Origin of the sequence: Roseibium sp. (assembly GCF_039982295.1) — a bacterium.
GTDB lineage: Bacteria > Pseudomonadota > Alphaproteobacteria > Rhizobiales > Stappiaceae > Roseibium.
Window position 1 is genome coordinate 1 of record NZ_JBDWYP010000047.1, and the last position, 52771, is coordinate 52771.

General features: G+C 56.7%; 43 protein-coding genes, 1 tRNA gene and 1 pseudogene. 15 read left to right on the forward strand and 30 right to left on the reverse strand.

Annotated features, from left to right (window positions below; all coding sequences use genetic code 11):
- Window positions 1–40: 40 nt before the first annotated feature.
- The 5 genes from ABJZ52_RS09300 to ABJZ52_RS09320 form a co-directional block, all read right to left on the reverse strand.
- On the reverse strand, window positions 41–1408 hold the full coding sequence (locus tag ABJZ52_RS09300; protein ID WP_348186128.1) for a TRAP transporter large permease: 1368 nt from the start codon (window positions 1406–1408) through the stop codon (window positions 41–43).
- Window positions 1405–2049, reverse strand: a complete 645-nt coding sequence (locus tag ABJZ52_RS09305) for a TRAP transporter small permease (protein ID WP_348186130.1) — start codon at window positions 2047–2049, stop codon at window positions 1405–1407. Before ABJZ52_RS09305 ends, ABJZ52_RS09300 begins: the two co-directional genes overlap by 4 nt.
- 76 nt (window positions 2050–2125) lie before the next feature.
- The gene (locus tag ABJZ52_RS09310; RefSeq protein ID WP_348186132.1) at window positions 2126–3142 is read right to left on the reverse strand and encodes a C4-dicarboxylate TRAP transporter substrate-binding protein; all 1017 of its coding nucleotides are present in this window, start codon (window positions 3140–3142) and stop codon (window positions 2126–2128) included.
- 263 nt (window positions 3143–3405) lie between these two features.
- The gene (locus ABJZ52_RS09315; RefSeq protein ID WP_348186134.1) at window positions 3406–4791 is read right to left on the reverse strand and encodes a sigma-54 dependent transcriptional regulator; all 1386 of its coding nucleotides are present in this window, start codon (window positions 4789–4791) and stop codon (window positions 3406–3408) included.
- Complete coding sequence (locus ABJZ52_RS09320) at window positions 4788–6581, reverse strand: ATP-binding protein (RefSeq protein WP_348186136.1); 1794 nt, start codon at window positions 6579–6581, stop codon at window positions 4788–4790. Before ABJZ52_RS09320 ends, ABJZ52_RS09315 begins: the two co-directional genes overlap by 4 nt.
- A gap of 114 nt (window positions 6582–6695) precedes the next feature.
- On the opposite strand from ABJZ52_RS09320, the gene ABJZ52_RS09325 reads away from it, so the two are divergent.
- The 4 genes from ABJZ52_RS09325 to ABJZ52_RS09340 all read left to right on the forward strand — a co-directional run bounded on the left by ABJZ52_RS09325 (window position 6696) and on the right by ABJZ52_RS09340 (window position 12282).
- Window positions 6696–7850 (forward strand): acyl-CoA dehydrogenase family protein, encoded by a 1155-nt coding sequence (locus ABJZ52_RS09325; RefSeq protein WP_348186138.1) that lies wholly within the window; start codon window positions 6696–6698, stop codon window positions 7848–7850.
- A gap of 72 nt (window positions 7851–7922) precedes the next feature.
- Window positions 7923–8462: a GNAT family N-acetyltransferase gene (locus ABJZ52_RS09330; RefSeq protein WP_348186140.1), complete on the forward strand. Its 540-nt coding sequence runs from the start codon at window positions 7923–7925 to the stop codon at window positions 8460–8462.
- Between the two features lie 133 nt (window positions 8463–8595).
- Complete coding sequence (locus ABJZ52_RS09335) at window positions 8596–9426, forward strand: universal stress protein (RefSeq protein WP_348186142.1); 831 nt, start codon at window positions 8596–8598, stop codon at window positions 9424–9426.
- 126 nt (window positions 9427–9552) lie between these two features.
- Complete coding sequence (locus ABJZ52_RS09340; protein ID WP_348186144.1) at window positions 9553–12282, forward strand: bifunctional acetate--CoA ligase family protein/GNAT family N-acetyltransferase; 2730 nt, start codon at window positions 9553–9555, stop codon at window positions 12280–12282.
- Here ABJZ52_RS09340 and ABJZ52_RS09345 read toward each other — a convergent pair.
- The 4 genes from ABJZ52_RS09345 to ABJZ52_RS09360 all read right to left on the reverse strand — a co-directional run bounded on the left by ABJZ52_RS09345 (window position 12279) and on the right by ABJZ52_RS09360 (window position 15763).
- Complete coding sequence (locus tag ABJZ52_RS09345; protein WP_348186146.1) at window positions 12279–13946, reverse strand: thiamine pyrophosphate-binding protein; 1668 nt, start codon at window positions 13944–13946, stop codon at window positions 12279–12281. The genes ABJZ52_RS09340 and ABJZ52_RS09345 overlap by 4 nt on opposite strands.
- Window positions 13947–14153: 207 nt before the next feature.
- A complete protein-coding gene (gene lysM, locus ABJZ52_RS09350) occupies window positions 14154–14591 on the reverse strand; it encodes a peptidoglycan-binding protein LysM (protein ID WP_348186148.1) in 438 nt (145 codons plus the stop codon).
- A gap of 249 nt (window positions 14592–14840) precedes the next feature.
- Window positions 14841–15302, reverse strand: coding sequence for an Hsp20/alpha crystallin family protein (locus ABJZ52_RS09355; protein WP_348186150.1), 462 nt, complete (start codon window positions 15300–15302; stop codon window positions 14841–14843).
- An 80-nt stretch (window positions 15303–15382) separates the two neighbouring features.
- Window positions 15383–15763, reverse strand: a complete 381-nt coding sequence (locus tag ABJZ52_RS09360; protein ID WP_348186152.1) for a hypothetical protein — start codon at window positions 15761–15763, stop codon at window positions 15383–15385.
- A 138-nt stretch (window positions 15764–15901) separates the two neighbouring features.
- Between ABJZ52_RS09360 and ABJZ52_RS09365 the strand changes: the two genes are divergently transcribed.
- Window positions 15902–17488 carry an AAA family ATPase gene (locus ABJZ52_RS09365; protein ID WP_348186154.1) on the forward strand — a complete coding sequence of 529 codons (1587 nt, stop codon included), beginning with the start codon at window positions 15902–15904 and terminating at the stop codon, window positions 17486–17488.
- On the opposite strand, the gene ABJZ52_RS09370 is transcribed toward ABJZ52_RS09365, so the two are convergent.
- The 3 genes from ABJZ52_RS09370 to ABJZ52_RS09380 form a co-directional block, all read right to left on the reverse strand.
- On the reverse strand, window positions 17476–17796 hold the full coding sequence (locus tag ABJZ52_RS09370) for an AzlD domain-containing protein (RefSeq protein WP_348186156.1): 321 nt from the start codon (window positions 17794–17796) through the stop codon (window positions 17476–17478). The genes ABJZ52_RS09365 and ABJZ52_RS09370 overlap by 13 nt on opposite strands.
- Window positions 17789–18493 (reverse strand): AzlC family ABC transporter permease, encoded by a 705-nt coding sequence (locus tag ABJZ52_RS09375; protein WP_348186158.1) that lies wholly within the window; start codon window positions 18491–18493, stop codon window positions 17789–17791. Before ABJZ52_RS09375 ends, ABJZ52_RS09370 begins: the two co-directional genes overlap by 8 nt.
- Before the next feature lie 195 nt (window positions 18494–18688).
- Window positions 18689–19516 carry a sulfite exporter TauE/SafE family protein gene (locus tag ABJZ52_RS09380; RefSeq protein ID WP_348186160.1) on the reverse strand — a complete coding sequence of 276 codons (828 nt, stop codon included), beginning with the start codon at window positions 19514–19516 and terminating at the stop codon, window positions 18689–18691.
- Between the two features lie 198 nt (window positions 19517–19714).
- Between ABJZ52_RS09380 and ABJZ52_RS09385 the strand changes: the two genes are divergently transcribed.
- A complete protein-coding gene (locus ABJZ52_RS09385) occupies window positions 19715–20248 on the forward strand; it encodes a DUF3291 domain-containing protein (protein WP_348186162.1) in 534 nt (177 codons plus the stop codon).
- A gap of 34 nt (window positions 20249–20282) precedes the next feature.
- On the opposite strand, the gene ABJZ52_RS09390 is transcribed toward ABJZ52_RS09385, so the two are convergent.
- From ABJZ52_RS09390 to ABJZ52_RS09400, 3 genes are all read right to left on the reverse strand, one after another.
- Window positions 20283–20359 (reverse strand) — tRNA-His (locus tag ABJZ52_RS09390).
- Between the two features lie 264 nt (window positions 20360–20623).
- The gene (locus ABJZ52_RS09395) at window positions 20624–21136 is read right to left on the reverse strand and encodes a phasin (RefSeq protein ID WP_348186164.1); all 513 of its coding nucleotides are present in this window, start codon (window positions 21134–21136) and stop codon (window positions 20624–20626) included.
- Window positions 21137–21391: 255 nt separating this feature from the next.
- On the reverse strand, window positions 21392–21778 hold the full coding sequence (locus tag ABJZ52_RS09400; protein WP_348186166.1) for a phasin: 387 nt from the start codon (window positions 21776–21778) through the stop codon (window positions 21392–21394).
- Between the two features lie 260 nt (window positions 21779–22038).
- On the opposite strand from ABJZ52_RS09400, the gene ABJZ52_RS09405 reads away from it, so the two are divergent.
- From ABJZ52_RS09405 to ftsH, 4 genes are all read left to right on the forward strand, one after another.
- A complete protein-coding gene (locus tag ABJZ52_RS09405; RefSeq protein ID WP_348186168.1) occupies window positions 22039–26277 on the forward strand; it encodes an ATP-binding protein in 4239 nt (1412 codons plus the stop codon).
- A gap of 332 nt (window positions 26278–26609) precedes the next feature.
- Window positions 26610–27653, forward strand: a complete 1044-nt coding sequence (locus ABJZ52_RS09410; RefSeq protein ID WP_348186170.1) for a Fe(3+) ABC transporter substrate-binding protein — start codon at window positions 26610–26612, stop codon at window positions 27651–27653.
- A 118-nt stretch (window positions 27654–27771) separates the two neighbouring features.
- On the forward strand, window positions 27772–29457 hold the full coding sequence (locus ABJZ52_RS09415) for an iron ABC transporter permease (RefSeq protein ID WP_348186172.1): 1686 nt from the start codon (window positions 27772–27774) through the stop codon (window positions 29455–29457).
- A gap of 89 nt (window positions 29458–29546) precedes the next feature.
- The gene (gene ftsH, locus ABJZ52_RS09420; protein WP_348186174.1) at window positions 29547–31385 is read left to right on the forward strand and encodes an ATP-dependent zinc metalloprotease FtsH; all 1839 of its coding nucleotides are present in this window, start codon (window positions 29547–29549) and stop codon (window positions 31383–31385) included.
- An 11-nt stretch (window positions 31386–31396) separates the two neighbouring features.
- Here the strand turns inward: ftsH and ABJZ52_RS09425 are convergent, their stop codons facing one another.
- The 3 genes from ABJZ52_RS09425 to ABJZ52_RS09435 all read right to left on the reverse strand — a co-directional run bounded on the left by ABJZ52_RS09425 (window position 31397) and on the right by ABJZ52_RS09435 (window position 35275).
- Window positions 31397–33571 carry an EAL domain-containing protein gene (locus tag ABJZ52_RS09425; RefSeq protein WP_348186176.1) on the reverse strand — a complete coding sequence of 725 codons (2175 nt, stop codon included), beginning with the start codon at window positions 33569–33571 and terminating at the stop codon, window positions 31397–31399.
- Between the two features lie 361 nt (window positions 33572–33932).
- Window positions 33933–34559 carry a CoA transferase subunit B gene (locus tag ABJZ52_RS09430; protein ID WP_348186177.1) on the reverse strand — a complete coding sequence of 209 codons (627 nt, stop codon included), beginning with the start codon at window positions 34557–34559 and terminating at the stop codon, window positions 33933–33935.
- A gap of 20 nt (window positions 34560–34579) precedes the next feature.
- Window positions 34580–35275, reverse strand: coding sequence for a CoA transferase subunit A (locus tag ABJZ52_RS09435; RefSeq protein ID WP_348186179.1), 696 nt, complete (start codon window positions 35273–35275; stop codon window positions 34580–34582).
- Window positions 35276–35557: 282 nt separating this feature from the next.
- Here ABJZ52_RS09435 and ABJZ52_RS09440 point away from each other — a divergent pair, with 282 nt between their 5' ends.
- Window positions 35558–35800 (forward strand): DUF6460 domain-containing protein, encoded by a 243-nt coding sequence (locus ABJZ52_RS09440; RefSeq protein WP_348186181.1) that lies wholly within the window; start codon window positions 35558–35560, stop codon window positions 35798–35800.
- Between the two features lie 34 nt (window positions 35801–35834).
- Here ABJZ52_RS09440 and ABJZ52_RS09445 read toward each other — a convergent pair whose 3' ends face one another.
- The 5 genes from ABJZ52_RS09445 to ABJZ52_RS09465 all read right to left on the reverse strand — a co-directional run bounded on the left by ABJZ52_RS09445 (window position 35835) and on the right by ABJZ52_RS09465 (window position 41483).
- Window positions 35835–36656 carry an ABC transporter permease gene (locus tag ABJZ52_RS09445; protein WP_348186183.1) on the reverse strand — a complete coding sequence of 274 codons (822 nt, stop codon included), beginning with the start codon at window positions 36654–36656 and terminating at the stop codon, window positions 35835–35837.
- Entirely contained in the window at window positions 36653–37579 is a 927-nt protein-coding gene (locus ABJZ52_RS09450; RefSeq protein WP_348186185.1) for an ABC transporter permease subunit, read from the reverse strand. Before ABJZ52_RS09450 ends, ABJZ52_RS09445 begins: the two co-directional genes overlap by 4 nt.
- Before the next feature lie 9 nt (window positions 37580–37588).
- Entirely contained in the window at window positions 37589–38746 is a 1158-nt protein-coding gene (locus ABJZ52_RS09455) for an ABC transporter ATP-binding protein (RefSeq protein WP_348186187.1), read from the reverse strand.
- A gap of 94 nt (window positions 38747–38840) precedes the next feature.
- Complete coding sequence (locus ABJZ52_RS09460; RefSeq protein WP_348186189.1) at window positions 38841–39935, reverse strand: polyamine ABC transporter substrate-binding protein; 1095 nt, start codon at window positions 39933–39935, stop codon at window positions 38841–38843.
- 162 nt (window positions 39936–40097) lie between these two features.
- A complete protein-coding gene (locus ABJZ52_RS09465; RefSeq protein WP_348186191.1) occupies window positions 40098–41483 on the reverse strand; it encodes a glutamine synthetase family protein in 1386 nt (461 codons plus the stop codon).
- Between the two features lie 209 nt (window positions 41484–41692).
- Between ABJZ52_RS09465 and ABJZ52_RS09470 the strand changes: the two genes are divergently transcribed.
- The 3 genes from ABJZ52_RS09470 to ABJZ52_RS09480 all read left to right on the forward strand — a co-directional run bounded on the left by ABJZ52_RS09470 (window position 41693) and on the right by ABJZ52_RS09480 (window position 45429).
- On the forward strand, window positions 41693–42403 hold the full coding sequence (locus ABJZ52_RS09470; protein ID WP_348186193.1) for a GntR family transcriptional regulator: 711 nt from the start codon (window positions 41693–41695) through the stop codon (window positions 42401–42403).
- A gap of 253 nt (window positions 42404–42656) precedes the next feature.
- On the forward strand, window positions 42657–43997 hold the full coding sequence (locus tag ABJZ52_RS09475; protein WP_348186229.1) for a glutamine synthetase family protein: 1341 nt from the start codon (window positions 42657–42659) through the stop codon (window positions 43995–43997).
- A gap of 40 nt (window positions 43998–44037) precedes the next feature.
- A complete protein-coding gene (locus ABJZ52_RS09480; RefSeq protein ID WP_348186195.1) occupies window positions 44038–45429 on the forward strand; it encodes an aspartate aminotransferase family protein in 1392 nt (463 codons plus the stop codon).
- A gap of 47 nt (window positions 45430–45476) precedes the next feature.
- Here the strand turns inward: ABJZ52_RS09480 and ABJZ52_RS09485 are convergent, their stop codons facing one another.
- Entirely contained in the window at window positions 45477–46364 is an 888-nt protein-coding gene (locus ABJZ52_RS09485) for a LysR family transcriptional regulator (RefSeq protein WP_348186197.1), read from the reverse strand.
- Window positions 46365–46528: 164 nt separating this feature from the next.
- Here ABJZ52_RS09485 and bla point away from each other — a divergent pair, with 164 nt between their 5' ends.
- Window positions 46529–47437: a class A beta-lactamase gene (bla, locus tag ABJZ52_RS09490; protein WP_348186199.1), complete on the forward strand. Its 909-nt coding sequence runs from the start codon at window positions 46529–46531 to the stop codon at window positions 47435–47437.
- A gap of 61 nt (window positions 47438–47498) precedes the next feature.
- Here the strand turns inward: bla and ABJZ52_RS09495 are convergent, their stop codons facing one another.
- From ABJZ52_RS09495 to ABJZ52_RS09520, 6 genes and pseudogenes are all read right to left on the reverse strand, one after another.
- On the reverse strand, window positions 47499–48146 hold the full coding sequence (locus ABJZ52_RS09495) for a DUF934 domain-containing protein (protein ID WP_348186201.1): 648 nt from the start codon (window positions 48144–48146) through the stop codon (window positions 47499–47501).
- Window positions 48127–48888 carry a phosphoadenylyl-sulfate reductase gene (locus ABJZ52_RS09500; protein WP_348186203.1) on the reverse strand — a complete coding sequence of 254 codons (762 nt, stop codon included), beginning with the start codon at window positions 48886–48888 and terminating at the stop codon, window positions 48127–48129. The genes ABJZ52_RS09495 and ABJZ52_RS09500 overlap by 20 nt, the downstream gene beginning before the upstream one ends.
- Window positions 48875–50533, reverse strand: coding sequence for a nitrite/sulfite reductase (locus ABJZ52_RS09505; protein WP_348186205.1), 1659 nt, complete (start codon window positions 50531–50533; stop codon window positions 48875–48877). The genes ABJZ52_RS09500 and ABJZ52_RS09505 overlap by 14 nt, the downstream gene beginning before the upstream one ends.
- 66 nt (window positions 50534–50599) lie before the next feature.
- Window positions 50600–50899 (reverse strand): DUF2849 domain-containing protein, encoded by a 300-nt coding sequence (locus tag ABJZ52_RS09510; protein ID WP_192110563.1) that lies wholly within the window; start codon window positions 50897–50899, stop codon window positions 50600–50602.
- 11 nt (window positions 50900–50910) lie between these two features.
- Window positions 50911–52356, reverse strand: coding sequence for a siroheme synthase CysG (gene cysG / locus ABJZ52_RS09515; RefSeq protein ID WP_348186208.1), 1446 nt, complete (start codon window positions 52354–52356; stop codon window positions 50911–50913).
- A 292-nt stretch (window positions 52357–52648) separates the two neighbouring features.
- A pseudogene (locus ABJZ52_RS09520) lies at window positions 52649–52771 on the reverse strand (IS5/IS1182 family transposase); the annotation flags it as partial.

Genomic DNA, 52771 nt, shown 5'->3' on the forward strand with positions numbered 1-52771 from the left:
GTTTCCCGCAGCGGCTTTTTCGTGTCGAATGTTCGTCGTCTTACATCAGCGATGGCAAGAGCGTGATGATCGACGGAAAGGCCAGCAGGCCAGCAATCGTCAATACATCCGCGATGAAGAACGGGATACAGCCGCGGAAGACTTCCTGAACCGGAATGTCCGGGCGCACACCGGAAACCACGAAGCAGTTCAGTCCGATGGGTGGCGTGATAAGACAGAGCTCTGCCATCTTCACCACCAGAATGCCGAACCAGATCGCACACGCCTCTCCGGACATGCCAAAGGCACTGTCCGCAGCAGAGACGGCCTCACCGCCATTGAGCGCGATCACTGCCGGGTAGACCACTGGAAGCGTCAGGATCAACATGCCGATGGCATCCATGAACATGCCGAGCACAGCGTAGGCCAACAGGATGCAAATCATGACGATCCAGGGCGAGAACTCCAGCGCTACGATAAAGTTCTTGAAGGCGTCCGGAAGTCCCGCGAACCCGAGGAAACGTACATAGACCAGCACACCCCAGATGAGGGTAAAGATCATGACCGTCAGCTTGGCCGTCTCATGCAGGGCCTGGCCGAGCTGGCCCAGCTTCATGCCCTTGGCAAAGGCTACGATCAGGACCACGAAGGCTCCGAGGGAACCAGCCTCGGTCGGCGTTGCCAGACCAAAGAAGAAGGAGCAGAAGATGATGCCAATGACCGCGATGATCGGCAGGGTACCCGGCACTGACGCAAAACGCTCACGCCACGTGAAGCCTTTCACAGCAGGCGCATCGCCACGCCATGCGGAAACACCCACAATAATTCCGACGTAAATCAGAGCAGAGAAGACGCCAGGCAGGAACCCGGCAATCAAGAGTTTGCCAACTGATTGCTCGACCAGGATCGCGTAGATCACAAGAATGGCCGAAGGCGGGATCAGCGAGGCGAGCGTGCCACCAGCGGCCACGACAGCTGCTGACAGACGCTTGGAGTAACCAGCGGCCAGCATCTCCGGAATCGCAACCCGTGCAAAAACGGCAGCGGTTGCTACAGACGCACCGGAGACAGCAGCAAACCCGGCTGTCGAAAAGACGGTGCCGACGGCCATGCCGCCTGGCAACCAGCCAAGCCAGCGTTTCGCAGCTTCGAAAAGCTGCTTCGTGAACCCGGCGTAGAACGCAAGAAAGCCGATCAGGATGAAGGTCGGGAGAACCGACAGGGAATATGTGACCGACTTGGAATGCGGGATGGTACCCGCCATTTTAAGGGCAACGAAGAAACCCCGCTCAAAACCCATCTTCATCGAGAAGAAGACGATCAAGCCAACAAGGCCGGTGAAGGCAGCGGCGAACGCAACGCGCATGCCCATAACAACGAGAACGAGCAAGACGCCCGTCATCAAGAGACCTACCTCAAACGGCGTCATTTGCTGTCTCCTGCTTCGGTTTCATCGCCAAAGGCTTCCTCGATCTCATGCTGCGCTGTTTCCTCCACATCGTGGATGATCGGCACACCAATCGGAGCCCGGCTCGGGTCGATAACGAGACGCAGATAGCCATAGGCCTGAAGCAAGAGGCGCAAGAACAGAAGACCCAGCGCAACGGGTACAACCAGCTTGGATGGCCAGGTCGGAAGGCGAATGTCCATCGTGCTGTCGCCGATCACGAATGAGCGGTCGAAATGATACCAAGAGCCCCAGGCCAGCAGCGCGACAACAACGGCAATCAAAAGCACGCCAAACAATTCAGCGATCCAGAGCGGGCGGCCATGGATTTTACCGAGAACCATTTCCATTCGGATATGGCCGCCAACGCGCTGACAATAGGCAACCCCGCCAAATGCAAACACGGCCATGGCTTGTTCAGTAATATCGATGAACCCTGGAACCGGCATGTTCAGGGTCAGTCTTCCGATAACCTGCGCAACCGCCACAAGCATCAGGATGAGGATGCTGCTGGCTGCGATGAGGTTGAAGCCGTTTTCGACATGAGCCAACGCTCCGTCGAACTTGATGTATGTATTCGGCCGGTCGGGTTCGGGCCGAACGGCAGTGCCGTGACTGGTCATTTTAGGGGTGCCCTTGCAGAAAACCCTCGGCGCAGAACGCGCCGAGGGGTAATCGTCAGAATGACATGAGTTGGGCTCAGCCCTTGATCACGCCCTTAACGAGGTCGAGGAGCTCCTGAGCCGGAAGGCCGTTCGCGGATTGCTCCTGAACCCAGGCATCCTGGATCGGGCCCGCTTTCGCTTCGAAAGCGGCAAGTTCTTCGGGAGAGAATTCGACCTGAACGATGCCGCGAGCTTCAAGTTCCGGCCACCACTTGTCATAAACCTTGGCGTAGGTCGCAAGGTAATGGTCGAGTGCCGGCTGAACGGACTCATCAAGCGCGGTGCGGAAATCGTCAGGCAGAGCTGCATAAGCGTCCGTGTTGACGACGATCGGGCAATGAACAGTGCCCGGGTTCAGGTTCTTGGTCCACCAGTTGGCAACTTCAACCGTCTTGAACGAAAGGTGCGCGTGTGGTGCGAAACCCGCAGCATTCACTGTACCGGAATCAATCGCCTGGTATGTTTCAGAAGCAGTCACCGAGGTCGGAACCGCACCAGCAGCTTCCATCAGCTTGCCGAGACCGCCCAGAGCACGGACACGCATGCCTTCGAAGTCATTGATGGACGCTGGAACATCGCCCTTACCTGCGAAATTGTACTGCGGCATCGGAGACGGCATCAGCAACTTTGCATTCCAGCGACCAAGGTCTTTCTGAACAGCAGGATGCTCGTAGAGTGCCTTGGAGACCTTCACTTCGGTTTCCAGATCGGAAACGCCAAGGAACGGCAGTTCCAGAACAGTCAGCGTCGGGTTCTTGTCAGCGTGATAAGAGGCACAGAACTGTGCCATCTCGAACGCGCCGAATGAGATGCCATCGAGGTTTTCGCGCGATTTGGAAAGTGCGCCGCCATAATGCAGCTTGATTTCGAACTTGCCATCTGTCTTCGCAGCCACTTCTTCAGCGAGCTTTTCAACGTGCTCAGTGAAGGCACGGCGTTTGCCCCAGAGCGACACATTCCATGTCACGTCAGCAGCAAAAGTTTCAGTTGCGAAAAAAAGACCGAGTACGGTTGCGGATGCAGCCGTGGCGAATTTACGGGTAGTGAGCATACTGTTCCTCCCAGGTAACGTGGCTCAATTGTCTTGGCAGACGCTCATTACGATGTGCAGCATGAGCCCTCCAAGCTGTCGTCATTTTTTGCACGCGCTGTGCCAAATGCGTGTCGAAGCAGAAAATTTCCCAATTTCCGCCGCCTTTTCGACCAATCCTCATCCTCTCCCGCACAAAATTGAGCAGAATATCGCCGACTGTTCAAGCCTATCGGCAATATTTTGCCGATACCCCTTTACCCTCGCAATACAGCTCAGGGCATTCACTCGTCGCCCATGACCTGCGGGCGGCTTAATTTCAGGCGGGTCATCTTCTCGTTCAGGGTCCGCCGGGGAACTCCTAGCTCTTGCATGACGTCGGCAATACGTCCCTCATGCCTGCGAAGCGCGTTCGAAATCACGCTTCGCTCATAGCTGTCCATCAACTCCTTCAATGTCCCACCCGCGACATCAGTCACACTGTGGCCGGGCCCGACGACGAGGGTCTCTAACGGCTGGCGACCAACGCCTGCATTGAGCACAAAGCGCTCTGCGGCGTTACGCAATTCACGCACATTGCCTGGCCAATCGTACGTTCTCAGAAATGCTTCGTCACGGGCAGTGACGTCCGGCATCGCAATCCCATATTGAGCGGCAAAACGATTGATGAAGGTATCGAAAAGCAGGAGACTGTCGTTTCCTCGCTCCCGCAGCGGCGGAATGGCAATCTCGATCGTATTCAGACGGAACAGGAGATCTTCGCGCAGAGCTTTCGTCGCAACCGCTTCCTTGGGTTCAATGTTGGCCGCGCTAACAACACGGAAGTCGACGGGGACAGGACGGCGTCCGCCAATTCGGTCGACGCATTTCTCCTGAAGAACTCTCAGCAGCTTGGGCTGAAGCGGAATCGGCATCGAGACGATTTCATCCAGAAAAAGGACACCGCCATTAGCCGCCTCAATTCGTCCCGTCCGCGTTCGATCTGCGCCTGTGAATGCACCGGCCTCATGGCCAAAAAGCTCCGCCTCGACCATGGTCTCCGGCAAGGCAGCAGCGTTGATCGCAACAAAGGGAGCATCCTTGCGATGGCCAAATGCATGCAGCGCCTGAGCGACCACTTCCTTGCCGGTTCCGGTTTCGCCGGTGATGAGAACCGCGGCATCCGTTCCAGCAAAATGAAGCAGTCGCTCGCGCAATGCGCGCATGGCAGGGCTGTTGCCAAGAAGCCGCCGCTCCAAACTGCCCTCTTCGACCAGACGCCTCGACAGCGAGCGGTTCTCCAAAACAAGGCTGCGCTTTTCACAGGCGCGGTGAACAAGCTCCGCGATGACTTCAGGGTCGAACGGCTTTTCAACAAAATCGTAAGCGCCACTTCGCATGGCCTCGACTGCCATCGGAACGTCACCATGGCCCGTGATCAATATGACCGGAATATCCGCATCAACCTCAGCGATCCGCTTCATGAGACGGACGCCGTCGTCTCCATTCAACATCACGTCTGAAACGACGCAACCAGGAAAGCTTGGTTGAACGTGGCGCATCGCGGCCTCGGCATCCGAGACCTCTATGGTCTCGAAGCCCGCGAGCCCCAGCCATTGGCGAAGGGCAGACCGCATCGCGGGATCGTCATCCACGATCAGAACAGGGGTCTTGACGTTGGCAGCGGTCATTCGACTTCCGGCTCCAGAACAGCGGTTTCAGCTCGCGGCGTGGCGTCACGCTCCGCCCCCTCCGGAGCCGGCAGGGTAAATACGAAGGTAGCCCCGCCGCTTGCGCTTGGTTTTACTTGCAAGGACCCTCCGAGATCCTCGGCGATACGGTCGGAGATAGACAGGCCAAGTCCCAGCCCGCCATTGCTCAACTTGGTGGTGAAAAATGGATCAAATATTTTTTCGCGAAGATCCACGGGAACCCCCGAGCCATTGTCGGAGACACTGACGACAACGCTCTCCCCCTGCCGCCCCGTCTCAAGAATGACTTCTCCGGCCTCCGCCTTTGCAGCTGAGTCCGCGCCGTTTCGGAGCAGATTCACGAGTACCTGCTCGACTTTCAACGGAGCCGTTTCCAGATTGAGCGGCTCGTCGGGCAGTCGGAGATGCAGTTTCACGCCGTCTTCTTCAAATCGCGAGCGTGCGATCTTTTCAGCCGCAGCAATACTAGTCCTCAAGTCAACCACCTCAATCCGGCTTTCGGCAGGCCGAGCAAAGCGTTTGAGCTCCTGGGTCAGGGTTGCCATCCGGTGTTGAAGAGAATCGATCTCTTTCAGATTATCTTCAACGGCAGGAACATTGCCACTCTCAAGGAGCTTCCGCGCACCTGCCACAAACATCCGGAGCGCTGCCAGAGGTTGATTCAGCTCATGCGCGACCGCCGCAGACATCTGGCCAACCGCAGCAAGCCTGCTCGACCGCGCCAGGCGCATTTGTGCGTTTCTCAGCTCTTCTTCAACGCGCCGACGTTCGTCAACCTCATCCACCAGCCGTTGGTTCAACTCGCGCAGGCCCTGTGACTCCTGGCGTAGCAGAGCTGAGGCTTGCCGCAGGACACGCCCCCTTTGAATGAGCAAACCTACGAGGTAGAGCAGGCTCAGGCCGATGGCAGATGCCCAGATTGGCCAAATGTTCTTTCGCGTTTCTTCAATAGGCACGAGAAAGTGAAGCGTCCATCCGAGCAAGCCGACCTGGGCCGAGTTATGCCTGTAGGTATGACCATCGACCGTCACGACCTTCTCATTACCCAATGGGCTTTGCGAGAGAGCGGTCAGGGGCTGGTCGGCATATTGCCGTGTCGCAGTGATTTGGCTCCGGACATCGTCGGAGAGTTCTTGCAAGGTTCGGTAGCGCCAATCAGCGACTGAGGCCAAAAAGATCACCCCGTTGGCATCCGATGCAAAAACCGTCTCTCCGCCCTTTGCCCAGGCTTGCTCCAACGGCTCCATGTCGACCTTGACGACGGCGACACCATTGGGCTCGCCGTTTACAGGAGAGGGCAGCGACAGGAAAAGTCCGGGTTCCCCCAGCGTTGCGCCAATCGCGAAGAACTGCCCTTCCTTGCCTTTGAGGGCAGTATGAAAATAAGGGCGGAAAGCATAGCTCTGTCCAACAAGAGACAATTCATCGCGCCAGTTGCTCGCCGCCAGCGTCCGTCCGTGCCGATCCATCACAAACAGCAGATCCGCTCCAGACTTTTCCGCCACTTCTTCTAGAAAACGGTTCGTCGACTCGGTCGGTCTGCCCATGTTCAGAACAACGGTCGCCCTGGGATCGCGCGCCAGCATGTACGGCAAATAGCGATATTTCTCATATTCTCCGAGGATGGTCTGGCGATAAAGGGTAAGTCGCTCGGCCGCCTTGTGATCCACGGTCTCCCGATCCTGCTCCACCATCAGCTGCACAAGCAGCGATGCAATCAGCAGCACGGCGATTGGAGGAAGCGCAAGAAGAAGCAATCTGGTCGACATGCGGTCCTTATCCCCTTTTTGCTGCTCTGCCGCAAACCGTTCCCGATGACATGGACAAATCGGCCTGCGCAAAGCTAGGTTGCAGCCATCAAGATCAAGGGATGGAAAACATCGATGGACTTCAGCTTCACCGAAGAACAGCGGATGATCGCCGATACAGCCAACAAGCTTGCAACAGACAAGCTGGAACCGCTGGCAGAACGGCTGGACAGTGGTGAGGGTCGCGCCGAGTTTCTTGCCAACTTGCAGATACTTGCTGACAACGGCTTTATGGGCCTCAATCTGTCCTCGGAGTACGGTGGAACTGAAGCCGGCACCATCGGCTTTGCGCTCGCGGTAGAAGCCCTTGCTCAAGGGTGCGCCTCTACGGCTGTCACCGTTTCGGTCACCAACATGGTCGGCGAGGTTATTCAGGCCGTTGGTTCAGAAGAGCAAAAAGAACGGTACCTGCCGCGACTGACGGACGGCCGATATGCCGCCGGCGGTTTTTGTTTGACGGAATCCAGCGCTGGATCTGATCCTTCATCGATGAAAACCCGGGCGGTGAAGGACGGCAATCATTACGTCCTCAACGGTTCGAAGCTCTACATCAGTTCGGCTGAATACGCTGGCGTCTTTGTGGTTTGGGCGGTGACTGACCCTGATGTACCCAAAGGCAAGGGCATTTCCTGCTTTCTTGTCGAAGCTGGGACGCCAGGCCTGGTCATTGGCAAGGCGGAAAAGAAGATGGGGCAGACTGGCTCAGCGACCAATGAAGTCCTCTTTCAGGATTGCCGCGTCCCCGCGACCGCGATGATGGGCAAAGAAAATGAGGGCTTTCGTATTGCCGTTGGCGAGTTGGCTGGCGGGCGTATCGGGATCGCCGCGCTTGCTCTTGGCGTTGCCCGAAAAGCGATGGCTGCAGGCAAAGCCTACATCAAGGAAAGAGAGCAATTCGGCCGTCCCCTTGCAGACATGCAAGGGCTGCAATGGTTGGTTGCAGACAGAGAAACGGAACTGGAGGCGGCAAAGCTGCTTATCCATCAGGCCGCAGCGCTCAAGGATTCAGGCAAGGCCTTTTCCAAGGAAGCGTCCATGGCAAAGCTCTTCGCTTCAGAAGCTGCCCAGAAGGCAACCTACACAGCGTTGCAACTTCACGGCGGCGCCGGTTACATCAAGGACTATCCACTCGAGCGTTATGCTCGCGACGCCAGAATCACGACCATTTACGAGGGCACATCCGAGGTGCAGCGTCTGATTATCGCCCGCGAGGTCATGAAGGCAGTTTGATGTCTGACTCGAGTCTTTGGTGAAATTGAGTTTCTGCAGGATGTGCAGGCCAGTTTGGGAAAGGTCTTGCCAATGGAAATGAGTTTGCCAACGCTGACCGGGGCTCCGGTTCTGGAAACTCAAAGGCTGTTGCTACGAGCACCTTCACCCTCAGACTTTCCCGCCTTCCTCGCCTACGCGACGTCGCACCGCACTGCCTTCACCGGCGGCGCCAAGCCCGAATTTGCCGTGTTTGAGAAATTCGCCAGCATGATCGGACATTGGGCGTTGCGCGGTTTCGGCAGGTTCACGATCACGGACCGGATTAGCGGCGCGGCGCTTGGCCACGTCGGCCCCTTCCAGCTTGTTGACGAACAGCTGCCCGAACTCAGCTGGACGATTTGGTCAGATGCGGCAGAAGGTAAAGGCCTTGCATTTGAGGCCGCGCAAGCCGTGAACCATTGGCTTTTCGGGCCGATGGGTTGGACAGAAGCCATCGCGGAAGTTCATCCTGACAATCAAAGATCTCAGGCAATTGTACGCAGGCTCGGCGGGCGGCTCTGGGCTGATGGCCCGCGAGCCATTTTACCGGGCGGAGACGTTTACCGTTTCACCGCGCAGACAATTGCCTGACTGCTTTTGATAAAAACTAAAACAGGCAACTCATTCGCTCACTGGTTGATACGCCTCAAAGTAACGCCCACGTTTCCTGCATAGAGTGTTTTCACAAGGGCCTATGCCCAGTTTTCTACAAGGAGGTACGACCATGGCTTTAAAAGATATCGTGACAATTGTGGATCTTTCCGGGTCCCAGCCCGCCGCGAAATATGCGATCGACCTTGCTGCCAAGAACGACGCCCATGTGACGGGTTTGTCCATTGCGTTCGAACCGGTGGTTCCTGCATTCGCAGCTGCGCCGATGCCCGTTGACTACGTGCAAGCAGCGCATGAACAGGCAGTCGGCGCTGCTAAAGACGCCCAAAAAGGCTTCGATGAGCTTGCCCGCCTTGCCGCTGTAAAGACTGAAAGCCGCGTTGCGGATATTTTGACTGGAGGCCCTCTCGAAGGACTGCTTCAACATTGTCGCACAACGGACCTTGTCGTCCTTGGCCAGGAAAACCCCGACGCTCCCGAGCCCATGCGCGAGCTTTTGATCGAAACAGTCTTGTTCGAAAGTGGCGTGCCGGTTTTGGTCGTTCCCTACATCGGCGTTGCGCAGTCCGAAGCCAAGAACGTCGTGATTGGCTGGGACGGCAGCTCCACAGCGACACGTGCAGTCCATGCTGCTCTTCCGATGCTGGACAAAGCAGAAAAGATTACGGTGCTTGTGGTCGAAAAGAACGTCAATGACGATATCCAGCCTGGGGCGGAGATCGCAACCTATCTGGCGCGGCACGACCTTGATGTGACGATTGACGTCATCAGCGACCCTCAGACCCGGATCGCGGACACGTTGCTCAACTATGTCTCAGACAATGGCAACGACCTCGTGGTCATGGGTGGCTACGGCCACAGCCGGATGCGCGAGTTTCTCTTTGGCGGTGCCACACGAGAAATTTTGCAAGCCATGACCGTTCCGGTCTTGATGGCTCACTAACCCGGACAGTCAGCCTCCGGGGCGCGATCCCTGCGTTGTGGAGGCTGACCAATTTCCTTATCAACTTCATTCAAATTTCGTTCTTTCCGTGTCAGGCTTTGTGGAGCTCCCACGGAGAATGACTGCGTGACCATCAAAAACCTCGACGGTTTCTTTGCACCTGCATCACTGGCGCTGGTCGGTCCATCACGGCATAGCGGCGAGGTTCTGGAACACCTGTCGCGTACCCTCCTGGCATCGGGCCGGAACCAGTCTGTCTATCTCATTGGACTACCGGATCTGGACCCTGGTCTGACAGGCAAGCACGTCGATCTCGAGAACCTCCCAACTGCTCCAGATCTTGCGATCTGTCTGAGTGCGGCAGAAACGACGCCGGAGTTGATCGCCGATCTGGCACGACTCGGAACCAAAGCTGCCGTTCTCTTGTCTCCTGGGTACGAGACCTGGACGGAGGCGTTGGTTCAGGCTTGCCGGGAAGCTGCACGCAGCACGCGGCTTCGCATGATCGGCCCCGGCAGCCTTGGACTTGCCGTTCCGTCCTTGGGCCTCGACTGCCTTCTTAGTGCCAAGTCGCCGACATCTGGTGACATAGCGTTCATCGCTCGCTCTGGTGCCGTCTTGAACGCGACCCTTTCTTGGGCCAGCGCTCACAAGACCGGTTTCTCAGCTGTTGTCTCACTAGGTGAGCGCATGGATGCCGACATTGGCGACCTCGTCGACTATTTTGCGCAAGACTACAAGACACGAGCCATTCTTCTTCACGCCGAGGCAATCTCCAGTCCGCGCAAGTTCCTGTCAGCCGCCAGAGCGGCGGCGCGCAGCAAGCCCGTGATCATCATCCGATCGGGCCGGAGCCATGACGCCAGTGGCAGCGGCCTCACCCATGCAGGTCACCTGGCTGATCCGGACCTTGTCTATGATGCAGCCTTCCGCCGCGCGGGCATCATCCGTGTCAGCGACCTCGACGAAATGTTCGAGGCCGTCGAAACGCTTGCGCGCGTGCGCGTTCCTCAATTTGACGCATTGACGATCCTGTCGAATGGCAGAAGCCTCGCCAGCCTGGCCGCGGATCGTCTGACCGACCTGGGGGGCAAGCTTGCCGAACTCTCAGAAGACACTGTCAACTCCCTCTCAGCCTATCGCCGCACAAGCCGAAATGCCGAATCAAGTTCCGATCCCATCATCCTGCGCGCGGAACTCGATCCAGTTGACCTCAAAGCGGCGATCAGCACCGTCCTCAGCGATAAAGGCACCGACGGCGTTCTGGTCCTTCAGGCCCCAAGTGCCTTCACGGATCTGGCTGACACAGGGCGCGCGATTGCGGAGGCGGCCAGAGAGAACCGGCGGCGGACCGGACGGCGCAAAGCCATCGTCGCAGGCCTGATTGGTGATGACGGCAGTGCTCGCGGCGACCTGGATGAAGCCGGCGTCCCTTGTTACGCCAGCCCGGCGGAAGTCGTGCGCTCGATCATGCACCTTGCTCATGATGCGCAGTCGCGGGACTTCCTGATGGCGGCACCGGCCAGTGTTCCTCAAGATTTCATTCCTGATGCCGAGACCGCGCGCGCGATCGTTGATGGCGCGATGAAGGAGAACCGAACCTGGTTGTTTCCGCAGGAGGTTTCGAAGATTCTGGTAGCCTATCAGCTGCCTGTCATGCCGACGCGGCTGTGCAAGACGCCTGAAGAAGCGGGCGATCACGCAGTGGAATTCTTCAAGAAGGCCGATCATTGTGTCGTCAAACTGATCTCGCAGGATCTGCCTTTCAAATCGCGGATAGACGGCGTGCGCCTTGGACTGGAAACTCCCAAAAGCGTCGAGCGGGCTGCACGCGAGCTCATCCGGCAGACCAAGCGATCATTTCCGGACGCAAGAATTGCAGGGGTCAGTGTGCATCCCATGCTTGAAGATCGCCACGGAATAGAGTTGTTTGTTGGTCTGGCAGATACGCCCACCTTCGGACCGGTTCTGGTCTTTGGTCATGGCGGGACGTCGGTTGAAGATAGCCGGGATATTTCGATCGAGTTACCCCCACTCGACCTCAATCTGGCGCATGCCATGATCAATCGCACCAGAATTGCCAAGCTTATCGATGGCACCAGCACACGACCTGCCCTTGATCGCGATGCCCTGGCGCTTGCATTGATGAAAGTTTCGCAGATCGCAATCGATATCCCAGAAATTCTTGAGCTCGACATCAATCCGCTCGTGGCGCTGGAGGACGGTCTTGTTGCGCTTGATGCTCGCATGACACTAGGCGAACCGGCCCGTCACCCCGGCCGGGACGGGAAGTCCCGTCTCGCCATCGCGCCCTATCCCGAAGAGTGGGAAGACACGCTATCGCTCAAAGACGGAAGAAAAGTCTTCGTCCGCCCAGTTCGACCAGAGGACGAGGACCTCTTCAAGAGCTTCTTCGAGACCGTATCTGCGGAGGATCTGCGGCTACGTTTCTTCGCGCCAGTACGGGATTTCAGCCATCGTTTCCTGGCACGGCTGACACAGCTTGATTATTCGCGCGCCATGGCATTCGCCGCAATTGAACCAGAGACCGGCGACCTTCTTGGTGTTGTCCGCCTGCACGCCGATCCCGATCATAAGAGCGGCGAGTATGCGATCATGGTTCGCTCAAACCTGAAAGGTGTTGGTCTCGGCTGGGCCCTTATGAAACTCATCATCCGGTATGCACGTGCAGACGGTATCGAAACAATCCAGGGCGAAGTTTTGAAAGAAAACACGAGCATGCTCAGCATGTGCCAGGCACTCGGATTTCACGTCGAAACCTCGCCGGACGACCCCGGGGTCGCCCATGTCAGCCTGCAAGTGACCGACCTGGATCTGGCCGACGACGTTGGCTAGCTCTTCGCTTCAGCGACCTTGCGAATTTGGCTGAGCGAGGTGGCCGGAGTGATTGCTTCCGGATCGAGCTTGAGGTGAAGCAATGCCGGTTTTCCGCTCGCACGCGCACGCTCGAACGCCGGCCCAAACTCATCTGAGGCATGGACAGTCTCTGCGTGCGCCCCATAAGACGACGCAAGCGCCGAGAAATCCGGATTCACCAATTTCGTCCCCGATGGTCGTCCGGGATAGTGGCGCTCCTGATGCATCCGGATCGTGCCGTACATCCCATTGTCGACCAGAACGACGATGATCGCCGCGCCCTCCTGACAGGCCGTGCCAAACTCCTGCATACTCATCTGAAAGCAGCCGTCCCCGGCGAAACAGATTGTCTCCCTTTCAGGAAAGGAGAGCTTTGCCGCAACGGCCGCAGGCAAGCCATATCCCATAGAACCAGAGGTCGGTGCAGCTTGGGTCGCAAACTTGCGAAACCGGTGAAAGCGATGCACCCAGCTGGCAAAATTTCCCGCGCCATTTGTGAAAATGGCGTCATCGGCAACGTTCGCCTCGATCCATTCCATCACATCGGACATTTGTAGAGCGCCTGGAACCTGCGGCCGGGCTCCTGACCATGCCAAATAGTCCGTATGGGCATCCTCTGCCTGACCCTTGTTCCGGGGCTCCGTAGGAGGCTGCAATCCTTCGACAGCCTTGCAGAACCCTGTCGGGCTTGCGTGGATCGCGAGTGACGGCCGGTAGACGCGGCCAAGTTCTTCCGCATCCGGATGCACATGTACCAAGGGCTGCGCAGGCTGGGGAATGTCGAGCAGAGTGTATGACTGACTTGGCATTTCGGACAGGCGCCCACCGATCAGCAAGATAAGGTCGGACGCCTTTGTCCGCTCAAGCAATTTGGGATTGATGCCAATGCCAACATCGCCCGCATAGTTGGGATGCAGATTGTCGAACAGCGCCTGCCGACGGAAGGAGCAAGCAACCGGCAGATCGAAACGTTCGGCAAAGCGGGTCAAGGCGGCAACAGCGTCTTCACTCCAACGGCTGCCACCCAGAATGGCGATTGGCCGTTCCGCGGTCCAGAGACGCTTTTGCAAGTCCGCCATTTGTGTCAAACCCGGATGGGTTTCGACCTGCTGCCAAGGCGACGGCTGCGCAACATCTGCCACCTCGACAAGCATGTCTTCCGGCAGGGCCAAGACCACCGGTCCCGGTCGACCTGATGTCGCAACGTGATAAGCACGGGAAATGAATTCGGGGACCCGGTCAGCTTGGTCGATCTCCGCCACCCATTTCGCCATACCGCCGAACATCTGGCGGTAATCGACCTCCTGAAAGGCCTCGCGCTCACGCATGCCGCGTTCGATTTGACCAATAAAGAGGATCATCGGTGTCGAATCCTGCATGGCGACATGAACCCCCGCAGCTGCGTTGGTCGCGCCAGGTCCACGCGTAACCATGCAAATGCCCGGCTTGCCGCTGAGCTTGCCATGGGCGTCGGCCATCATGGCCGCGCCACCTTCCTGGCGGCATATCGTTACAGGAATAGAGGCATCATGAAGGGCGTCCAAAACGGCCAGATAGCTTTCGCCTGGCACACAGAACACCCGCTCCGCGCCATGTAGTTCCAAGGCCTCGACGAGAAGCTGTCCACCGGTCTTCTGGCTCATTCCTATTCCCTGCCTTCATGATGTCCAAGTATCGGACGTTTCAACGCTTGTTGTATACTCGATGTGACCGGGGCCCGGCAGAGGGAGCAGCCACATTATTTGGCAATGACATCATTCCAAAAGGGACGCAACTACACCAGAAGCACAAACGGCCGCGGATCACCGCGGCCGTCGTCAAACCAGTACTGAGCAAATAATGGCGCGCTCTTAGTCGAGCGGCGGAATACGCAGAACCTGACCCGGGTAGATCTTGTCAGGGTGAGAGAGCATCGGCTTGTTGGCTTCAAAGATTGCCTGATACTTTGACCCGTCACCATAGGCATCTTCAGACACCTTCCAGAGCGTGTCGCCCTTTTGGACGGTGTGAAACTTTGCTTCCGGTTCGGCTTCGGCGACTGTGATCTCTTCTTCAACTTTCGAGATCCCCAGGACGTTGCCGACCGCCAGGATCAGCTTCTCGCGTGCAGCCTGCGTTGGCGCAGCGCCCGCGACCTTGACCGTATCGCCTTCAACTTCGACCTTCACATCACCATCAAGGCCAAGCTCGGCCACTTCAGCGGCGATCGCATCTGGACCAGACGTTTCAGCTTCATCGTCGCCGAACAGTTTCTTGCCGGCATCTTTTACGAAATCAAAAAAACCCATGCTTCTTTTCCTCTTGCCATCCTGCAGCATCCCGCTGGCCGCACTGGGCTGCATACATTGGACAGTTATCCAAGCACTGTGGCAGAAAGCAAGGCATTGAAAGAGCATTCGTCATCGGCTGCAGACAAATTCACCGGTCAGATACTCCGTTTGGCTATTCCGCTCCTCAAATTTTAAAAAGGGGGCGCCGACAAAGTCGCACGCCCCCTCGCCGTCCCCCTGTGGACGTTTCTCACTAGTCTCGCTTGGTCAGGCTTTGCACTTGACTTCGATCTTTTTGGGCTGCTCCGCGCTTTCAGCAGGCCTTGGCAGAACGACTGTCAAAACACCGTTATCCATAAGCGCCTCAACCGCCCCGGGCTCGGGCGCAAATGGCAATACCATTTCACGCCGGAAAGAACCGAAGCTACGCTCACGGATCTGGCGATCTTTTTCGCTGACCGTCTTTTCGGCAGATTTCTCACCCTTGATTGTGAGAAGCTTGTCAGCGACTGAGACGTCAATGTCCTTTTCCGCGACACCAGGCAGTTCTGCGGTCAACTCAAGGCCGGTTTCCGTTTCATCAACATCAATCGCTGGAAACGTCATTGCGAAGAGAGTTCCAGCCGGCAGCCGACGCCCGAAATCCTGGAACAAACGATCCATTTCTTTCTGAAGCGAAATTACCGGGCTGTCGGACTCGTTCCAAAGAGAAGGCAATACTGATTTCATTTTTGATCCTCCTGTTTACAAGATCGTCCTAAAAAGGCCCTCGTGAAAAGAAGAGCCGTTTCATTTCAAACCGGGTCCATTCAAACAGACGAAACCGTCACGACCTGAAAGGTGAACAAATCACCGTCCTCATCCTTGATCGAGACATACTCCCCTGGCTGGAAAGCATGTGACCCGAAGCGGTAGCCTGCTTCATCGTCATCTTCACCCTCGATGTCGTAGTGAAACGCCCAGGATCCGCCCGGACGGTGGACCAGATGACCGATCTCCTCTTCCTCGCCACCCCAAAAACGCCGGACACGGCAATGATCCCGCTCCTTTTTCCAAAGGTCGGCGTCAATGTGCCCGCTGTCGTCAAGCGGCGCTGTAAATTCGTAGCCGTGTTGCGCCGACCCATTCGGATGGTCTTTGGTTCGCGCCAGGTTCAACCTGATCTTTTTCAGAGCCGGGTAATCGCTCATGTTTTTCTCCTTGGTGCGACTTTCGAGGGGACATTGGCACAATGAGCCGTTCTCTCATTGAGAAAGATCAAAGGCTGCAAGTAACCTGCGATGCACTTTGCTCTGGTCATCAACGACCATCTTTCAGGAAAGATCCAAATGGCCAATCCCGATTCACAGGAAGCAGTCTTCGCGTTTTTGATGGCCCTACCGGTCAATGAAGACGAGCAACCAGGCGTCACGAGGATCGACACCCACGCCAACGTTGTCTTTCTGGCCGGATCAAAGGCCTACAAGATCAAGCGCGCAGTCAAATTTCCCTTCCTGGATTACTCCACGCTGGCCAAACGCGCGGAAGCATGCAAACGCGAGATCAGCCATAACATCCGAAATGCTGCTCAGATCTACATTGAGGCCCTGCCGATTACCTGCGACGCAGACGGGCACCTTGCCATCGACGGTCCGGGAGAGACAATTGAGTGGGTCGTGGTCATGAACCGCTTCGAGCAAGACAGGCAGCTCGATCACGTTGCGAAAGACGGACCACTGTCCAAAGACCTATGTGATGATCTGGCGGATATGCTAGTGGCCGCCCACGCGGCAGCACCGGAAAAGCCGGAGGCGGCGCAGGGCTTCTTCAAAGAATTGGCGAGCTATGTCGATCAAAACGACATCGCGTTTGCCGAACATCCGGACCTTTTCCCACCTCGAGCTGCCGAACACCTCACCAGTCAATCGCGTCTCTGGTTGGAGCGGATAGCGCCGCTGCTGATGAAACGCGGCGCCGACGGCCATGTCCGCCTCTGCCATGGCGACGCACACATGCGCAACATTGTAGTGCTGGACGGCAGACCAGTTCTGTTCGATGCCATAGAGTTTTCCGATGCGATGGCGACAACGGATACGCTCTACGACCTTGCCTTTCTCCTGATGGACCTATGGGAGAACGACCAGCACGAAGCGGCGAACCTGGTCTTCAACCGCTATTTCGACAAGCTCCCGGTCGACGCGCGAGAGAGCGCAAACGAATTGCAAGGCCTCGCCGCCCTTCCCTTTTACCTGATGATGCGCGCTGCCATTCGCGCCAAAATCGCAGCGAGTGCGGCAAAGGCACAGCACACTGAAACGGACAGGCGTGCGCAAGAAGAAGAAGCCGTGTCCTATTTCAACCAAGCCATAGCCTTCCTGGACCCTGGCGAGCCGGATCTCGTTGCAATCGGCGGGTTTTCCGGCACCGGCAAGACCACTCTTGCCTACGCGCTCGCGCCGGAGATCGGCCGTGCACCCGGGGCCCGCGTTTTGCGCACGGACATCGAGCGCAAGAAACGGCTTGGACTGCCCGAAACACAAAAAGCTCCTGGCGAGGCCTATACGCGTGCAGCTACTGAAGCGGTTTACAACGCTCTGGAGACAGCGCTCCAAACGACGCTCGCAAGCGGGCACTCAGCGCTGTTCGATGCCGTATTTGCTGACGAGAAAGAACGTGCACGGATAGAACAACTCGCAAAGGCGGTAGAAGCAAGCTTCTGCGGCCTGTGGCTGGATGCGCCCGCCGAGACCTTGATGGAACGCGTTTCGACACGGCAGGGAGACGCATCAGACGCCACAACGGAGGTGGTCGACCTGCAGCTGAGCTATGAGCTGGGTGACATGAACTGGTCTGTCATCGACGCGGGAGGTGAACCGCCTGTCACGCTGCAAAACGCGAAACAGGTGATTGGCAAAATCCTGCCTCAAAAGCCATAAGCGCGGGCGGCTGCAGCTGCGGCGACTGCGCATACCACCGCGACGATGTCTTTTCTCAGAAGCGCCATGACCGCTCCCGAAACGATGATGCAGAGAACGACCGGCACTCCACCCTTGAACGCAATGGGCAAGATTGTAGAGACGATGATCGCCCCCGGCAGAGATTCCAGTGCCTTGCGAACACGGGGTGTGAGGGGTATCCGGCCCATCACCCAATAGCCACCTGCCCGCATCATGTAGGTTACAGCGGTCATCATCAGGACGGCAGCAACAAACAAGCCATCGGCTCCAACGCTTGCCTCAATCATCCAGGAAGGCTCCCGCCAGAGCCCCGGAAACTGCACCGGTAAGAATGCCCCAATAGCCGCCCAGCTCATACCAGGTCAGAACCGCAACACCGCCCGCGATTGCCCAGCTTATTGTCTGACGCTTGCCTTTCCAGAGCGGAATGAGCAAGGCGATAAAGAAGGCGGGCATCACGACATCAAGTCCCCAGGCTTTCGGGTCGCTGACCAGACTGCCGAAAAAGTATCCGGGCACGACGGACAGCGACCAGATGCACCACATGAAGAGGCCACTGCCGAGAAAAATGCCCCAGTCACGTTCGCCCTTGTCATACTCGCGAAGCGCTATCAGCCAATTGATGTCGGTCAGAAAGAATAGGGCGGGATAGGTTCGCGATGACGGCACTTGCCCCAGCCAGGGACGCAGACTGGCACCAATAAGGAGCATGCGCATGTTGACGGCGGCCACGACACCAACCATTGCAAAGATCACGCCCCAGGTCAGAGGTGCCGTGTAAACCTCCATGGCGACGAACTGAGACGCCCCGGCAAAGACGAATGAATTGAACATCAGCGTCTCAACGAAGGTCAGCCCTTTCTGCGCAGCGACAGTTCCAAAGACAGCACCAAACGCAACAGTCCCGGGAAGAGCCGGTATACAGAACTTTGCGCCCTGCAGGCAGCCTGCCGAGGTGATCGTAACTGGAGGACTTGCAGTCATTGCGGCCTACTCCCGCGCTGGCCCTTGGCGCCTCGCGGGTTCTACGACAATCGTTTTCCAAAAGACTCAAGCTGTTTGCGAAACCAGCTCAGTGTGCGGAGAGTTACAATGGCCGATTACCGTTTCAAGAACCAATCATATTCGTTGATCAGACCATTCAAGAAATGGATCGACGCCCAAGGTCCGCAAAGACGCCTACATCATCACGTCGTAAATCATACGCAAACCGGTAAAGCCAAGGAAGAGCGCAAAGATCAGCTTGAGCTTCGCCGGGTCGATTGTATGCGCAATTTTGGCTCCAAGTGGTGCGGCGTAGGTTGATGCTGGAATGATCAGGAAAAACCCGATGAGATTGACATAACCCAGCGAGAACGGCGGGCGACCTTCCGCGTCCCAACCGAAGTATATCGACATGAGCGTGCCAGGCACCGCGATGATCAGGCCGATCGCCGCCGCGCTTCCAACCGCCTTGCGGATTGGATAGGAAAACAACGTCAGAGTGGGAACGCCGAGCGTTCCGCCGCCGATGCCCATCATCACCGAGATGCCGCCAATCAACAGGCCCATCAGCTCCTTGATGGGTGAACCTGGCAGCTTTTCAGCGATGGCAGATCCTTCTTTGCGCAACAGCATGTTTGCAGACACCACAAGCGCCACGATGCCGAATATCAGCGTCAATGCACCGCCGGAGAGATTGCCAGCGAGCGTCGCGCCGCCAATGACACCGAGCGCGATGGCCCACCACCAGCTTTTCAGCAAATCCATATCAACGCTACCGCGTTTCCAATGGGCACGAGCAGAGGATGTTCCGGTCGCAAGGATTGTTGCGAGCGAGGTGCCAACCGCCAAATGCATGAGAACGTCTTGATCAATGCCAAGGCCGGAAAACATGTAATAGAGCACCGGCACAATCACGATGCCGCCGCCAACGCCAAGCAGGCCCGCAATAATTCCAGCCACGACACCTGTTGCCAGCAAGGCGCCCGCAAGAAGCGCTAATGAAACCAGGCTTATGTCTTCCATGCGGACGTTCCCCCGTCGGTTGCTATGTATTGTCGGCAACACTCTCCGCCCCTTTTGCAAGTGGGCGTATTTTCCTCCTACCGACCGCCAGCAAGTACCCTTAGGATGAGCATCGCCGGGTCTCGGCAGCAAAGATCTTCTTAATTGCATACAATTTTTAAAGCAAGGCCATCAAATGTCGACAATTTTACTTCTGCAATGACCGCCCAATTTCACCTTGCCGTCTATACGTTCGGCCAATTTCTCGACAGGGCGGAGTCTCCCAAGATCGCCAGTTTCTTCGAGGTTGAACCCTCGGTTCTAACAGCTCTTGAAAAGGCCCCAGGCTTTTTATCGCGCTCGGGATATGACACCGACACAGACCCGGCAAGCTGGGGCATCCAGGTTTTCCCTCGGTTCTGGGAAGACAACGGTGACGGCTGGGCGCCATCAACGCTTTCGCTCTGGAGCAGTGTCGAGGCTATTGCCGCAGCCACCTACCACGGCGAACATGGCACCGCCTATCGACGCGGCCGCGAGTGGAACGTTCTGCCTGACGGCTGGACAGGATACGCGCTGTGGTGGGTAGAAGCTGGCCATCAGCCGAACTGGGCTGAAGCTGTTGAAAGGCATGAATTCCTGGCCGATCATGGCGATGGCCCACGAGCCTTCACTTTCAAGCGACCGTTTGACCCACATGGACAAGCGACGCGACTTGATGCGGCGGAGGTCAAGCGGCTGGCCAGTCTGTAGCCCGCTGAATGGGGGAAATTTGATACTTGGGAAATGGTACAGACGAGTGGATTCGAACCACCGACCTTCGGAGCCACAATCCGACGCTCTAACCAACTGAGCTACGTCTGCATGTCGCGATACGTTCGTATCGAAGTGGCGCGGACCATATGAGTGATGGCCCCCGTTTGCAAGGGTCTTCTAGCGCTCTTTCCAACTGTCCACAAGGGTGAAATTGGACCAATTTACTGCTTTGATCCCAGTTCTCCAGAGCCTGTGCAAAAGTCTCGCCGACACTGCAAAAACCTTCCGCCACCCATGAAAAACCCCGGATCCATTGCTGGTTCCGGGGCTCGAATTCAACACCTACAAGTGGCTGGCGATTTGGCCAGAACCTTAGGCGGCTTTGATGTCTTTGAAAGACTTTTCGAAAGCGTCCTTAACAGGCGCCGTCACATCCGAGCTCAGCTTGGTTGCGAATTCCTGCATGTCTTTCGCCTGTGAGGACAGGGTATCGAACTGCTGACGTGCGAAGGTGGACTGAAGTTCGATTGCTTCTGCCAACGTCTTTGCAGCCATTACGTCCTTGATGAAGGTAAAGGCAGCGTCGGTGTTCGCCTTGGCCGCGTCGACAGCCTTGTGGTTGAACTCAACCGCACCCTGACGGGAAGTCTCAAAGGTGTCTTCCATTACGTCGGTCGCATCTTCAGCGGCAGTTTTCACCTTGGCATACGCGTCGCGAGCCTGCTCGATGCCTTTTTCCGTGGCTTCACGGAATACAGCAGGGACTTCCATCTGCGGCATGGCAAATGCCTCGAAGTCGCCGAACGGGCTGGCCGTAGCTGCCTTGGTGGATTTAGCTGCACGTGCCTTGGGAGCAGCCTTCGCTGTGGTGGTTGTCTCTGTCATGATGTCATCTCCATAATTTCGGATGCGATCATCATTGAACTGTTCGGTCTGACAAACGTCATCGTGTCAGGCCTCTCGTCATCCGCAAACGCAATATAGAGGCACCTCTGCTGCATTGCAATATTATTTTGCACTGCACAATTATTTTTTTCAGCCAGACGCTACGTCAATTTTGGCCAAACCCATATTATCGAACCAATAAAAACCGGCGACAGCATATGCCGACGCCGGTTCGCAACCTCCACAATAGTTCGATCAGCTTTTCTTTGCAGCCTTGGCAACATTCTGCGCCGCCTTGGTCGCCGTGCTGGACAGATCACGTGCCTGCTCGCCAAGGGCCTCCATCTGACCACGCAAATAGGTCTGCTGAAGCCCCATCATTTCTTCAACGTCCTTCGCACGAACGAGCTGTTGGGCAAATTTGAAGGCAGCGTCCATGTGTTCTTCGGCAAAGGACAGCGTCTTGCGATTTACATCGCTTGCACCGCTCTTGGCGACCGACGTGGAATCTTCCACGTTCTCGACGGCCTTCTGCGTTACATTCATGAAGTCGTCGAAGGCCTTTCGAGCCTGATCTACGCTCTTTTCGGCAAAGTCGCGCATTTGATCGGGAATTTCGAAACCATCGTTGTCGCTGGCCATGGATTCAGTTCCTCAACACTCGTGCCACATCTTGCCCATCGAAGCGGGACGCTCAGGGCGTGTGGGATTTCCTACCATGTCGTCAGGGTTACGGCAAATCTGACAAGCACAATTAACCACGCCTTCACGGAACACCTTTAGGACCCCGGCTTTGCGTGGACGCTCGGCCAAGGAAACGGTATTAACAGGGTGTTTACCAGTTCCGACCTCCTTCCCGAAGACAATCGGAATTGCGTCACAGTCGCTTTCGGAGTTGAGCCATGGACAACCAGTTACAAACATTCATGGAACTCAGCGCCGCTCCGGAGTTGGCCGGGCTCTGTGAAGAGGCACGCGCCGCATGGGTTTGGTCAGCTGACGGTTCAAGGATACTATGGGCGAACGCGGCTGGTGCCGCCTTCTTTTCAGTTCGCGATGTTCGTGGTTTCAGCCGCCTTTCGGGACTGACCAAGTCTCCAGCAAGACCGCACATCGCGAGAATTGCGACGTCCGGCTCCATAGACCGGATGAGCATTGACCGTCTAAGGTTCTATCGCGGGCTTCGCGTGATGCTCCTGACTTGCCAATGCCGCAGGCTGACACTTTCTGATGGTCATGACTCTGCTCTTATTGTTTGTGGCGACAAGGGCTTTTCCACAACGGATGCTCCTCTTCCCGCATTCCTGGCTTTGCTGGCCGACGTTGACCATAGCTGTTTTGTCATGGAGGGAGACAATGTCGTCCTTCGTGCGGGCGCACTGACTGGGAGTCCGGAAACCCTCGAACTGCCGGAGGATCAACGCAGCCTGTCTGGCCCGCTCGCCCTACATGGCGACTTGCACAACGGTGCCATTGCGATGGTCGATGACCGTCGGCAACTGGTCCTCCTCGAAAACGTGCCGCTTGAACCTTCCGAGGGCGAAGGGGAAGCCGGGGACCATGTTGCTGATGACGAGCCGGCTTCAAGCGACGGTGAAATTGCTGCACCCGCCAGTCTCGATCTTCCAGCGCCCGAGAGCGGCGGCTCTGAAGATCCCGCAACGCTTTCAGACGATGCAATTGTGGAAGAAGTCGTTACAGACCTATCACCGAATGACCAGGACACTCCTCAATCAGATGATGTCCAAGGCACGGCTGAGGAAGATACTTCGGGAGCCTGGTCTCGCGCCCAAGACATTGCCGAGGATGAGAACCCCGAACCCGTGTTCCGCAGTGAGGGCGTCCTTGTTCAACAAACCGGTGCCGGCATCGGAGAAGGCCTGACGACAGAGGCAGGCGACCTTAGCGTCCCGCCTCTGGCCCGCGCTCAAGACGAAGGCGCACAAGCAGAGAGCTTCCAATTTGCCCCGAGAAGACGCCCCATAAGGTTTGCCTGGAAGATGGATATCGACCAGCGCTTCACGTTCATCTCCGAAGAGTTCGGAGAGACGCTCGGGCCACGAGCTGCAGACATTGTCGGCATGACCTGGGGTGAAGTCTCAGACCAGTTTGATTTGGACGTCACCGGCAGCATTGCCCGCGCGCTCGACCGCCGGGACACATGGAGCGGCAAAACCATCGAGTGGCCGGTTACCGGCGCGGCCCTTCGCGTGCCAGTGGATATGGCAGCCCTTCCGGCATTTGATCGCGAACGGGAATTCGAAGGTTATCGAGGTTTTGGCGTTTGCCGAACAGCTGATGCCATCGACGATCCACTCGCACCGCTTTTGAGCCCCGAAAACGGAACGACCCCTAACGTTCCAGAAAATGACGAAGTCGAGGAAAACTCGGTAGCGGCTCAAGATGAGACTGCAGACATTTTCGAAAACGAAGACTTGCCCTCCGACGCAATGGATGCGGCAGCAACGGGGCTTGAAGCCGAGGTGGATGCGGTTCTTTCGGATGACGATTTGGAAGTCGAAGATCCGGCACCTGCCATTGCACAAGACCCCTCAGATGCACTGCCAGTGACCGCATCAGAAAGTAGTGAAAACAGCCTGAGCGAAGCTGATGCGACTGATGCACCCGATGAGGTTGAGGTACCCCTTGGGGGCGAGCCTCAGATCGAAGATCCGGCGCAAGACCTTCGCGAAAAGCCCACGTCACCGCTTGAGGGTGGTACGCTTCTTGGTGCGAGCGCAGTCGCTTGGCTCGACAACATCAATGTTCAGGGTCAGTCTGAAAGCTTGACGACAACGGAGTTCGCCAACGAACAAGAACCGGTGGAAGTTGGAGATCAAGGACCTTCTGAAGAGCTTCTAGAAGAACCCTCTGAGCTCATTGAGGCTGAAGAACCCAACGAAGGTCCTTCTGAAGACGCAACCGATGCCGAGCCGGTTTCGCAAGAGACTGAAAAGCAAACCGCGGCCGCAAAGCCCACGGAGGATGGCGATCTCAGTGGAATCTCAGGCACAGCACCCTTGCGTCCTCGAGAAATCGAGACGGCCGTCAAAACCTTGGCCAAAGACTATGGCCGAAAAAGCCAGGACGAATTGCCGCTCAATCCGCTCTCGGAGATCTCACCCTCCAAGGATTTCTCCAGCGACGAACAGATGACGGACGCCAGTAACGTATCCTCAGAAGAAAATGACACTGGCAGCTCCGGGCAGTCCGGACCGGCCAACGAAGAATTGGATTTCTTCGAGGAGACGGCAGCGTTCCGCGACGAAGAGCACCCGGACGACGAGATCACAGCGACCGATGCAAGCGACCTGCCCCCGCCGAAAGACGCCGGGTTTGGACCCGCTCACATCAGCCTGATTTCCGGCGAGAACGACAACGGCCCAAAGGCTGGCACAAGCGCGCAGGAAGATGACGGCAAGGTCGTGTCGATCACGCGCAAGCCACAGCTGGTCCCGGTCGATACCTCACGCTTGTCAAAACCCGAAAAAGCGGCGTTCCGGAAAATCGCCGAGGCTCTGGGCGCCCGCCTGGAAGGGGATATGGACGGCGATGAGAATGACAATTTCGATGAAGAGACGCAAAACGAGCTTGCGAAGGCAAATGAACCGCCGCGTGCCGGGCCGATTGACCCCCGTTTGCTCGACCGCCTGCCGATCGGAATTGCCATCGCCCGTGATCGCGATGTGCTCTATGCCAATGACACGCTTCTAGACTTGCTTGGCTACTCCGATCTGAAGGGCCTCACCGAGGCTGGAGGGCTCGAGGCGGTTTTTGTTGAAGATGATGATGACGACGCACTTCCTGACGCCGAGGGTATGGAAGGTACTGTCGATGGCACTTTGAAGGTCAGGTTGGCCGACGGTGGCGTGAGACCTGTCGATGCACGCATGCATTCCGTGCCATGGAATGGTGGACGGGGCCTTATGATCTCTTTTACGGAGCGAACCCCCGCAAAGTCAGAAGCGCCGCAAATTGCACCCGTGCCAGCACCGGAACCTTCCGGAGCGCTTCAAGACGCGGAAGATCGCATTTCGGAACTAGACACGATCCTTGAGACCGCGACCGACGGCGTTCTGGTGCTCGACCGCCACGGCACCATCACCAAGGTGAACCGTTCGTCAGAAGCTCTTTTCGGCGCCAGCCGCTCCGACATGGAAGGAGCGCCGCTGACGGACTACCTTGCGCCGGAAAGCCACAGGGCTGCGGCCGACTACCTTGATGGGCTCTCGCGCAATGGCGTTGCAAGCATCTTGAACGACGGTCGGGAAGTGCTGGGCCGGGTATCGGCTGGTGGCCTCATTCCGCTGTTCATGACAATTGGCCGGGTGACGGCATCGGGAGATGAGCCTAAGTTCTGCGCAGTTCTGAGGGACATCACGCAGTGGAAGACAGCCGAGGAAGAGCTGACGCAAGCCAAGCGCCAGGCCGAGAATGCCAGCTCCCAGAAGTCAGATTTCCTTGCCAAGATCAGCCATGAGATCCGCACACCGCTGAACGCCATCATTGGTTTTTCCGAAGTCATGATGGAGGAGCGTTTCGGTCCAATCGGAAACGAGCGCTACAAGGAATACCTGAAAGATATCAGAACCTCCGGCTCGCTGATCATGAGCCTGATCAATGACCTTCTCGATCTGTCCAAGATCGAGGCAGGAAAGATGGAGCTGCGCTTTTCCGCGGTGTCCGCCAATGACGTGATCAACGAATGCGTTGCCCTGATGCAACCTCAAGCGAACAGGGATCGCGTTATCATCCGGGCCAGCCTCCCCGATTCAGTGCCCAGCGTGGTCGCCGATCAACGCTCGCTGCGCCAAATCGTGCTGAACCTCCTGTCGAATGCGATCAAGTTCAACAAGTCCGGTGGACAGGTTATTGTATCGACGTCCCTTGAGGACAACGGTGAAGTCGTTCTGCGCGTCCGGGATACCGGGACAGGCATGAGCGCGAAGGACCTGACGGCTGCGTTGGAGCCTTTCCGCCAGGTTCATACGGCCCGACACGGTGGCGGAACCGGGCTAGGCCTGCCGTTGACAAAAGCACTGGTTGAGGCGAACCGCGCAGGCTTTCAGATCGACTCGACGCCTGAACAGGGGACGCTGGTTGAAATCCGCTTTCCGTCCCAGCGCGTTCTGGCTGAGTGAGCTTTTGGGCTCGCGCTGGATAGGGCCAGCGCGATCAAAGCCGCCGCGACTCCTGAAATAGCAGTCGCGTGCGCGACGCTCACATTCCTGTGATTGCTTTCCTGCTTGATGCTCGTCGTTTCCCGGACGTCGGCATTCCGCTCCGAGAACTCTCTGATCAACAAAAGAAAATCCGTAAAAATTCGGAGTATTTAACTCCGGTTAGTTTTTAATCGTTCTAAACTATTGATCTTATTTAACTTATTGACTTAACACCATCAATTATACATATTTCCCTCAACAATTAATCATGAAGAACAGGGGCACTGCCTCAACAACGGGAGCTTTAAGTCATGCGCCACACAATGCGTGCCATTTTGAGCGTTGCAACACTTGCGGGTATTGCCTCGACAAGCGCACCTGCCTTTGCGGCAGATGAAGTGAATATCTACTCCTATCGCCAGCCCTTCTTGATCCAGCCACTGCTGGACGCCTTCACTGCTGAAACTGGTTTGAAGACCAATGTCGTGTTTGCATCCAAAGGCCTCGGTGAACGGATCGCCGCAGAAGGTGAAAATTCACCTGCTGACGTACTCCTGACAGTCGACATCGGACGTCTCGATGGCGCAAAGCAGCTGGGCGTGACACAGCCCGTCAACTCTGACGTGGTAAAAGAAAACATCCCGGCTCAATTCCGTGACCCGGAAGGACACTGGATCGGCCTGACGAACCGCGCTCGCGTGGTCTATGTGTCCCGTGACCGCGTCGACCAAGACAGCATCACCTATGAAGAGCTTGCGGATCCAAAGTGGAAGGGTCGTCTTTGCACACGCTCTGGCCAGCATGTCTACACCATTGGCCTGATTGCCTCGATGGTCGCCCATCACGGCGCTGAGGAAACCGAAGAGTGGCTCGCAGGCGTCCGCGACAATCTTGCACGCAAACCCGCAGGCAATGACCGCGCTCAGGTAAAAGCCATCTATGCTGGAGAGTGCGATATCTCCATCGGCAACACTTACTACATGGGCAAGATGGAAACGAACGACAAAGAGCCGGAGCAGAAGGAATGGGCGAAGTCCGTCCGCATCCTGTTTCCGAACTCTGCGGACCGCGGCAGCCACGTCAACCTTGCGGGCATCGTGCTGACGAAACACGCACCCAACAAGGATAATGCGGTCAAGCTGATTGAATTCCTGACCTCTGCGAAGGCCCAGGAAATCTATGCTGAATCCAACTTCGAATACCCGGTTACACCTGGCGTTGCCGTCTCCGAACGGGTTCTGTCCTGGGGTGAGTTGAAGCCTGACAGCCTGTCGCTCTCCGACATTGCCGACAATCGCAAGACCGCAAGTGAGCTGGTCGACAAAGTCGGCTTCGACGACGGGCCGGCTTCCTAAGCCAAGTCTGTAAACTGACAAGAAAAGGCGCTGCGGATTGCAGCGCCTTTTTGCATTTATGCTCCGGGCAGGCTAACTACTGCACACAACGTCATTCTGCCCTTGTGAGACATCCGCATTGCCGCGCCCCTTGCACATGACCAGCGCCGAACGATTTTGGCAGTCGGGCGCAATCCTGATTGCGGTGCTCGTTCTTTTCCCACTTCTGGCAATCTTATGGATTGCGATGAGCCCGACAGGCGACGTGTGGGAACATCTGATCAATACGGTTCTGCCGCGTTCCTTGCGTACAACGCTTCTGCTCATGGCCGGTGTTGGTTTTTTCACAACGATTGTCGGCGTCGGAACCGCCTGGCTGACAACCATGTGCCGCTTTCCCGGACAACGTTTTTTCGACTGGGCGCTGCTCATTCCTCTTGCCGTACCGACCTACATCATCGCTTTCTCGTATGTAGAGGTCCTGGACTACACAGGACCCGTTCAGTCCGGGCTGCGCACGCTCTTTGGCTTCAAGACGTCGCGAGACTACTGGTTTCCGGAAATACGATCCCTGGGCGGCGCCGTTTTCGTCATGAGCGCCGTGCTCTATCCCTATGTCTACCTGACGACCCGGGCCAGCTTTCTGGTGCAGTCCGCCTCGGTTCTTGATGTATCGCGAACACTCGGCGCATCGCCGTGGCGTGTATTTCTCAAGGTCGCCTTGCCGCTCTCACGCCCGGCTGCGGCGGTTGGAGTATCGCTCGCGCTCATGGAGTGCCTGAATGACATCGGGGCGGTTACCTTCTTCGGCGTCAAGACGCTGACGTTCTCAGTCTATGACACCTGGCTGAATCGATCGAGCCTGAGTGGTGCGGCTCAGCTGGCGCTGGCCATGTTGCTGATGGTGTTCCTGTTGCTTTGGCTGGAGCGGTTTGGACGCCGTAAACAACGCTTTGACAACGGCAACGCAAAGCATCGTCACCCTGCACGTTTCACGCTGACCGGATGGAGAGCGGGCGGCGCATTCATTTTATGCCTGCTCCCGATCGCCCTCGGCTTCCTGACACCCGCCTCCTTGCTCGCGGACCGGGCAAGTCGGCGTCTGGATGACCTCTGGGCTGGCCCGCTGACCGAAGCCATCTGGAATTCTCTTTCTCTCGCGACCATTGCCGCTGTATTGACGGTGCTGCTTAGCCTCTCGCTGGCGTACGCCCTGCGCCTGAACAAGACACCTGTCTTGATCCTCGGCGTCCGCCTCGCCTCCGTTGGTTATGCGATCCCTGGAACCGTTCTTGCGGTCGGCATTCTCGTGCCTATGGCCGCATTCGACAATTTCATCGATGCACAGATGAAAGCGGCCTTTGGCTTCGGCACCGGATTGCTGTTGCTCGGTAGCGGTGTCGGGCTCGTCTATGCCTATATGGTTCGTTTCCTTGCGGTCTCCTACGGCCAGGTCGAGGGCGGTTTCGGGAAGATTTCAACGCACCTTGATATGGCCTCACGCACGCTGGGGCGGGATGCTTCTCAAACACTTGGGCAGATCCACTTGCCTCTGCTGCGCCCTGTTCTGCTGTCGGCGCTGCTTCTGACATTCGTAGACTGCATGAAGGAGCTGCCTGCGACGATCCTTCTGCGGCCATTCAACTTCGAAACACTTGCAACGACGGTCTTCGAAGCAGCCTCGCGCGAAGCCTTTGAAGAGGCAGCACTGCCCTCCCTTGCGATCGTAATCGTCGGTCTTCTACCAGTCATCTATCTGGCCCGCACCAGCGCTGCATCGTTCCGAACCAAGCACTCTTCCCGCAAACGCCCCCTCTCGGCATAGGCATTTTTTCGGACCCTTAGACCGATTGACAGATTTGCTGCAACAGCGCTCAATCGCTCCAGACTGAGCGAAAAGGGGTCTCTGTCCCAATGGACAAAAAGCATCAAATCAACACCTGGTATGCCGCTGGCGCGTTTTTTCTCCTGCTCCTGTTTCAAAGTTGGTGGGTCACCTACAAGACCGTCGAGACAATCCCCTATTCCGAGTTTGAAAATTATCTCGAAGCGGGGAATGTGGAAGAAATCGCGATCAAGGAAGATACTATTGAGGGTAAATTCCGGAGCCCACTGGCCGACGGCAAGCATTACTTCACAACGACAAGAGTCGACATGCCTCTTGCAGAGATGTTGCAGAAATACGATGTGAAATTTACCGGCGTTATCCAGTCTACGCTCCTGCGGGACCTGATGTCCTGGGTCCTACCTATGCTGGTTCTCTTTGGCCTTTGGATGTTTGTCATCCGCCGCATTGCCGAAAAACAAGGCCTTGGCGGCATGATGACCGTGGGCAAGTCGAAGGCAAAAGTCTACGTGGAGACCGGCATAGAAATCACATTTAACGATGTTGCCGGGGTCGATGAGGCCAAGAGAGAACTCCAGGAGGTGGTGGACTTTCTGCGCAATCCCAAGAGCTATGGTCGTCTCGGCGCACACGTCCCCAAGGGAATTCTGCTAGTCGGGCCACCAGGCACCGGCAAAACACTTCTCGCCCGCGCAGTTGCTGGAGAGGCGAATGTCCCATTCTTCTCCATATCCGGATCCGAGTTTGTAGAGATGTTCGTAGGGGTAGGAGCCGCCCGTGTCAGAGACCTCTTTGAACAGGCGCGTAAAGCAGCACCATCCATCATATTCATCGATGAACTCGACGCGCTTGGCCGTGCCCGTGGCGGGACGCCGTTCCAGGCCAATGACGAAAAAGAGCAAACTCTCAATCAGCTGCTCACCGAACTGGACGGTTTTGACCCGTCGGGTGGCACGATCCTGCTAGCGGCCACCAATCGACCCGAGATCCTGGACCAGGCGCTTTTGCGCGCTGGACGTTTCGATCGACAAGTGCTTGTTGATCGGCCAGACAAGATTGGCCGACGTGCAATCCTCGACGTTCACGTCAAGAAAATCCTGCTTGCTCCGGGCACAGATCTCGACCAGGTGGCACAGATGACCGCCGGTTTCACTGGTGCTGATCTCGCCACATTGGTCAATGAAGCAGCGTTGCTTGCAACGCGTGCAAACGACGACGCTGTTCGCCTCAGCCATTTTACAGAGGCAATTGAGCGAGTGGTGGCCGGTCTGGAAAAACACAGCCGCGTGCTCTCGGACAAGGAACGCAAGACCGTTGCCTATCACGAGATGGGACATGCGCTGGTTGCGGCAAATCTGGTAGGCGTTGATCCGGTTCACAAGGTTTCAATCATTCCGCGCGGCATCGGCGCACTTGGCTACACGATGCAGAGGCCAACCGAGGACAGGTTCCTGCTTTCTACCAAGGACCTTGAAAACCGAATGACCGTGCTGATGGGTGGACGGGCAGCTGAGGCCGTCATATTCGACGAGATTTCCACCGGGGCCTCGGATGACCTTCAGCGTGTGACGGAAGTCGCGCGGGAGATGGTCTCACGGTACGGCATGGACGAGGCGCTTGGGAACCGGGTCTATTCAGTCCCGCGCCAGAGTTTTCTCGGCCAAAACTCTGGTGATGAAAGCGATGTGTCACAGGAAACCGCTCGCGAGATCGATCTTGCTGTGCGCGAGAAAGTCGAGGCAGCATTCACCCGCGCAAAAGACATCCTCACAGCGCACCGCAAGGAGCTTGAAGCCGGCGCCGCACTTCTGCTTGAGCGGGAGACATTGACCGAAGCAGATTTCCCGGCGATCAGCCCCGTTGCCTTACGGCATGACATGCCGCCAGAGCCAAACGTATCGGAATGAGCGTCAGCTATCTATGCGGCTTGCGTTGAGTCGTTGCCTTTGGCTGCCGGGCCACACGTTCCCGGGACGCAGTGAGTGCAGTTAAAAGCGTCTCGCCACTTTGCAAACACATCTGCAGCCATCGGAGCGCTGAAAAGATAACCTTGGGCCGTTGCACAACCGTTGTCTCGCAGAAATTGCTGCTGCTCAACCGTTTCAACGCCTTCCGCAACCCCGTCAAAGTTGAGGCTTTGCGCCATGGCGAGAATTGTTTGAACGATAAGCCGATTGCTGTCTTCATTGCCTAGCCCCCAGATAAAGCTGCGATCGATCTTGAATGTGTCAAACGGCAGTTTCTGCAGGTGTGCGAGACTTGAATATCCTGTTCCGAAATCATCTAAGGCGAAGCGAACACCCGCCTCACGTAGTGGCTGTGTCGTGCTCTGCGTAATTTCAGGATTTGCCATGGCTACCGTCTCTGTAACCTCGAGTTCCAGCTGATCTGCAGGGAAGCCGGTTTCCTTCAAAACCTGCAACACCTGCTCTGTGAAACCCGGTTTCTCAAGCTGACGGACCGAGACATTCACCGCCAGCGGCATTCCACGCCCCTCATCAAGCCAGGTCTTTCCTTGCTGACAAGCCATCCGCAGAACGATTTCGCCAAGTCCAATAATCAGGCCTGTTTCCTCAGCCACATCGATGAAATACCCTGGATTGAGCAAACCTCGCGTGGGATGATTCCACCGCGCCAAAGCTTCCGCTCCCACCACCGAGCCCGAGCTGCAGTCGACTTTCGGCTGATAGAAGACCGTGATCTGATCTTCCAGAAGCGCGCGACGAAGATCCGCCTCAACCTGCAGGCGTTCACGCGCATGCATGGTGTTTTCGACGTCTGCATAAAAACGCAGGGCGTTGCCGCCGACCTTCTTGGCTGCATACATGGCGATGTCCGCGTTCTTCAGGATCGCTGTATAGTCAGTGCCATCATCCGGAAAGACGGAAACGCCAAGACTGGCTCCAACGGTCAGCGCAAGACCGTTGACCTCACATGGCCTTTCTGCAGCTTCAATCAAACGGCTCGCGACAATAGCGACATCGCGGCGCGGGTCCGTCACCGGGTACATGACGGCGAACTCGTCACCGCCCAGGCGGGCAACGGTCGGCAAGATGACGCACCCATCTTTGTCATCAGTGCTGTCCTGGCCTGAAAAAGCCTGTTCGGTACGGTTTTTCGTGGCACCGGCGGCCGCCCTGAAGCGCTCTCCGATTTCCTTCAACAGACGATCACCACTGTCATGGCCGTAGCTGTCGTTGACCCTCTTGAAGCGGTCAAGATCAATAAAAAGGACAGCCAGGCGCTGTTTTCGCCGTGCAGCCAGCTCCATTTTCTTCAAGCAATGCTGCCTAAAAAACTCCCTGTTCGGGAGCTCTGTGACAGTGTCGATAAAGGCAAGCCGGTGGATCTGATCGAGATTCTCACGGATCCGCGCGATCATATCGCGGTAAGCGCGCGCAAGGACGCCGATCTCGTCACGCCGCTCGACTGGAAAAGGCGCCTCAAAGTCACCCGCGCTTACGGAATGCGCTGTTCGGGTGAGGCTTTTGATCGGGCGCAGGAAGCCACTTCCGAAATGGAACGCGATCGGCATGCAAAAGCCCAACAGCACGAGGGCGGTGATCGCGTTGCGTTGCCAGATCGTCCAGATAACACCAGCTGCCTCTGGCCGAGGAGCCGAGACCAGTACCGCGCCGAGAAGCTCTTTCCCGTCCACTTTACGGACGGGAAATGCCATCGTGACAAGGGTTTGGGTGACACGACTTGTTTCAGCACTTGTCGACAATGCCTCATTGATGAGCGGGTCGATTTCGACGTCATCGAAGTAGCTGGTCGCCGGATCGGAATCGACGGTGATTTCGCGGCCAGGATCATAGACCTGAGCGACATCGACAATTCCGCTTCCCGCGATGCTTTGCAGCTCCTGCTCAAGAATAAGGTAATGATGGTTCACGAGATGGGGCACCGCAAGGCGGCTTACCGTTGCACCGACTGACCTAACATGCTCGACAATCCGATTTTCTTCATCGCGCAGGTCGAGATAACTCACCACCACGATCATCACGGCTGTCAGGACCAGAAACAAACCGCTGACGAGCAGGACAAAGCGGGTCCGCAGTCCGGGAACCCATTCCCAGACAGATCGCGCCAAAGCGCTTATCCGCATTTTTATCGATAGCCGCACGCCACCCTCCAGGACATCACTTCGTAATAATGCCTAGACAGTGTTGCATCCCGATTTACAACCAGGTTCAAATTTACTCAGTCACATAAAGCATTTATCTGACATTATGCGGCTAATGATCCAGCCTTCTGTCCGTTACGTTAAACGCACCTCCGCAATCCACTGCGAGCAGCTCAAAGCTTAGGGCGCGTTAACTTTTTTGCAGGGGGCAGAGGTTCTGTCGGCATCATCTGTACCGTTTTGAGACGCTTGTTTTACGTCCACTTACAAAATGAGCCCGGCCTCCTTCGAGGTCGGGCCCATCCAATTCGCAGAACCGAAGCGTGCGTCAGACGATCTGCGCTTCCGTTTTGGTCTTGACCTCATCCAGCGTCACATCGGGAGCAAGTTCAACAACAGACAGCCCATGAGGAGTTACATCGAAGACACCCAAATTCGTGATGATGCGATCAACACAGTGTACGCCGGTCAGTGGCAGCGAGCACTCCTTGAGCAGCTTTGTATCGCCCGCCTTCGACGTATGATCCATAAGGACGACAACGCGCTTCACTCCGGCGACAAGATCCATTGCACCGCCCATGCCCTTGACCATTTTGCCCGGGATCATCCAGTTGGCCAGGTCTCCTTTTTCAGAGACTTCCATAGCTCCCAGGATCGACAGGTCAATGTGACCGCCGCGAACCATGCCGAAGCTGTCGGCAGAGGAGAAGAAACTCGTCTGCGGCAACTCGGTGATGGTCTGCTTACCGGCATTGATCAGATCGGCATCGACCTCATCATCCGTCGGGAACGGGCCCATGCCAAGCATGCCATTTTCCGACTGAAGCGTTACGTGCACGCCGTCCGGAATGTAGTTCGAAACAAGCGTCGGGATGCCAATCCCCAAATTGACGTAAAAACCGTCCTGCAGCTCCTGCGCCGCCCGCTTGGCCATATCGTCACGTGTCCAGGCCATATTGATGCTCCTCACTTCCCTCAGGCGTCGCGCGTGGTGCGCTTTTCAATGCGCTTTTCGAATGTGCCGGCAACAATTCGGTCCACGAAAATTCCAGGCGTATGGATATGGTCGGGGTCGAATGATCCGGTTTCGACGATCTCTTCGACCTCAACCACCGTCACCTTGCCAGCCGTCGCCATCATCGGGTTAAAGTTGCGCGCCGTCTTGCGGTAAATAAGGTTTCCTTCCTTGTCCGCCTTCCAGGCCTTTACCAGAGACAGGTCTGCAACGAGGCCCGTTTCCAGGATATAGGTCTCGCCGTTGAAGTCCTTGTGCTCCTTGCCTTCGGCAATCAGCGTACCAACACCGGTCTTGGTGTAGAAACCGGGAATGCCGGCGCCGCCCGCGCGAATACGCTCGGCCAGAGTGCCTTGAGGGTTGAACTCCAGATCCAGCTCACCGTTCAGATATTGCTTTTCGAAGGTGGCGTTCTCACCGACGTAGGATGAAACCATCTTCTTGATCTGACGCGTCTGCAACAGCAGGCCCAGCCCGAAATCGTCGATGCCGGCATTGTTGGAAATTGCCGTGATGTCCCTGGTTCCAGCCTCCCGCAAGGACGTGATCAGGTTCTCGGGAATGCCGCAGAGGCCAAAGCCACCTGCCATGATGGTCATGCCGTCAAACACCAGACCGTCGAGCGCAGCCGCCGCGTCCGGATATATCTTGTTCATTATAATCTCCCAGAAGATTTACCTAGCCGGTTGCGGGCAACTTGCCCGCAGTGCGTCATATCCGTCAAGGTCGAATTGCGCTGCACGAGAGCTCCCCTTAGAGAGTGAGCAGGCATACTCATTTACCCTGATCTCGAATTTTCATGCTCTTGCAGCAAGATCCGCTGAACCAATGTTTCGAGCGGACGGCATTATGGTATGTATTTTATTAAGGTCAGTATTTACGTATGACCACCAAGGCTTTGGGAGTGTTCCCGGTCATGGCGCGGAGTGAAAGAGCCGGTGTATCAATTTCTGTCGACCATCTTCAAGATCGCGGTGACCTCGTTGATCGTCGGCGTGGTGCTCTCGGCAATTGATATCACCGCCGCAGACCTGCTCAGCAAGATAGGCCTGACGCCTGAAAGCCTCTGGCAGCATATTCAGACCGGTGTCACCTGGGCGATCCCGAACATTATACTGGGGTCGCTGATCGTCGTGCCGGTGTGGATCGTCATCTACCTCTTCCGCCCCCCCAGAGCCTAGATAAAGCGCACAAAGCGATTTCTCTGGACTGAAGCTAGTTCGGCCCGAAGGCAGCGCGCTCGTCCTGCGCACGCAGCACCTCCTGCCGCTTGCTAGCCAGCGACGCTGCAATGACGCCGAAAGTCACCAACACCACCAATATGGTACAAATCGCGTTGATCTCGGGGGTCACCCCAAGGCGGACCTGCGAGTAGATCTTCATTGGCAAGGTGGTCGCGCCGGGGCCTGTTGTGAAGCTGGCAATGACCAGATCATCCAGAGACAGTGTGAAAGCCAGCATCCACCCGGCCAGGACACCTGGAAAGATAATCGGCAATGTGATCAGGAAAAAGCTGCGGACAGGCGGACAGCCAAGGTCCTCTGCGGCCTCTTCAATGCTCTTGTCGAATCCGACAAGCCGCGACTGAACAACAACCGCCACGTAGCACATCGCGAATGTCGTATGCGCGATCATGACTGTCCAGAAGCCTCTGGCCTGATCCATGGCCACAAAAAGCAGCAGTAATGACAGCCCCAGGATGACTTCAGGCATCACCAGAGGTGCGAAGATCATGCCGGAAAACAAGGACCGGCCCGCGAAGCGACCCGAGCGGACCAAAACCAGCGCCGCCATCGTTCCCAGAACTGTTGCGATGCTTGCGGAAAGAAAAGCGACCTTCAAGGTGACCCAAGCCGCATCAAGAAGCTGTTTGTTCTTGAACAGCTCGACGTACCACTTCGTCGAAAAGCCACCCCATACAGTGACCAGCCGGGACTCGTTGAAAGAGAAGATGACAAGGATCACGATCGGCAGGTAGAGAAACGTGAAGCCAAGCACCAGCGACGTGACGTTGAACCAGGTTGGGCCAGACCTCATGACTGCATCTCCGCCAATTTTTGCTGGTGGTTTTGAAACAGAACAATCGGGACGACCAGGATAAGAAGCAGGATCACAGCCACCGCCGAGGACACCGGCCAATCACGGTTCGAAAAGAACTCTACCCACAGCGTCTTGCCGATCATCAATGTGTTGGAACCGCCCAAAAGATCCGGAATGACAAATTCACCGACGGCCGGAATGAAGACGAGGAAACATCCCGCGACGACGCCAGGTATGGAGAGCGGTAACGTGATCTTCCAAAAGGCCTTCCAGGGAGGGCAACCCAGGTCTTCAGCCGCTTCCAAGAGGCTCATGTCCAACTTTTCCAGGCTGGCATAGAGCGGCAGGACGAGGAACGGCAGATAGGAATAGACGATGCCGATATAGACTGCGAGGTTCGTGTTCATGATCACAAGAGGCTCGTCAATCACGCCCAGCGCGAGAAGCAACTGGTTCAATAGCCCCTCGTTCTTGAGGATTCCAATCCACGCGTAGACCCGGATCAGAAAACTGGTCCAGAACGGCAAGATCACAAGCATCAGCAGGGTCGGACGCCATTCCTTTGGACTGCGCGCCATCCCATAGGCAATGGGATAACCAACCAACAATGTAATGAATGTCGAAATAAGGGCGATCTTTGCACTGGAAAGATAGGACTTCCAGTATAGATCGTCCTCAGTCAGCCAGATGTAGTTCTCGATTGAGAACACGGAGAACGCCTCGACAAAGCCGGCCCATCCCTCAGCCAAATCAAACGTCGGCAGGTAAGGCGGTATGGCAACTGCCACCTCAGACAGCGAAATCTTGAAGACGATAAAAAACGGCGCGAGGAAGAAGATGACCAGCCACAGAAATGGCACAGCAATCAGGGCCTTGCTACCAAGGGAACGTTTCGGTGCCTGCGGCTTTTGCTGGCTCATCCGCACCTCCTATCGATCCAGGATCACGCCGGCGTTCCGGTCGAAGGTCAGGACAACATCGTCATACCAGGTGATCGGGTCTTCCACGATGCGCGTCACATTGGCAAAGGTTGCCTTGAGCGTGTCGAAATCGCCGTCCCCGATCTTGGCGTGAATGATTGAAACGTCTCCCAGATAGGCAATGTCCCAGACTGGCCCATTTACTGCGTTGACGCTGCCCGGTTCAACCTTGCCTTTTGCGACCCGTACCTTCTCGGGCCGGATTGCATACCAGACAGTGTCACCCGTTCGAGCCGAAGTTGTTTGGTCCGTCTCGATCAGAAAACCGCCCATCACGGCTTGCAGTCGCGTCTGACTGGGCGATGTCTCGACAACCTTGGCCTCGATCAGATTAACATCGCCTATGAAATTGGCGGCGAATTTACTGTTTGGCGTTTCATAGATCTCTGCAGGTGTGGCCACCTGAACCAACTGCCCCTGATCCATGACCGCAATTCGATCTGCCACCGTCATGGCCTCTTCCTGGTCATGGGTGACAATCAGGAAGGTCATCTTGAGATCTTCCTGCAAGGCCATCAGTTCAAACTGGGTCTCTTCCCGCAGCTTCCGATCAAGCGCGCCAAGAGGCTCATCCAGAAGCAGCACCTTGGGACGTTTTGCCAGTGAGCGTGCCAGCGCGACCCGCTGTCTCTGACCACCGGAAAGCTGGTGAGGTTTTCGTTTGGCGAATTGTTCCAGCTTGGTCAGACGGAGCATCTCCGCGACCCGGTCATCAATTTCGGACTTCGGCAGTTTGTCCTGGGTCAAGCCGAAGGCAATGTTCTTTTCCACGCTCATGTGCGGGAACAGGGCGTAGGACTGGAACATCATGTTGGACGGCCGCCGGAATGCCGGAATGCCGGCGAGATCCTGTCCGTCCAGAAAGATCTGGCCCGAGGTTGGCGTCTCAAAGCCGGCCAGCATACGCATCATCGTCGTCTTGCCGCAGCCGGATCCGCCGAGTAGCGCAAAAAACTCACGCTCGTAGATCTTCAAACTGAGGTTATCGACGGCGACAAAGTCACCGAAGCGTTTGGTGACATTTCGGAACTCGATAAACGGTTCCGCAGCCGAATCTTCCCACGGCGTGAATTCGCGCCGCACCGGCCCGAGCGTTTTCTTGGCCAAGGTTCCAGTTCCCCAAGTGACGGCTCCCCCGGAGCCTGAGACATGCCGGACCCATGTCGAACGGGTCCGGCGGTTTCACATGCTCAGGCGCAGCTTACTGACCGCTTTTCACTGCTGTCCAAGTACGGGTGACAACACGGTTGATCTTCGGGTCGTATGCGGTGACCGTGTAGAGGTTCTTGACAGCTTCCTCAGCCGGGTAAATCGCCGGATCGCCGATCACATCGTCATTGAGGAGTTCCTGAGAAGCCTTGTTGCCATTGGCGTAGTAGACGTAGTTGGAGGCTTTCGCCATGATGTCTGGGCGCATGATATAGTTCAGGAACTCATGAGCTTCGGCCTTGTGCGGTGCGTCTGCGGGGATGGCCATCTGGTCAAACCACATCAACGCTCCCTCCTTGGGAATCGCGTATTCGACGGTCACACCGTTGTCTGCTTCAGCAGCGCGGTCACGGGCCTGAAGCACGTCACCTGACCAGCCCACCGCGATGCAGATATCACCATTCGCCAGCGCATTGATGTACTCGGAAGAGTGAAACTTCTGCACGTATGGACGGATCTTGGTGAGCAGCTCTCCGGCCTTTTCGATGTCCCCGCGATCCTTGCTGTCAGGGTCCAGGCCAAGATAGTTGAGGGCAGCAGGGATCATTTCGGTCGGGGCGTCGAGGAGAAAAACACCGCAGTCCTTCAGCTTGGAGATGTTTTCTTCATTGAAGACAAGATCCCAGCTATCGACAGGAGCATTTTCGCCGAGGGCTGCCTTTACCTTATCGACATTATAGCCAATGCCGGTTGTGCCCCACATGTAGTTGATCGAATGCGCATTGCCGGGATCGTATTTCTGGACGCGCGTTTCGATGTCCTTCCACATATTGGAAAGATTGGAAAGCTGGGATTTATCGAGTTCCGAGAAGGCTCCGGCCTTGATCTGACGGGATAGGAAAGATCCCGTTGGCACGACAACATCGTAGCCCGTGCCGCCTGCCAGAAGCTTGGTTTCAAGGATCTCATTGCTGTCAAAGACGTCATAAACGACCTTGATGCCCGTTTCCTTGGTGAAATCCTCGAGGATCGATTCATCGATGTAGTCGGACCAATTGTAAACGTTGACTACCCGGTCCTGGGCCAGCGCCGAACCGGCCATCAGGCCGAGAGCAGCCACCCCTGTCAGAATACCCTTGATCATCATGCTAAACTCCACTCCAGAATATTGAACTACAGTGCCGTTTCATCGGCTTATCAACGAGTTCATTCTGCGGCTCTAACGCCGCGATTGATTTGAACCAAGAGGCCATGCGCCTTCCTTGCACATTCTTCCCCGGCCGCTGGTTTCCCGCAAGGCGGGGTGCACCTAAAGATAGGTCTGTCGCTCCAGGCTGGAAATCTCCCGGCCGAACTCGTTGAGCTCTTCCTTTTTGATCTCCGTCAGAACCTTGTGCATCTCCGGCCCCACGGCTTCTTTCATTCTATCGGATGCCTCGAAGGCATCAATCGCCTCGTCCATCCAGGGCGTCAAACGCTTGTGTTTCTTTTCATAAGCGTTGCCGACGACAGGTGGCGGAGGGTCTTTCCGATCCTGAAGCCCGAGCAACATGCCCGCCAGAACTCCGACAAGAACGAAGTAAGGATTGGCGTCCGCACCCGCGATGCGATGTTCGATACGCGCCGCTTGAGGCGAGCTGGCCGGAACCCGAAGAGCAACAGAGCGATTGTCGAAACCCCAACAGATCGAGGTCGGAGCATAGGATCCGGGCTGCATGCGCCGGAAGCCATTAAAGGTCGAGGTGAAAAGCAGCAGCGCCTCCGGCATCGTATCCAGCAAACCGCTTATTGCGTGACCCAGGCGCTTGGCGCCCTCATCGGGGCATGCGAAGATATTGCCATTCTCATCTTCCATGGACACATGCACGTGCATTCCATTGCCCGGCCACTCCACAAAGGGTTTGGCCATGAAAGACGCCTTCAGATTATGCTTTCGCGCCACGCCCTGAACCAGACGGCGCAGCAACACCGCATCATCGGCTGCCAGCAGAGGGTCCTTGCGGTGATGTAGATTGAGCTCGAATTGCCCCGGAGCCGCTTCCGAAACAGCAGCGTCAGCAGGAATTCCCTGCATCTCGGCTGCACGGCGCAAGTCGTCAACAACCGGCAGAAGGGCTTCAAGGTCCGAAAGGGCATACATATTCTGACGTGCCGGCCCACGATGGGTCGTAAAAAGCGGCTTGGGCTGCTCTGTCCAGTCCCCCTCGCTTTCTTCGAGCAGGTAAAATTCCAACTCGAAGGCACAGGTTGCGGTGACACCAAATGCCGCCAACTTATCAACCATACGCTTGAGAACATGGCGCGGGTCTTCCAGGCACGGCACGCCATCACGATCATACATGGACAGGAGAACCTGTGCTGTCTTGCGCTCTGCCCACGGCACCAGCTTCAAGGTCTCCGGGATCGGCCAGCAAACACCATCCTTGTCACCGGTCTCAATGTGCATGCCGGTGCTTTCCACCTCCCGCCCCCAGACATCCAGACCGAAGAGCGAATAGGGAAGCGCCACGCCACCTTCGAAGACCGTTTTGACAGCGCCACCGGGCAGCCATTTGCCTCGCAAGACGCCATTAGTGTCCGGAAGAACCACTTCAACTGTATCCAAGTCTGGATGTTCGGTGAGGAACGCTTCGACGTCCTTTTTCCATCCAGGCTCTGCAGGATGTTCCAACGTTTGATGTGGCAGATCCACCATTTAGGCACTCGGTTCCTTAACTCTTGTCTCACGGTCAGACTGCAGTGCTGACGACTGCACATGGAATTGACGGCCAATGCATTGCGCTAACCGGCAAAATGTGATCACGTTCCCAATAGCGTGTCAAGATCGAGAAACAGGCAGCGCCGCCGACAATTTCGCCAATCTCGAATTCGTCAATCTTGAAATACCGGGGGAGATGTCCAAAATTGAACAAGACTTCAGTCGGCAATGTACAGGCGCCCCGCCCTGACGAACAAGAAGGAGCAACTTCGCCAAATCGAGGCGCCGCACGCGCCCAAGTCGACGCGGCTGTTCGATCAGCGCTTTTGACCGGTCGCTTCATTCCGGGCAAAGCCGTGACACTCCGGGGTCTTGCGCAGGAACTTGGTGTCAGCCCCATGCCGGTTCGTGAGGTAATCCAGCGACTTGCAGCAGAAAATGCGCTTAACGTCAGGCAAAATGGCCGGGTTCAAGTGCCGGAAATGAGCCCTTCCAGGTTCGACGAGATCCTGAAGGCACGCCTTCTACTCGAGCCAGAACTGGCCGAAATGGCCCTTCCCCAACTGGATCATACAGACGCAAAAGTGCTTGAAGAGATTGACCTGGAAATCGATGAATCCATCAGTTCCGGCAACGCAGAATCCTACATGCGATTAAACCATGCGTTTCATTTCAAGATCTACGCCTCATCCAATTCCGAGATCCTTATGCCGCTGGTTGAGAGCCTGTGGCTTCAATTTGCCCCGTTCATGCGCACCGTTTACGGGCGCGTCGGAACCGCAAACCTCGTCGATTGGCACAAGGAAGCCATAAGAGCCATTCGCAGCGACGATCCGACTGCGTTGAGCGCTGCCATCGCAGCAGACATCAGAGACGGCATGGGCATACTTGGTCGCGAAAGCCTCCCCGAAAGCTGACCGAGCTGTCTTTTTCTCTTGCCCGAACACCATTGACTTGGCTATTTTGTGATCACAAATTAAGTCGGCGTGTAGGTGCCATGCGTGACCCTGTCTGAAGATCCCAAGTTTGAGACGGCACGTGTGGGGAGTTTGGGCTAGTCTGTGATCCAGCCCGAGACAGTCACACGCGCCAACATTGGAGCCCAAAGTGAGCAACGAGATACCTGACGCTGAAAACAACGAAAGCATCAGCTTGCGTGGCGTGAAAGACATGGAGGCGGCCCGCGCCTGGCTTCGGGAACGCAACATCCAGGATATCGAGTGCATCGTGCCCGACCTCGCAGGCGTCGCACGCGGCAAGATGATGCCCACCGAGAAATTCTTCTCCGGCCCTGTCATGACCATGCCCGCTTCGATCTTCGCCCAGACCATCTCCGGAAGCTATCCTGAAGATGATGAGCGTTTCCAGCACAACGCAACGGATGGCGACCTCTACTTCAAGGCTGATTATGGAACCTTGACCGCCGTTCCCTGGGAATCCGATCCAACTGCACAGCTTATTCACGATGCTCAGACTCGCGATGGCACCCCGGTCGAGACAGCGCCACGGAATGTTCTCAAGCGCATCTTGAAACTCTACCAGAACAAGGGCTGGGAGCCTGTCATTGCACCGGAAATCGAGTTCTATCTCGTGCGTCCGAACACGGATCCAGATGATCCGCTGGAGCCGCCGACAGGCCGCTCTGGTCGCCCCGAAGTCGGTCGTCAGTCCTACTCGATTTCCGCGCTGAACGAGTTCGATGACCTGATCGATGACATCTACGACCTGTCCGAACAACAAGGACTGGAGATAGACACCCTCATTCACGAAGAGGGTGCTGCGCAAATGGAAATCAATCTGCGTCACGGTGCTCCGTTGGAGCTCGCCGATCAGGTCTTCCTGTTCAAGCGGACCATCAGGGAAGCGGCGTTACGCCACGACATGTATGCCACCTTCATGTCCAAACCCATGTCGAACCAACCTGGTTCCGCGATGCATATTCACCAATCCGTGGTCGATAGCGAAACCGGGAAGAACATTTTTTCCGGAGCTGACGGAGAGGAAACGCCAGAGTTCCTGTCCTTCATCGCGGGCCATCAAGCCTATTTACCATACGTTACCTGCGTCATGGCTCCCTTCGTGAACTCTTACAGGCGTTTTGCCCGCAACTCGACGTCGCCGGTGAATGTCTACTGGGGTTATGACAATCGCACCGTTGGCTTACGCGTACCCTATTCATCGCCTCAAGCCCGGCGACTGGAGAACCGCGTACCTGGTTCGGATGCCAATCCCTACCTTGCAATCGCTGCGTCTCTCGCCTGCGGATATCTTGGCATGATGAAAGGCCTCAAGCCCGACACCCCTCAATCTGTAGATTGCAGCGATCTTCTCAAATCCCTGCCACGGGGGCTGACGGAAGCCGTCAACCTGTTTGAGAACAGCGAAGAAATCATCGAGATCTTTGGTGAGACCTTTGTCGCGACCTATCGCGCGATCAAGCAAGAAGAGTTCGAGACCTTCATGTCCGTGATCAGCCCGTGGGAACGGGAATATCTGCTGCTCAACGTTTAGGGCGCCTTTGCGCCAATCTGTCGCCTACCGGAGTATCCCAATGTCGGCCGTATCCAACATCTATCCGACTGCAGCCCTTCAGGCTGTGGACGCTGCCCACCACATTCACCCTTTCACCGACACGAAGGCATTGAATTCGGAAGGCACACGGATCATCACTCACGCAGACGGCGTCTGGCTGACCGATTCCAACGGGAACCGCATCCTGGACGGCATGGCGGGACTCTGGTGTGTGCAAGTCGGTCACGGCCGACAGGAAATAGCAGATGCCGTTCACAAACAGATGAGCGAACTCAGCTACTACAACACGTTTTTCAAAACCTCGCACCCGCCTGCGATCGCCCTTGCGGAGAAACTGGCGGAACTCGCCCCCGAGCATATGAACCGGGTATTTTACTGCTCGTCTGGCTCTGAAGCCAATGACACCGTCTTTCGGATGGTCCGCCACTATTGGGACCAGATGGGACAACCGGACAAGAAGGTCATCATCGGGCGCTGGAACGGCTATCACGGCTCGACGCTTGCTGGCACCAGCCTCGGCGGCATGAAGGGAATGCACGAACAAGGTGACCTTCCCGTACCCGGGGTGCATCACATTGATCAGCCCTATTGGTATGGCGAAGGCGGAGACATGAGTCCGGAAGACTTCGGGGTCCATGTCGCACGCAAGCTGGAAAAAGCTATCGATGAAATCGGCGAAGACAAGGTTGCGGCCTTTATTGCAGAGCCAATCCAGGGAGCTGGCGGCGTCATAATCCCGCCGGAAACATACTGGCCGGAAGTGAAGCGCATTCTCTCGGAGCGCAACATTCTGTTCGTCGCCGATGAGGTCATTTGCGGCTTCGGTCGCCTCGGCACCTGGTTCGGCTCAGACTACTATGGCCTTGAGCCCGATCTCATGCCGATCGCCAAGGGACTCACCTCAGGCTATCTGCCGATGGGCGGCGTGATGGTTTCGGACCGGGTTGCCGAAGGTCTGATCGACAAGGGCGGAGAGTTCTATCACGGCTACACTTACTCCGGGCATCCTGCCTGCGCTGCAGCAGCGCTTGCCAATCTGGAAATCATCCAGCAGGAGAAACTCGTCGAACGCGTCCGCGATGATATTGGGCCGTACCTTCAAAAAAGCTGGGCAGCACTCGGGGATCATCCACTGGTTGGCGAAGCCCGCATGACTGGATTGATGGGTGCGATGGAACTCGTTCCTGAAAAAGGTAATCGCCAAAAAGAATTCGCGGAAAAAGGATCTGTCGGCACGCTTTGCCGCGACATTTCCTTCCAGAATGGCATGGTCATGCGCGCCGTCGGCGACAGCATGATCATCTCGCCTCCCCTTGTGCTTTCTCATGAAGAAGCTGATCAATTGGTGACCATTGCCCGCAAGACCCTCGACGAAACCTATGCCGAGTTGAAGCGCATCGGAACGCTCTAGAGCAGTTGAAGATCGCGAAAGAACGGGCTGGTCCCGCTCCTTCTGCCTCAATCGAACTGTGCGCCGGTTTCTTCCAGATTTTGCTGCAGCCAGTTTCGAAACACCTGCATGAGTGGTGTTTCCTGCCGCGACTTCAGCCAGGTGAGCCAGTAGCTGCCCAGAACTACATCTTGTGGAAATGGTTGTACGATTTGCCCGGACTTCAGCTCGCTTTCAAACATGGACACCGGGACAAGCCCGACGCCGGCTCCTTGAGACGCTGCTCCGGCCATTGCGATTGACGAGTCGAACATCCATCCGCGCACGGTTGGCAGAGGCACGCCAGCAGCCAGGAACCATTGGTTCCACTCGTTGATCCTATAGGATCTCAGCAGTGTCTCATTGAGAAGATCTTCCGGCTGCACCAGACGATCCGCGATCTGCGGCGCGCAAATCGGCGAGAACGGCGCCACCATCAGGTGTACAGCGTTGGTCCCGTGCCACGCGCCATCGCCGAAACGGATGAAGTAGTCCAGACCATCTTCCATCAGATCGGCTCTGTTGTTGTTGGTCTTCAGTCTTAAATCCACTCCAGGATGCCTGACAGCAAAGTCCTTCAACCGCCGTATCAGCCAACCGTTCGCAAATGTCGAGACAGTGCCGACAGTCAGCACCTCCTTGAAGTTGCCATCTTCAAATCGGCTTAAGGTCGCGCTCAACCGCCGGAAAGCATCACTGAGGACAGGCAACAGGGTTTGCCCCTCATCAGTGAGCGTCACACCACGAGGAAGACGCTCGAACAAGGAGATGCCGAGCAGCCCTTCCAGTGCCTTCACCTGATGACTGACCGCTGTTTGCGAGACACGCAGCTCAAGTCCGGCCTTTGTGAAACTGCCAAGTCTCGCTGAAGCCTCGAAGGCCCTGAGAGCATTGAGAGGAAGCCGTGAGATCTCCATATGGCATATCCTATGGCCAAGTTTTTCTCATGGCTACCCTCAGAAACTATCTCTTGTCCATGGGGTTGTTTCACGGCATCGTCCGCCTGCCTCGGAGGATACGGACCGTTCTTCGAGGGGAAGGTCCACGTCTTCAACGCATTATCAGCTCAATGGAATGTGGCATGCGCCCTCTGAAACACATGACTTTTACGCAGCTTTCTCTGCCCCTCGCGGCAAGCTTGTCGATCGTGACATCGGCCCTTCTACCTGTTTCCTCGAATGCGGCGGGGTTTGATCCACAGCCGATCATTCAGCAGGCGATCGAAATCGAGAAACGTCACGGCGCCCGAATTGGCATAGCCGTTCTGGACGACAAGACCGGAACGGCCTGGAGCTACAAAGGCGATGTTCGGTTCCCGCTCAACAGCACCTTCAAGGCTTTTGCTTGCGCCGCTCTTCTTGCTCAGGTCGAAAATGGCGCAACCGATCCAAACAAAAGCGTCCAAGTCAAACGCGCTGACATCGCACCCTATTCGCCTGTTACAAAAAAGCGTATCGGCAAAAGGATGACCTATCTGGCTCTCTGCAACGCAGCGGTCACGATCAGCGACAACACTGCCGCCAACTACATCCTGAAAGAGATCGGTGGGCCTGCCAACCTAACCGCCTTCTTGAGGAAACTTGGCGATACTGAAACCCGCCTGGATCGATGGGAGCCCGAGCTGAACAACGTCCCCGCCGGTGAGTCTCGCGACACGACAACGCCACTTGCTGCAGCGACGACGCTGAAAACCCTGCTGCTTGCTGGCCCGCTCTCCGCTGACTCCCGCAAGCAACTCACGGACTGGCTGGTCGCGAACAAGGTTGGAGATACGCTGCTACGTGCAGGACTACCTCAGCGCTGGAAAATTGGCGACAAGACCGGCGCGGATGCCAAAAAGTCTCGGGCGGACATTGCCGTTATCTGGCCTCGCCCGGATCGCGCTGTCTTTGTCGCGGTATACCTTGACGAAGCTCATGTCGATATGAGCAGTCGCAATGCCGCCATCGCGAAAATCGGCCGGGCATTGACGAAAGCCTTGACGCCCTAAACACAAAAGAGCCGAGGGCCATTCCCTCGGCTCTTCAATGTCTTATTTTCGACGAACCATGTCACTCGGCGGCCTGAGAGACTTCACGCAATGACTGGCGGGCCCAAGGTCGCGTGCCCGCAGGAACTTCCTCAACCGTCCCGACCGGCTGCAGATACTTGGTAACCTCCGGCCACTCTCCCTCAGCAAGCGCCTTCAAGACTTCCGGCTTGGTGATCTGGAAGCTCGAAACGCCACAGCGGCGCATCAAGGGCACCTGGTCGAGGATATAGTCACCGATCGCGCGGATATCACCCGTGTAGCCCATTTGCTCACGCAGTATCCGCGCAGCCGAAAAGCCGCGACCATCGGTAAACTTGGGGAACTCGACAGCGATATGCGCGAGGCGCCCAAGATGGTCTTTCAGCTGTTCGACCTCATCGCCAGCTCCAACCAGAACGGCGATCCGCGCACTAACGCCCGCGAACGTATCTGCATTCGATAGAAAGCGCTCAAAAGGCACCAGAAGGTTGCCTTCATTCGGCGCAACATCCTCGGCCCCAAGCTCAAGCCAGTCCTCATCAAAAAGTTGGCCGTTGGAAAAGATCTTCGTCATGTCTGTTTCGCGTCCTTCAATTCCCGGATCACTTGGGTCCGGGGTTCGCGTCATCCCCTGCATTCCGGTGACATAGAGTTCACCGGAACCAATCTCAAATTCCGCTGCCGTCAAGTTCTCTTCCGTGGCTCGGCAGGTGAATGCCACACTCGACCTTTTCCTGTCCGCGCCAGCGTCCCGCCCGCGGATCCTCGCCCGGCTTCACCTTGCTCGTACAAGGCAGGCAGCCGATGGACGGATAGCCCTTGGCCACGAGTGGATGCGGCGGCAGGTCATGCGCCTTGGCATAGGCCAGTATGTCAGCAGCGTCCCACTCGGCGAGCGGGTTGACCTTGATCCGACCATCTTCCACCTCGAAAAACGGCAGACTCGCACGGGTAGAACTCTGAAACCGCTTTCGGCCCGAGATCCAGGCGCCATAGCCTTTCAAGGCTTTTGTCAACGGCAGCACCTTTCGTACGTGACAGCAAGCATCCGTGTCGCTCATCCATAGCATGCCTCCCGGATCCACTTCACTCAGGTCACTCGCCTCCGGCACCTGGGAAACTACATTTGTCAGACCCAGACTTTCCACAAGCTCGTCGCGATAGCGCCGCGTATCGGGAAAAAGCTTGCCAGTATCAACCATTATCACGGGCGTCGAGGGATCAACCTCGGCAACCATGTGAAGCAACACTGCGGAGTCTGCGCCGAAGCTGGAAACCATCGCAATGTCACTGTTGAATTGGTGCCTGATTGCCGCTCGCAGAATGCCCTGTGCATCGGAATCCACGAACTGCCCATTCAAGGTCGCCACTTCGGCCTGCAGACCCAATTCCGGATCAACGCCTATGCTGAATGTCTCATGCAGTGCCATAGAGGGCCTCCTTGAAAGGCGCCTCCCCGATCCGGCGATACGCCTCCAGGAAGGTTTCTTCCTTGGCCGTCCGCAGACCAAGATAGGTGTCGACGAGTTTCTCAATCGCATCAACGACCTCTTCAGACGAAAAGCCTCGTCCGACGATTTCTCCGATGGACGAGTTCTCGTTGGCGGAGCCGCCGAGCGTGATCTGATAGAATTCCACGCCCTTTTTCTCGAGGCCAAGAATGCCGATGTGGCCAACGTGATGATGGCCACAGGCATTGATGCAGCCTGAGATCTTGATCTTCAGCTCCCCGATCTCGGCCTGCCTGTCCGGGCCGCCGAAGCGTTCGGAAATCCGTTGTGCGACAGGAATGGAGCGTGCTGTCGCCAGCGCGCAGTAGTCCATGCCAGGACACGCGATGATGTCAGTAATCAGGCCGGAATTGCCCTCTGCCATGCCATTTGCAACCAAGGTATCGAACAACGCTGGCAGATCGGCGATCTTCACGTGCGGAAGGATGACATTCTGCTCATGGCTGATGCGGATCTCATCGTGAGCATAGCGCTCGGCCAGGTCGGCTATGACATCCATCTGAGCATCAGAAGCATCGCCCGGAATGCCGCCAATTGGCTTCATGGAGATTGTCACGCTGGTGTGGCCAGGCACGCGGTGCGCATTCAAATTATGCGCCAAGAACTGGGCAAAGGCGGGGTCGCTTGCCTTGCGGGCTTCGACAGCCGCGTCATCGACGGCCAGCACTTCCAGGGGAGGCGGTGCGAAATAGGCTTCGATACGGCGGACTGCCTCGTCAGGCAAGCGCAAGACGCCATAGCGGATCTTTTCAAACTCGGCTTCGATGTCAGCCTTCAGCTCTTCCAGGCCGGTTTCGTGAACCAGTATCTTGATGCGCGCCTTATACTTGTTATCACGCCGACCGTATCGATTGTAGACGCGCAAGATCGCCTCGGAATAGGCGAGAAGATCCTCTTCCGGCAGGAAATCGCGCACCTTTCGGCCGATCATAGGCGTACGTCCCAGGCCACCTCCGACGAACACGACGAAACCAATATTGCCGTCTTCGCCGCGCGCCAACTGAAGGCCGATGTCATGTACCTGGACAGCTGCACGGTCATTTGGAGCACCGGTAATCGCGATCTTGAACTTGCGCGGCAGAAACGAAAATTCCGGGTGAAGCGATGACCACTGGCGCAGGATTTCTGCATAGGGACGCGGATCGGCAATCTCGTCGGCAGCAGCTCCAGCGAAATGATCAGCAGTCACATTGCGGATGCAGTTACCAGAGGTCTGGATGGCGTGCATCTCGACTTCCGCCAGCTCCTCGAGAATGGCAGGTGTGTCTTCCAGCCTCGGCCAGTTGAACTGAATGTTCTGCCGGGTGGTGAAGTGCCCATAGCCACGGTCATAGGTGCGCGCGATGTGCGCCAGCTTGCGCATCTGCCGACCATTCAACGTGCCATACGGGATTGCCACGCGCAGCATATATGCGTGAAGTTGCAGATAAAGGCCGTTCATCAGCCGGAGTGGTTTGAATTCTTCTTCGGTCAACTCACCGGCCAGACGGCGGCGAACCTGATCCTTGAACTGTTCCGTGCGCTGGGTGACGAACCCATGGTCAAATTCATCGTAGCGGTACATGTCTCTCTCCATCAGGGCGCAGCCGGTCTTTCAGGCGCTGCCCCTCCTCAGTCAGTCGTTCGGTTGTCAGACGGCAGAAACGCGCGCCTGTTTGCCAAGTTCAGGGTGTGTGGTCGGACCGGCGGCCCGGATCATCTCGCGCAGACGAACGGGCACGATCCGTCCCTCGTCCTGGGTAACATCCATCGCGTAGGCCTCGACGACTTCACGGTCCGCGATGGATTGCGCGGCAAGCTCGAGCGCTTTTGCCACCTCGTCCTTGCCTTCAAGAACATGGGCCAGCGAAAGAAGCTCGACCCAGGCACCATCCGCGCCCTGCCAGACAACTTCTCCGTCAAGCAAACGATTTGCGGTAACGACTTTCATTGCCTCTCTCCTTAGGCAGCAAATTCTTGTTTCAGCGGCATGGCCGCAATCGGTTCAGCTTTTTCGAGAGCGGCATGTCCAACCGCCTCGCCAATGACAATCAGCACGGGCCCGTCGATGTCGCCCCGGCCCTCAAGCACGCAGAGATCAGAGAGAGTGCCGGCGAACTGGCGCTCTTCTGGATGGGCTGCGTTTTCTATGATCGCCACAGGGGTCTCACGACCCATGCCGGCGGCAATCAGCTTGTCGGCGACGGCCGCGGCGACCGTGCGCCCCATATAGACAGCAACTGTGGATCCCTGCAGGGCGAGACCTGCCCACTCAGGCAAGGTTTCGGACTTGGCATTATGGCCAGTTGCGAAAACCAGGGTCGACGCAACGCCGCGTAGGGTCAGAGGCAATTGAGCCGAAGCTGCAGCAGCGAATGCGGCCGTCACACCCGGGACGACTTCAAACTCCAGGCCTGCCTCACGAAGGGCGTCCATCTCTTCCGCTGCCCGGCCGAAGATCATCGGATCGCCTGCCTTCAGGCGAACGACTTTCCGACCTTCACGGCCAAGGTCGACCAAGAGATGATTGATATCCTTTTGGGCGACCGAATGCGCACCTTTGCGCTTGCCGACCGAAATGCGCTCTGCATCCCGGCGCCCCATGGCGACGACCGCGGCAGGCACCAGCGCGTCATGAACAATAACATCAGCTTCCTGAAGCAGCCGCTGTGCCCTGAGGGTCAGAAGATCTTCTGCACCAGGTCCGGCGCCCACCAGCCAGACGAACCCGGGCTCGCCAGTCGGGCCATTCAAAAGACGCTGCGCCTCCTGACGGGCCTTATCCAAGTTGCCGGCATGGACGCTGGTCGCGACACTGCCGGAAAAAAACCTCGCCCAGAATCGCCGGCGCGATACGCCATCCGGGATCATCTTCACGGCCGCATCGCGAAAGCTCTCAGCCAACCTGGCAAGATCGCCAGTGCTGCGCGGCAGTATGGTCTCGATGCGGGCGCGGATTTGGCGAGCGAGAACGGGCCCGACGCCGGTCGAGGTAATCGCAACCGCTATGGGCGCACGATTGACGAGCGCCCCGGTGTAAAAGTCACAGAGATGCGGCTTGTCGACAGCGTTGACCGGCACGCCGAAAATGCGCGCCGCCTGCACAACAGCGCTGTCGAGCGCTTCGTCTTCCCTGGCGCTGAACACAAGTGCTGCACCATTCAACAGGGCCGGACGGAATTCCTCGGCCACATGCTTGCCACCAACCGCAACGATGGCGTCGGCCAATGCAGGTTCTATTTCTTTGGATATGACCTCAACCGAGGCATTGGTCTCACCCAGAAGACGCACCTTCGCAGCAGCCTCATCGCCATGACCGACCACGCAAACGCGCTTTCCCGCCACCTTGAAAAAGGTCGGAAACACGTCGAGCCGTCGCTCAGACTTATCTACTCGCTGCCTTGGCATTGGCGGTTCTCCCGGACAATCGCATCCATGAACCTAAATCTAGTCGTTCGACCGCCAGAACTTCGGGCACCGCATTTCAAATGCTTCGATGCAAGGAGAAAAGGATTTCGCATTCCGGGGACTCTCAGCAAAGAGATCTGGATCCCGCCAACATGCGCCTGACTTCTGCGTAAACAACGAAAAACCGGCGGTCTAAGACCGCCGGTTTTGCATCTTGGTCTCGGGAGTGCCTTAAGCGGCAAATTCCTCAATGAATTCTTCGATCTTGTTTCTCAGAGCCCGATTCAAAAGTTTATGAGACCTGACAATAGGTTGCGAGCCTGCGTGTCATGACCCTGATGCTGGCGATGGTGACCCATGCGGTGGCACTTTCGACGGATTTTTCCCAGTCCTTTGCCAGCCTGCGGCATCGCCC

Coding starts and splice junctions, on each gene's coding strand:
- bla (WP_348186199.1), top strand. CDS start 46,529: ATGCGCCCTCTGAAACACATGACTTTTACGCAGCTTTCTCTGCCCCTC.
- ABJZ52_RS09330 (WP_348186140.1), top strand. CDS start 7,923: ATGGAAATGAGTTTGCCAACGCTGACCGGGGCTCCGGTTCTGGAAACT.
- ABJZ52_RS09510 (WP_192110563.1), bottom strand. CDS start 50,899: ATGAAAGTCGTTACCGCAAATCGTTTGCTTGACGGAGAAGTTGTCTGG.
- ABJZ52_RS09430 (WP_348186177.1), bottom strand. CDS start 34,559: ATGGCCTGGACACGTGACGATATGGCCAAGCGGGCGGCGCAGGAGCTG.
- ABJZ52_RS09370 (WP_348186156.1), bottom strand. CDS start 17,796: ATGATTGAGGCAAGCGTTGGAGCCGATGGCTTGTTTGTTGCTGCCGTC.
- ABJZ52_RS09475 (WP_348186229.1), top strand. CDS start 42,657: ATGGAGGCGGCCCGCGCCTGGCTTCGGGAACGCAACATCCAGGATATC.
- ABJZ52_RS09355 (WP_348186150.1), bottom strand. CDS start 15,302: ATGAAATCAGTATTGCCTTCTCTTTGGAACGAGTCCGACAGCCCGGTA.
- ABJZ52_RS09345 (WP_348186146.1), bottom strand. CDS start 13,946: ATGAGCCAGAAGACCGGTGGACAGCTTCTCGTCGAGGCCTTGGAACTA.
- ABJZ52_RS09485 (WP_348186197.1), bottom strand. CDS start 46,364: ATGGAGATCTCACGGCTTCCTCTCAATGCTCTCAGGGCCTTCGAGGCT.
- ABJZ52_RS09400 (WP_348186166.1), bottom strand. CDS start 21,778: ATGGCCAGCGACAACGATGGTTTCGAAATTCCCGATCAAATGCGCGAC.
- ABJZ52_RS09320 (WP_348186136.1), bottom strand. CDS start 6,581: ATGTCGACCAGATTGCTTCTTCTTGCGCTTCCTCCAATCGCCGTGCTG.
- cysG (WP_348186208.1), bottom strand. CDS start 52,356: ATGCCAAGGCAGCGAGTAGATAAGTCTGAGCGACGGCTCGACGTGTTT.
- ABJZ52_RS09410 (WP_348186170.1), top strand. CDS start 26,610: ATGCGCCACACAATGCGTGCCATTTTGAGCGTTGCAACACTTGCGGGT.
- ABJZ52_RS09310 (WP_348186132.1), bottom strand. CDS start 3,142: ATGCTCACTACCCGTAAATTCGCCACGGCTGCATCCGCAACCGTACTC.
- ABJZ52_RS09500 (WP_348186203.1), bottom strand. CDS start 48,888: ATGGCACTGCATGAGACATTCAGCATAGGCGTTGATCCGGAATTGGGT.
- ABJZ52_RS09450 (WP_348186185.1), bottom strand. CDS start 37,579: ATGAGCCAGCAAAAGCCGCAGGCACCGAAACGTTCCCTTGGTAGCAAG.
- ABJZ52_RS09300 (WP_348186128.1), bottom strand. CDS start 1,408: ATGACGCCGTTTGAGGTAGGTCTCTTGATGACGGGCGTCTTGCTCGTT.
- ABJZ52_RS09405 (WP_348186168.1), top strand. CDS start 22,039: ATGGACAACCAGTTACAAACATTCATGGAACTCAGCGCCGCTCCGGAG.
- ABJZ52_RS09380 (WP_348186160.1), bottom strand. CDS start 19,516: ATGGAAGACATAAGCCTGGTTTCATTAGCGCTTCTTGCGGGCGCCTTG.
- ABJZ52_RS09445 (WP_348186183.1), bottom strand. CDS start 36,656: ATGAGGTCTGGCCCAACCTGGTTCAACGTCACGTCGCTGGTGCTTGGC.
- ABJZ52_RS09325 (WP_348186138.1), top strand. CDS start 6,696: ATGGACTTCAGCTTCACCGAAGAACAGCGGATGATCGCCGATACAGCC.
- lysM (WP_348186148.1), bottom strand. CDS start 14,591: ATGGGTTTTTTTGATTTCGTAAAAGATGCCGGCAAGAAACTGTTCGGC.
- ABJZ52_RS09305 (WP_348186130.1), bottom strand. CDS start 2,049: ATGACCAGTCACGGCACTGCCGTTCGGCCCGAACCCGACCGGCCGAAT.
- ABJZ52_RS09335 (WP_348186142.1), top strand. CDS start 8,596: ATGGCTTTAAAAGATATCGTGACAATTGTGGATCTTTCCGGGTCCCAG.
- ABJZ52_RS09360 (WP_348186152.1), bottom strand. CDS start 15,763: ATGAGCGATTACCCGGCTCTGAAAAAGATCAGGTTGAACCTGGCGCGA.
- ABJZ52_RS09395 (WP_348186164.1), bottom strand. CDS start 21,136: ATGACAGAGACAACCACCACAGCGAAGGCTGCTCCCAAGGCACGTGCA.
- ABJZ52_RS09480 (WP_348186195.1), top strand. CDS start 44,038: ATGTCGGCCGTATCCAACATCTATCCGACTGCAGCCCTTCAGGCTGTG.
- ABJZ52_RS09385 (WP_348186162.1), top strand. CDS start 19,715: ATGACCGCCCAATTTCACCTTGCCGTCTATACGTTCGGCCAATTTCTC.
- ABJZ52_RS09505 (WP_348186205.1), bottom strand. CDS start 50,533: ATGTACCGCTACGATGAATTTGACCATGGGTTCGTCACCCAGCGCACG.
- ABJZ52_RS09460 (WP_348186189.1), bottom strand. CDS start 39,935: ATGATGATCAAGGGTATTCTGACAGGGGTGGCTGCTCTCGGCCTGATG.
- ABJZ52_RS09315 (WP_348186134.1), bottom strand. CDS start 4,791: ATGACCGCTGCCAACGTCAAGACCCCTGTTCTGATCGTGGATGACGAT.
- ftsH (WP_348186174.1), top strand. CDS start 29,547: ATGGACAAAAAGCATCAAATCAACACCTGGTATGCCGCTGGCGCGTTT.
- ABJZ52_RS09435 (WP_348186179.1), bottom strand. CDS start 35,275: ATGAACAAGATATATCCGGACGCGGCGGCTGCGCTCGACGGTCTGGTG.
- ABJZ52_RS09365 (WP_348186154.1), top strand. CDS start 15,902: ATGGCCAATCCCGATTCACAGGAAGCAGTCTTCGCGTTTTTGATGGCC.
- ABJZ52_RS09375 (WP_348186158.1), bottom strand. CDS start 18,493: ATGACTGCAAGTCCTCCAGTTACGATCACCTCGGCAGGCTGCCTGCAG.
- ABJZ52_RS09465 (WP_348186191.1), bottom strand. CDS start 41,483: ATGGTGGATCTGCCACATCAAACGTTGGAACATCCTGCAGAGCCTGGA.